Raw genomic sequence first — 56,821 nt, 5'->3', positions numbered from 1 at the left:
CGGGATCAGGAATGATTTGTCGAGCGCCGGACCGCCCATTCGCATCATCGACGCCGGTTGATGCAGCGTGTTCCACCAGTCGACGGAGAACTTGATGATCGGCAGGTTGATCGCGCCAACCAGCGTCAGCACGGCGGCAGCGCGGGCGGCGCGGGTCGGATCCTCGACCGCGCGCCACAGCGCCATCAGGCCGAGATACATCAGGAACAGGATCAGCACCGAGGTCAGCCGCGCATCCCACTCCCAATAGGTGCCCCACATCGGCCGGCCCCACAGCGAGCCGGTGAGGAGAGCGAGGAACGTGAAGCTGGCGCCGATCGGGGCGGCGGCCTTGGCAGCGACGTCGGCGAGCGGATGCCGCCACACCAAGGTGCCGAGCGAGGCGATGCTCATGATGCTCCAGACGAACATCGACAGCCAGGCATTGGGCACGTGGATGAACATGATCTTGACGGTCGCGCCCTGCTGATAGTCGTCGGGCGCCAGCGCGGAGAGGTACAGGCCGGCAGCCAGCAGCGCGGCCGTGACCAGCGCCAGCCACGGCAGCAGCCGCGCCGCCAGCGCAAGGAACCGGGTGGGATTGGCGAGGTCGATCAGCGACATGAGACCCTTGTTAAAGGCGGAAGCGGTTGCAGGCAATCAGCACGACGCCGCTAGGTAAGAGTTGATCATGGTCAAACCCCGGCGGGCGGCGGGTCAATCCAGCCCGTTCCGCAAGCTTGTCGCGGCGGCGAACGGGCCGATCACGAAACTCACCAGCGACAATGCGCACAGGATCGAGAACGGCGCCCCGAACGGCAGCGGGCCGACGATGGCCGCCTGCGACGCCGCGACGCCGAAGATCAGCACTGGGATCGAAAGTGGCAGCACCAAGACCGCCAGCAGCAGCCCGCCGCGGTGCATCGTCACAGCCAGTGCTGCACCGATCATGCCGATGAAGGTCAGGGCAGGCGTGCCCGCCAATAACGTCAGCGCGACGGCGCCGGTCGCTGTGGCGTCGAGGTTGAGCAGCAGGCCGAGCACGGGCGTCGCGATCACCAGCGGCAGGCCGGCGGCGAGCCAATGCGCCAGCGCCTTGGCGGCGCAGGCCAGCTCCAGCGGTGTCCGGCTCATCACGACCAGGTCGAGCGAGCCGTCCTCGTGGTCGGCGGTGAACAGCCGGTCCAGGGTGAGCAGGCTGGAGAGCAGGGCACCGAGCCAGAGGATGGCGGGGCCGAGCCGGGTCAGCAGCGCCAGATCCGGCCCGACCGCGAATGGCATCAGCACCACGACGGTAAGAAAGAACAGCACGCCGATCAACGCGCCGCCGCCGATGCGCAGCGCGATCTTGATGTCGCGGCGGATGAGGGCACCGAGGGCGGTCATGCGGATAGGGCCTCGGCTGATTGCTTGATGGCAGATGGTGAGCCGCGCTCCCTCGACCCGCAAACTGCGCTCCCTCCCCCCTTGTGGGGGAGGGCTGGGGAGGGGGGTGACTCCAGGTGACGCTGCCGTTGTGGACCGCCGCCCCCTCCCCGCAAGGGGGAGGAGGCGGCGCGCCGATGGGACGTTGGTTGGTGCGACCGAATCTCGTCAAACAAGTTAGAGCGCGTCGTGGGGCACCCCCGTCCCTGACCTTCCCCCACAAGGGGGGCGGGAACGGAGAGAGCGGTGGGTGGGACTGCGAAGAGGCGAGAGGGAATCATCGAGCCTCCCCGATCCGCAGCTCGCGTGTGTCGATGCCGAGCGGGCCGTGCGTCGCCGCGACAATCAGCCCACCCCCGGCGAGATGCTCCCGCATCAGCCCCGCGAACATCGCCTGCCCCGCGACGTCGAGCGCCGCGGTCGGTTCATCGAGCAGCCAGAGCAGGCGCGGCACCGCGAGCAGGCGGGCCAGCGACAGCCGGCGGCGCTGGCCGGCGGACAGATAGGCGGCGGGCAGGTCGATGGCGTGGGCGATGCCGACGGCCGCGAGGCAGTCGGAGATCGGCCGCGTGATGCCGCCGCCGAGGAATTCGGCCCAGAAGGTCAGGTTTTCGCGCACGCTGAGCGCCGGCTTCAGCGCGTCGCGGTGGCCGAGATAATGCGCCTGCTCGGGCACCGTGAGCTCGCTCTCACCGCCCTCGATGGCGATCGAGCCGCCCGCCGGCAGCAGCAGGCCGGCAATCAGCCGCAGCAGTGATGTCTTGCCCGCACCATTGTGTCCGGTCACTGCCAGCGCCTCGCCCGCGACCGCTTCGAAGGCTAGTCCTGCGAACACCTCGCGACCGCCGCGCACGCATCTGACGTCGCGGCCGAACAGCTTCGGAGACAATGTTGAAGTCGCCTGCATGGCCCGTCGTGACAGCCCCTAGGGAATTGATGGCTAGCGCGTGAGAATTTGTGGGTGATGCCACGTCGGGACTTGCTTGTCTCTGTGGCGGCGCAGTTAGAAAGCTTCTATAAGCCCGACCTTGATGCAGCACACAATCGCCCGCTGCAAGCCATTCGGCGCCTCGCGCTGACGGTTCTTAAATACCCCCTCCGGGTATACAGATCAATTGGGATTTCCACGCATGACCTCGCTCGACAGCTTCAAGTGTCGCAAGACCCTCAAGGTCGGAACGAAGAGCTACATCTATTACAGCTTGCCCACAGCCGAGAAGAACGGTCTCAAGGACATCTCCAAGCTGCCGTATTCGATGAAGGTGCTGCTCGAGAACCTGCTGCGCAACGAGGACGGCCGCACCGTCACCAAGGACGACATCGTCGCGGTGTCCAAATGGCTGCGCAAGAAGTCGCTGGAGCATGAGATCGCCTTCCGCCCGGCGCGCGTGCTGATGCAGGATTTCACCGGCGTGCCGGCGGTGGTCGACCTCGCGGCGATGCGCAACGCAATGCAGAAGCTCGGCGGCGATGCCGAGAAGATCAACCCGCTGGTGCCGGTCGATCTCGTCATCGACCACTCGGTGATCGTGAACTACTTCGGTGACAACAAGGCGTTCGGCAAGAACGTCGCCGAGGAGTACAAGCAGAACCAGGAGCGTTACGAATTCCTGAAGTGGGGCCAGAAGGCGTTCTCGAACTTCTCCGTCGTGCCGCCCGGCACCGGCATCTGCCACCAGGTCAACCTCGAATACCTGGCGCAGACGGTCTGGACCAAGAAGGAGAAGATGACGATCGGCCGCACCAAGGGCACCTTCGAGGTCGCCTATCCGGATTCGCTGGTCGGCACTGACTCCCACACCACCATGGTCAATGGTCTCGCCGTGCTCGGCTGGGGCGTTGGCGGCATCGAGGCCGAGGCCTGCATGCTCGGCCAGCCGCTGTCGATGCTGCTGCCCGACGTCGTCGGCTTCAAGCTGACCGGCGCGCTGAAGGAAGGCGTCACCGCGACCGACCTGGTGCTGACCGTCACCCAGATGCTGCGCAAGCTCGGCGTGGTCGGCAAGTTCGTCGAGTTCTTCGGCCCCGGCCTCGACCATCTCTCGGTCGCCGACAAGTCGACCATTGCCAACATGGCTCCGGAATACGGCGCGACCTGCGGCTTCTTCCCGGTTGACGCCGCCACCATCGACTATCTCAAGACCTCGGGTCGCAAGGCGCCGCGCGTCGCGCTGGTCGAGGCCTATGCCAAGGCGCAGGGTCTGTTCCGCACTGCCAAGTCGCCGGACCCGGTGTTCACGCAGACGCTGACCCTCGATCTCGCCGACGTCGTGCCGTCGATGGCCGGTCCGAAGCGTCCCGAAGGCCGCATCGCGCTGCCGGCGGTGGCCGAAGGCTTCGCGACCGCGCTGGCTGGGGAGTACAAGAAGCCCGACGCTGCGCAGCGCTTCCCGGTCGAGGGCAAGGACTTCGACATCGGCCATGGCGACGTCGTCATCGCCGCCATCACCTCCTGCACCAACACCTCGAATCCGAGCGTGCTGATCGGCGCCGGCCTCTTGGCCCGCAACGCCGCCGCCAAGGGCCTCAAGGCCAAGCCGTGGGTGAAGACCTCCCTCGCTCCCGGCAGTCAGGTGGTTGCCGAATACCTTGCCAACTCGGGCCTGCAGAAGGACCTCGACAAGGTCGGCTTCAACCTCGTCGGATTCGGCTGCACCACCTGCATCGGCAATTCCGGCCCGCTGCCGGAGGAGATCTCGAAGTCGATCAACGACAACGGCGTGGTCGCGGCGGCCGTGCTGTCGGGTAACCGCAACTTCGAAGGCCGCGTCTCGCCGGACGTGCAGGCCAACTATCTGGCCTCGCCGCCGCTGGTCGTGGCCTATGCGCTGGCCGGCACCGTGACCAAGGATCTTTCGGTCGAGCCGATCGGCATCGGCAAGGACAAGAAGCCGGTCTACCTGAAGGACATCTGGCCGACGACCAAGGAGGTCAACGACTTCGTCAAGAAGTTCGTCAAGGCGTCGATCTTCAAGAAGCGCTACGCCGACGTGTTCAAGGGCGACACCAACTGGCGCAAGATCAAGACGGTCGAGAGCGAGACCTATAGCTGGAACATGTCGTCGACCTACGTGCAGAACCCGCCGTATTTCGAGGGCATGAAGAAGGAGCCCGAGCCGATCAAGGACATCGTCGAGGCCCGCGTGCTGGCGCTGTTCGGCGACAAGATCACGACCGACCACATCTCGCCGGCCGGTTCGATCAAGCTGACTTCGCCTGCCGGCAAGTTCCTTAGCGAACACCAGGTCCGCCCGGCGGACTTCAACCAGTATGGCACGCGCCGCGGCAATCACGAGATCATGATGCGCGGCACCTTCGCCAACATCCGCATCAAGAACTTCATGCTCAAGGGTGCCGACGGCAACATTCCCGAGGGCGGCCTGACCAAGCACTGGCCCGACGGCGAGCAGATGTCGATCTACGACGCCGCGATGAAGTATCAGGAAGAGGGCGTGCCGCTGGTGGTGTTCGCCGGCGCCGAATACGGCAACGGTTCGTCGCGCGACTGGGCCGCCAAAGGTACCCGGCTGCTGGGCGTCCGTGCCGTGATCTGCCAGAGCTTCGAGCGCATCCATCGCTCCAATCTGGTGGGTATGGGCGTGCTGCCGCTCACCTTCCAGGAAGGCACGTCCTGGTCCTCGCTCGGCCTCAAGGGCGACGAGAAGGTTACCATCAAGGGCCTGCAAGGCGACCTGAAGCCGCGCCAAACCCTGACCGCCGAGATCGTCTCGGCCGACGGTGCGGCGCAGCAGGTGCCGCTGCTCTGCCGGATCGATACGCTCGACGAGCTCGACTACTACCGCAACGGCGGCATCCTGCACTACGTGCTGCGCAAGCTCGCCGCTTAACCAACGCGCGATGCGACAGTTTGGCTCACTCTGAAGTGAGTAGCGGGTGATGAAGGAGGCGGCCTATGACAAAGGCCGCCTCTTTTGCATTTTCGTTTTGTTAACTACGAGGACGGCATCGCGGATGCAGTGATGCACAGGGCGCAGCGGACGGTGGTCCAGACGGGACAGTGGCGATGAGTGGACAGATGTCGTGGTGGTCGCGCGCAGCGCTGAGTGTCTGTGCGGTCATCGCTTTCGTCCGGCCCGCTGCGTCCGATCCCCGTGCGGTGATCGAACTCTTCACCTCGCAAGGCTGTTCGTCCTGCCCGCCGGCTGACAAGATCCTCGGCGAGCTCGCCAGAGATCCTTCGGTGATCGCGCTGTCCCTGCCGATAGACTACTGGGACTATCTCGGCTGGAAGGACACGCTGGCCGACTCCCGCTTCACGGCCCGGCAGCGGGCCTATTCTCGTGCGCGCGGCGACCGCGAGGTCTATACGCCGCAGGCGGTGGTCAACGGCTCCGTGCATGTGATCGGCAGCGACCGCGAGGCGATCGAGGGCGCCATCGAGGAGACCGTCCAGGGTGGCAGCGTGATGTCGGTGCCGGTGAGGCTGTCGGTCGACGGCCAGGACCTTACTGTCTCCGTGGCCGCGGCCAACGACCAGATGCCGCGCAAGCACGGCGAGGTCTGGGTCTGCTCGATCTCGCGGGTGGTCCCGATCTCGGTCGGCCGCGGCGAGAACAGCGGCCGTGATCTGACCTATTACAACGTCGTTCGCGGTCTTCAGAAGCTGGGTGACTGGAATGGGTCGCCGGTCAGATGGAGCGTGCCGCTGGAGAAGATCGCCCGCGAGGGCGTCGATGGCACCGTCGTCTATGTGCAGGACGGCAGTCGCGACCGCCCTGGGCCGATGCTCGGGGCCGCCTTTTCCGAGTTGCCGTTGGGCGGACGGGCTTCAGCAGCAGCGCGCGGTCCCGAGCGCTGATCTTCCGTCGTCCTGATCTTCGTTTTCGCTGACCTGCGTTAGGCGCGTCACGTCCGTGCGACGGCGCGTCCCGACAATCTTACGTGCAGCTCACGCCAGAAAAGCAAAAGGACCAACTTGCGTTGGCCCTTTGCCTTACTTGTGAATAGACCCGATCCTGACGACCCCGGGGGGCTGGGGGCTGAGGAATCCGGAACCGAAAGGACCGGGCCAACGCACACGAATCTTATGCCGAAGGTCGGGGGCGGTCGGTGGGCGGAAAGACGGCGCGATTATGATTCTGCTAACGATCCCGTGACGCTTGCGTGTTCGCGGAACCGACGGCCTCGCAGGCTCGGTCGAACTTCAACAACGAAAACGGCCCCTTGCGGCTTCTGCCGGATGGCGCGATCATGTCACACGGATGACAGGAGGACGCCAATGAACCTCACGCCGGAGGACGCCGACCCCAGCGAGAACCGCGCGGCGGCGCGCAGTGCGGCCGCAGCGCCGAGCCGGGTGACGTTCGACCGCCTGGAGCTGAACCGCATCCTGAACCTCTACGGCCGCATGGTCGCCGACGGTGAGTGGCGCGACTATTCAATCGACTTCCTGCGTGACCGGGCCGTCTTCTCCGTGTTTCGCCGGGCGTCCGAGGTGCCGATCTACCGCATCGAGAAGGATCCGCGTCTCGCACGCAAGCAGGGCATGTACAGCGTGATCTCGGCCACCGGGCTGATCCTGCGCCGCGGCCACGAGCTCGAGCGCGTGCTGCTGGTGATCGCGCCCAAACCAGCCCTGGTCTGATCCCACGCGTTCCGGCTTGATCATGACATTCCGATTGGCGTTGCCTTACGCCGGGACGTCGCTGCTCCCGGCCCCGAGCGGGCGCTGCATCATCACAGTATCGAGCCAGCGGCCGAATTTCAGGCCGACGCTCGGGTGGGTGCCGATCATCTGGAAGCCGCAGGCGGTATGCAGCCCGACCGAGCCGGAATTGGCGGAGTCGCCGATGACGGCGATCATCTGGCGAAAGCCTCCCTCCTCACAGGCGTCGATCAGCCGCCGCATCAGGCGCATCCCGATGCCGCGACGCTGGCTGGCCGGAGCGAGATAGACCGAGTTCTCCACCGTGAAGCGATAGGCAGGGCGGGGCCGGTAGGGCCCGGCATAGGCATAGCCCACCACCTCTCCGTCCAGCAGGGCAGCGAAATAGGGGAAGCCGCCGTCGCGGAGCGCCCGGAAGCGGCGCGTCATCTCCGCCAGATCCGGAGGGTCGAGCTCGAAGGTGGCCGTGCCCTCGCGGACGGCTTGGCCGTAGATGGCGGTGATGGCGGGAAGGTCGGCCTCCTGGGTGGGCCGGATTTCAATGTCGGACATGGGGGGAAGCATACCCAGGCGGACGCGGCGATCAATCCGGCCTCGCGGCATGGCTGCCGCTGCGGCTTTGCGCCGGTCACAATCGGGGTTTGTGCAAACGAAAAGCCCCGGCGGTGAGGCCGGGGCTTCGAAGGTCGCTCGTTCGAGCGGTTGGATATCAGTCGCGCTGTCCGAGCAACTGCAGCAGCAGCGTGAACAGGTTGATGAAGTTCAAGTACAGCGACAGGGCGCCGGTGATTGCCGCGCGCTCCGCGATGTCGCCGCCCGCGGAAGCGTAGCCGTAGATGTACTCGTTCTTCAGACGCTGCGTGTCCCAGGCGGTCAGGCCGGCGAACACGAACACGCCGATCACTGAGACGATGAACTGCAGCATCGAGCTCGCCAGGAACAGGTTCACGAGGCTCGCCAGCACGATGCCGATCAGGCCCATGAACAGGAACGAGCCCATGCCCGTCATGTCACGCTTGGTCGTGTAGCCGTAGAGGCTCAGCGCGCCGAACGTCGCCGCGGTGATGAAGAACACCCGCACGATCGAGGTGTGGGTGTACACCAGGAAGATCGACGACAGCGAGATGCCCATCAAGGCCGAGAACACCCAGAACAGGATCTGTGCGGTCGTCGGCGCCAAGCGGTTGATGCCGGCCGAGATCGCGAACACCATGACCAGGGGGGCCAGGATGAACAGCCACTTCAGCGGGCTCACGAACATCGCGTAGCCGAACTGCGTCAGATAGGCGTTACCGAACTTGAACACGCCGGCCGCCGGATCGCCGGTCACCGACGCCATGTAGACCCCCAGTGCCGCAAGGCCGGTGATGGCCAGGCCGATGCTCATGTAATTGTAGATGCGCAGCATGTAGGCGCGCAGACCGGCGTCGACGGTCGCGGCATCGGCGCGCCCGGCCACCCGGCCAAAGGGTGAAGCATAGTTGCGGTCTAGGTCCGACATGGTCGATTCCCGTTGGTTGCCCGGCAGCCCGGTCCTGACAGGACCTTCGGCCGGTTCTCGAAAAACCCTATCTCATACCCACTGCTGCAGATATTAAATTTGCGTCATCGGCAAATTCGCCATCTTTTGGCAGGTCTCTGAGCCCATTCCCTAGATGGGAAACTAGCATATCCGCCGCAAGCTTCCACGCGCGGCTGAATGTCGCTCCGCGCGCGTCCCAGCCGCAGAAATCGCGTTAACCGTGCGGCATGAGCGCGCAAGCCGCTACAGATTCCGAAGAACCGTCGCCGGCTTCTGGTTGAGCGCCAGCAGCGTGCCGGCCAGACCGAGGCCGACCGTCAAGATCAGCGCGGCCACGACGACCAGCGCGGCGCTGCCGGCCTGCCAGGCGAAGCTCAACGTCATCAGCCGGGTCACGATCAGCCAGGCGGACACCGAGCCGGCGATGACGCCGAACGCGGCGGTGGCAAACCCGATCATCAGATATTCCAGCGCGTAGGCGCCGAGCAGCCGCAGCCTTGTCGCGCCCAGCGTCTTCAGGATGACGGCATCATAGACCCGGTGGCGGTGGCCGGCCGCCAGCGCGCCACCCAGCACCAGGATGGCCGAGATCAGCGTCACCGCACTGGCGCCGCGGATGGCGAGCGCGAGGTTGGAGACCACCGAGCCCACCGTCTCCATCACCTCGCGGACCCGCACGCTGGTCACCATCGGGAAGGCGTCGGCCACCTTGCGGATGACACGGGCATCCTCGGCGGTATCGGAGCGCGCCTCGGTGAGGGTGGCGACATGGGTGTGCGGCGCTCCCTTGAAGGCATTCGGGGAGAACACCAGCACGAAATTGATGCCGAGCCCCTGCCAGTCGATGGTGCGCATGTTGCCGATCCGCGCCGTGATGTCGCGTCCGAGCACGTTGACCACGATGTCGTCACCGAGCTTGAGGCCGAGACCGTCGGCGATCCGCTTCTCGATCGAAACCAGCGGCGGGCCGCTGTAGGTCTCGCCCCACCACTCTCCCTCGACGACCTTGGATCCTTTGGGAACCTCGGCGGTATAGGTCAGGCCCCGGTCGCTCTGCAGCACCCATTCGGTGTCAGTTGTCGCCTTGAGGTCCTCGGCGCGCACGCCGCGGGCGGAGACGATGCGCCCGCGCAGCATCGGCACGTCTTCGACAGTGGATTGAGGGGCGAGGTCCTTGAGGAAGTCGCGGAAGCGGTCGGCCTCGCCGGAGGGGACGTCGATGAAGAAAAACGACGGCGCCTGTTCCGGCAGTTGAGCCAGGAACTGGCGTCGCAGATTGCCGTCGATCTGGGTAATCGTGACCAGCACGGCGAGTCCCAGCCCGAGCGACAGCACCACGGACGGTGTCAGCGCGCCCGGGCGATAGATATTGCTGACCGCCAGCCGCAGCATCGGGAAGCGGCTGCGCGGCAGGGCGCGCGCAATCGCCATCACCGCGGCGGCAATGCCGCGCAACAGCACGAACACCAGCGCGGCGGCGACGACGAACACGGCTGCGATGCGCTTGTCGTAGGACAGGCCGATCACGACTGCGATCAGCAGCGCGACGGTGCCCGCGATCAGCACCAGATAGCTCCAGCGCGGACGGTGCCATTCGGCGATGACCGCCTCGCGGAACAACGCCGCCACCGGCACGTCGCGTACGCGCCCGAGCGGCCACAGACCGAACGTCAGTGCGGTGAGCAGACCATAGACGAAGGACAGCGCCAGCTCGTCCGAATGAATGGCCGGGATCACGGGCAGCGGCAGGATGTTGCCGAACAGCCCGACGATGGCAAACGGCAGGGCCGCCCCGGCGCAGAGGCCGATGATCGAACCGATCGTGGCGAGCACCATCACCTGCACGAGGTAGATGCCGAACACGTCGCGGCTGGTGGCGCCGAGGGCCTTGAAGGCCGCGATTACCTCGGTCCGGCGGTCGACATGGCTCTTGACCGCATTGGCGACGCCGACGCCGCCGACCAGCAGGGCGGCGAGACCGACCAGGGTGAGGAACTGGGTGAAGCGGCCGATCGTCCGCTCCAGTTGCGGCGAGGCGTTGCTGCGGCTGCGGATCTCCCATCCGGCCGACGGCAGCGTCAGGCGGGTATCGGCGATGAAGGACGCCGCGGCGTGATCGTCCTTGGCATTGTCGGGCAGCCGGACCCGGTAGGTCCAGCGCACCAGGCTGCCAGGCTGCAGCAGCGGAGTGGCCCGCAGGCCCGCCTCGCTGATCAGGAAGCGCGGCCCGAGGCCGATGCCGCCGGACAATTTGTCGGGCTCGGCCTGCAGCGCGCTGCGAATCTGGAAGCGGACCGTGTCGATGGTAACGGTGTCGCCGATCCTCAGATCGAGCCGAGCCAGCAGCGCCGGATCCGCTGCAGCTCCGTAGACGCCGTCGCGCTCGGCCAGGATGTCGGCCATCGGCAGATCTGGCTGGAGCTCGGCCTTGCCGAGCAGCGGATAGGCGTTGTCGACCGCCTTCAGCTCGACCAGCGCCAGCTTGGCGTCGCCCGAGCGCACCATGGCGCGCAGGGTCGCAGCCAGCGACAGCGTTCCACGCGAGCGCAGGAAGTCGATCTCCTCCGGCTTGGCCTCGCGCTGAAACAGTGAAAAGGCGACGTCGCCGCCGAGCAGCGTACGTCCTTCGCGAACAAGGCCGTCGTTGAGGCTCGCCGCCACCGAGCCGACACCGGCAATGGCGAGCACGCCCAGCGCGATGCAGGCGATGAAGACGTAGAAGCCGCGCAGGCCGCCCCGCAGCTCGCGCAGCGCGTAGCGCACGGGCAGCGCGGCCATGCGGCCGCCTGCGATCGGTTCAGCGACGGTGGTCATGCGAGGGCCGGCTCGTGCGCGCCGCCGTCGGCTTCGATTCGCCCCGAGCGCAGCCGGACCACGCGGTCGCAACGATGCGCAAGCCCGCTGTCATGGGTCACCAGCACCAGCGTCATGCCGCGCTCGGCATGCTTGGTGAACAGCAGGTCCACGATCTGCCGTCCGGTGGTCTCGTCGAGATTGCCGGTCGGCTCGTCGGCCACCAGAATGGCCGGGTCCGGCGCAAGTGCCCGCGCCAGCGCCACGCGCTGCTGCTCGCCGCCCGAGAGCTGGGTCGGATAGTGGTGCAGCCGGTGTCCGAGTCCGACCGAATCCAGCTCGCGGGCGGCACGCTCGGCGGCGCCGACATGTCCGGCCAGCTCCAGCGGCACCGCGACATTCTCCAGCGCGGTCATGGTCGGGATCAGATGGAAGGACTGGAAGACGATACCGACCTGGCGGCCGCGGAACCGGGCCAGAGCGTCCTCGTCCAGGGCATTGAAAGCGGTCCCGTTGACCACCACCTCACCCCCATCAGGACGTTCCAGCCCCGCCATCACCATCAGCAATGTGGACTTGCCAGAGCCCGACGGTCCGATCAGACCGATCGTCTCGCCCTGTCCCACCCGCAGGCTGATGTCCTTGAGGATATGGACCCGCGCCGCGCCGGTGCCGAGCGAGAGGTTGACGTTCGAGATGGTAATGGTGTCCGGCGCAAGGCCGGCCAAAGGCGAGGTTTCGATGAGACTGTCCATGGCTCGGTCATATGGCAACTCCGCAAGCCGGGTCGAGAGGCGCGGACATATCTTCGTGCACATACTCGTGTTGATGCTCGCCTTGATGACAGTCGGGCCCGCGTTCGCGGGTGCCGAGGCCGTCAAGCCGATCAAGCTCGTCGTTCTCGGCGATTCCTTGAGCGCGGGACTCGGCCTGTCCGCCTCGGATGCGTTTCCAGCCAAGCTGCAGAAGGCGTTGCAGGCCAAGGGGCTGCCGATCGACCTCACCAACGCCGGCGTGTCCGGAGACACCTCGTCCGGCGGCCGCGACCGGCTCGACTGGTCGGTGCCGGAGGGGACCGAAGCGGTCATCGTCGAGCTCGGCGCCAATGACGCGCTGCGCGGCATCGATCCCGCCGTGGCGCGCAAGGCTTTGAGCGAGATCGTGACCCGGCTGAAGGCCAGGGGCATCGCCGTGATGCTGTGCGGCATGCTGGCGCCGCCGAATTTCGGCAGCGACTACGCCGCGAAATTCAACGCGATCTACCCCGATCTCGCCAAGCAGTTCGACGTGCCGCTGTATCCATTTTTCCTCGATGGCGTCGCCGCCGACGCCAAGCTGAACCAGGCCGACGGCATCCACCCCACTGCGGCGGGCGTCGACATCATCGTGTCCAGGCTGTTGCCTACGGCGGAAGCATTCCTGCGTCCGCTTCGTGGGCAATGACGGAACGAAGCGCCGCGTCGATCATTTGCGATAACCTTAAGGACCGGGTTTTCCGCAGCTTTTACCGGCGTTAACCAGCCTTCCGTCGCGGAGTCATATAAGTTCGGTAGGAATGATGCATTGGCGATTCGTCGTCGATCATTTCTTGAAGGCATGATCTCGTCAATTTTCGAGATCAGCCTCCAGCATCGGGAGTCCTGAAACGATGCCGCGTTTGTTTACTGGACTGGAAATCCCGGCCGAGGTTGGCCACACGCTTTCCGGTTTGCGCGGTGGCCTCCCCGGCGCCCGCTGGATCGATCCCGAAAATTACCATGTGACGTTGCGTTTCATCGGTGACATTGACGGCGCCTCCGCCAACGAGATCGCCTCGATGCTGTGGCGGGTGAACCGCAAGCCGTTCGAAGTGACGGTGCAGGGTCTCTCCAGCTTCGGCGGCCGCAAGCCGCGCGCCGTCGTTGCCAACGTCGCGCCGAGCCGCCCCCTGATCGAGCTGCAGGCCGAGCTCGAGCGGCTCATGCAGCGGATCGGGCTCGATCCGGAGGGCCGCAAATTCGTGCCCCACGTGACGCTGGCGCGGCTGCACGATGCGTCGAGCCAGGATGTCGCCGACTATCTCTCCGTCCGCGGCTATTTCCCGAGTCGCGTGTTCATGGCCGAGCGCTTCGTGCTGTTTTCGTCGCGTGCCTCGACCGGCGGCGGGCCCTATGTGGTCGAGGACGCCTACGACCTCTCGCCGGGGGTGAGGTCTGCAGCGGGGTCGTTCAAGCCAGCCGTTCGCTGAGGCCGGGAGCGAAGACGAACGTCGTTAGCCCCGGACTAACGATCACGGCGGCGTTTGCGTGCCATATACCACGACCTCACGGCTCCGACGCATGGCGGCTTCCACCATTTGCGGATTGCATTTTCCGTAAGTCTCATGACCTAGAGTGGGCTCATGCTGTCCACTCCGTCAGACGCGTTCCGCGCGCAATATCAGTCTTTGGTCGATACCGGTGCGATCGAGGCCGACCTCGCCCAGGCCGAGGTCGCCGACGCCCTGGCGGCGCTGGAGCGCCGGCTCTCCACCTACAAGCCCACGCGCAAGCAAGGCTTGTTGGGCCGCCTTTTTGCCGACAAGAGCGAGCCGCCGAACGGCCTCTATGTCCATGGCGAGGTCGGGCGCGGCAAGACCATGCTGATGGACCTGTTCTTCCAGAACTGTCCCGTCGAGCACAAGCGCCGCGCGCATTTTCACGAATTCATGGCCGAGGTGCATGAGCGCATCTACGGCTACCGCCAGAACATCGCGCGCGGCGAACTCGCCGATGCCGATGTGATCGGTCTCACGGCGCAGGCGATCTTCGATCAGGCCTGGCTGCTCTGTTTCGACGAATTCCATGTCACCGACATCGCCGACGCGATGATCCTGGGACGTCTGTTCGCCAGGCTGTTCGAGCTCGGCACGGTGGTGGTGGCGACCTCCAACGTCGCGCCTGAAGACCTCTACAAAGGCGGCCTCAACCGCGCGCTGTTCCTGCCCTTCATCAAGCAGATTGCCGACCACATGGACGTGATGCGGCTGGACGCGCGCACCGATTTCCGGCTGGAGAAGCTGGCCGGCGTGAAGATGTGGCTGGTGCCGGCCGATGTCGACGCGCGAGCGGCGCTCGACAATGCCTGGGCGCGGCTCACGGGCCACGCCAAGTGCAAGCCGCGCGACATGACGATCAAGGGGCGCATCCTGCACGTCCCGTGCTCCGCCAACGGCGTCGCCCGCTTCGATTTTGCCGATCTCTGCGAGAAGCCGCTGGCGGCCTCGGACTATCTGCGGCTCGCGCACGACTATCATACGATCCTGATCGATCACGTTCCGGTCATGGATCTGGCCGAGCGCAATGCCGCCAAGCGGTTCATCACCCTGATCGATACGCTCTACGACAACGCCGTGAAGCTGATCGCCTCCGCCGAAGCCGACCCGATTTCGCTCTACGTCGCGACCGAGGGCACCGAGGCCATGGAGTTCAAGCGGACCACCTCGCGCCTGATCGAGATGGGTTCGGACTCCTATCTGGCCCTGCCGCACGGGCGGAAGGACTCGGCGGCATCTGGGACTTCCACGGGGTTGGTCGAAACCTGACAAATACTGGAGTTTTGGCGAACGCCAGCCGCCGGGCACACAGCCGCGAAAAGGCCACGCCAATCATGCTGAAAGGATCATCAGCAGCCGTCGCCCGGTCCTGATCGAAATCAAGGCAGGCCCGTCAATTGGCCATAGCTTGACTTGAACGGCCGGGGCGAAAGGGATAACCACCAGTCGACTTTTCAACCTCCCTCACTCCTTCGGGTTCAAAGGAAAATTTGCCATGGCGCGCGACAAGATTGCTTTGATTGGCTCCGGTCAGATCGGCGGAACGCTGGCTCACCTCGTCGGCCTCAAGGAGCTCGGCGACGTCGTGATGTTCGACATTGCCGAAGGCGTTCCGCAGGGCAAGGCGCTCGACATCGCCCAGTCATCGCCGGTCGACGGCTTCGACGCGCACTACACCGGTGCCAACTCCTATGAGGCGCTCGACAACGCCAAGGTGTGCATCGTTACGGCGGGCGTACCGCGCAAGCCGGGCATGAGCCGCGACGACCTCTTGTCGATCAACCTGAAGGTGATGGAGCAGGTCGGCGCCGGCATCAAGAAGTACGCGCCCGACGCCTTCGTCATCTGCATCACCAATCCGCTCGACGCGATGGTCTGGGCGCTGCAGAAGGCCTCGGGGCTTCCGGCCAAGAAGGTCGTCGGCATGGCCGGCGTGCTCGACTCGGCGCGTTTCCGCTACTTTCTGGCTGATGAGTTCAACGTCTCGGTCGAGGACGTCACCGCCTTCGTGCTCGGCGGTCATGGCGACACCATGGTTCCGCTGACCAAGTACTCGACCGTTGCCGGCATTCCGCTGCCCGACCTCGTCAAGATGGGCTGGACGTCGCAGGCCCGCATCGACGAGATCGTCGATCGCACCCGCAACGGCGGCGCCGAGATCGTCAACCTGCTGAAGACCGGCTCCGCCTACTACGCTCCGGCGGCGTCGGCGATCGCAATGGCCGAGAGCTATCTGCGCGACAAGAAGCGCGTGCTGCCCTGCGCGGCGCATCTCAACGGCGAGTTCGGCGTCAAGGACATGTATGTCGGCGTGCCCGTCGTGATCGGCTCCAAGGGTGTCGAGCGCATCGTCGAGATCGAGCTCGCCGGCAAGGACCGCGAGGCGTTCGACAAGTCGGTCGCCGCCGTGCAGGGCCTGGTCGACGCCTGCAAGAAGATCGCGCCCGACCTGCTCGGCCGCTGATCAGGGGTCATTCACGGGGCGTAATCTCGCCCACATCGAGTTGCAGGATGTTTGGTATATGGTATACCAGACATCCTAACAACAATTCTGGTCGTCACCCCATCGCGGGTTCGGGGAGCAAGCGCTTATGAACATTCACGAATATCAGGCCAAGGCACTGCTGCACGAGTTCGGCGTGCCGATTTCCAAGGGCGTGCCGGTTCTCCGTCCGGAGGACGCGGATGCGGCGGCGAAGACGCTCGGTGGCCCGGTCTGGGTCGTGAAGAGCCAGATCCACGCCGGTGGCCGTGGCAAGGGCAAGTTCAAGGAGGCCTCGGCCGGCGACAAGGGTGGCGTCCGCCTCGCCAAGTCGATCGACGAGGTCAACACTTTCGCCAAGCAGATGCTGGGCGCGACGCTGGTGACCGTGCAGACCGGCCCCGACGGCAAGCAGGTCAATCGCCTCTACATCGAGGACGGCTCGGATATCGACAAGGAGTTCTATCTGTCGCTGCTGGTCGACCGCGAGACCTCGAGGGTCGCCTTCGTGGTGTCGACCGAAGGCGGCGTCAACATCGAGGACGTCGCCCACGAGACCCCCGAGAAGATCGTGACCTTCTCGGTCGACCCGGCCACCGGCGTCATGGGCCATCACGGCCGCGCCGTCGCCAAGGCGCTGAAGCTCTCCGGCGACCTCGCCAAGCAGGCCGAGAAGCTCACCACCCAACTCTACAATGCGTTCGTCGCCAAGGACATGGCGATGCTCGAGATCAACCCGCTGGTCGTCACCAAGCAGGGCCAGCTGCGCGTGCTCGACGCCAAGGTGTCGTTCGACTCCAACGCGCTGTTCAAGCACCCGGAAGTCGTCGCGCTGCGTGACGAGACCGAGGAAGACGCCAAGGAGATCGAGGCCTCCAAATACGACCTCAACTACGTCGCGCTCGACGGCACCATCGGCTGCATGGTCAACGGCGCCGGCCTCGCCATGGCGACGATGGACATCATCAAGCTCTACGGCATGGAGCCCGCCAACTTCCTCGACGTCGGCGGCGGCGCCAGCAAGGAGAAGGTCGCGGCGGCGTTCAAGATCATCACCGCCGACCCGAACGTGAAGGGCATCCTGGTCAACATCTTCGGCGGCATCATGAAGTGCGATGTCATCGCCGAGGGCGTCGTCGCCGCGGTCAAGGAAGTCGGCCTGAAGGTGCCGCTCGTGGTGCGCCTCGAAGGCACCAATGTCGATCTCGGCAAGAAGATCATCAGCGAGTCCGGTCTGAACGTGTTGCCCGCCGACAATCTCGACGACGCCGCGCAGAAGATCGTCAAGGCCGTCAAGGGAGGCTGAGCGCCGGTCCAGGCGCTCGCTCATTCCTCACCGCAACGCTTTTAGAGAAAGCACGATGTCCATCCTCATCGACAAGAACACCAAGGTCATCTGCCAGGGCTTCACTGGCAAGAACGGCACCTTCCACTCCGAGGCGGCGATCGCCTACGGCACCAAGATGGTCGGCGGCACGTCGCCGGGCAAAGGCGGCTCGACCCACCTCGGCCTGCCCGTGTTCGACACCGTCAAGGAGGCCCGCGAGGCCACCGGGGCCGACGCCTCGGTGATCTACGTCCCGCCGCCGGGCGCCGCCGACGCGATCTGCGAGGCGATCGACGCCGAGGTCCCGCTGATCGTGTGCATCACCGAGGGCATCCCGGTGCTGGACATGGTCCGCGTCAAGCGCTCGCTGCAGGGCTCCAAGTCGCGCCTGATCGGGCCGAACTGCCCGGGCGTCATGACCGCCGGCGAGTGCAAGATCGGCATCATGCCGGCCAACATCTTCAAGCCCGGTTCGGTCGGCATCGTGTCGCGCTCCGGCACGCTGACCTACGAGGCGGTGTTCCAGACCACCTCGGAAGGTCTCGGCCAGACCACGGCGGTCGGCATCGGCGGTGATCCGGTCAAGGGCACCGAGTTCATCGACATGCTCGAGATGTTCCTGGCTGACCCCAAGACCACCTCGATCATCATGATCGGTGAGATCGGTGGCTCGGCCGAGGAGGACGCGGCGCAGTTCATCAAGGACGAAGCCAAGCGCGGTCGCAAGAAACCGATGGTGGGATTCATCGCCGGCGTCACCGCGCCTCCCGGCCGTCGCATGGGTCATGCCGGCGCGATCATCTCCGGCGGCAAGGGCGATGCCGGCTCGAAGACGGCCGCGATGGAAGCGGCTGGTATTACCGTGTCGCCGTCGCCTGCGCGGCTCGGAAAGACGCTTGTCGAAAAGTTGAAATCCTGATTCAGGACTTAGTGCTTTTCGGCGCGAATATTTACAATAAATAAGGTAAACGGTCCTAACCCGAGCCTGATCCGCGTCCCCCGCGGGTCAGGCATTGCGCCGTTTTGATTGGGCGCATCGAAATTACCAGGACGCCACCATGTCTCGCCAAGATGCGAACGCCGCCTTCGCCCTGTCGTCTTTTCTGCAGGGCACCAATGCCACCTACATCGATGAGATCTACGCCCGCTACGAGAAGGATCCCGCTTCGGTCGACCCGGAATGGCAGGAGTTCTTCAAGAGCCTGAAGGATGCGCCGGCCGACGTGCAGAAGAATGCGTCGGGCCCCTCCTGGGCGCGCAGCAACTGGCCGGTCTCCCCCCGGGACGAATTGACCTCGGCGCTGGACGGCAACTGGGCCGTCGTCGAGAAGAAGGTCGGCGAGAAGATTGCGCAGAAGGCTCAGGCCAAGGGCGTCGAATTGTCGGCGGCCGACGTCAACCAGGCCACTCGCGACTCCGTCCGCGCGTTGATGCTGATCCGCGCCTACCGCATGCGCGGCCACTTCCACGCCAAGCTCGATCCGCTCGGCATCGAGGCGCCGCGCAACCGCGAGGAGCTGGACCCGCGCTCCTACGGTTTCACCGAGGCCGACTACGACCGCAAGATCTTCCTCGATCACGTGCTCGGCCTCGAATACGGCAGCTTGCGCGAGATCGTCGCGATCTGCGAGCGCACCTATTGCCAGACGCTTGGCGTCGAGTTCATGCACATTACGAACGCGGCGCAGAAGGCCTGGATCCAGGAGCGCATCGAGGGGCCGGACAAGGAGATCTCGTTCACCCGTGAGGGCCGTCGCGCGATTCTGCAGAAGCTGATCGAATCCGAAGGCTTCGAGAAGTTCTGCGACGTCAAGTTCACCGGCACCAAGCGCTTCGGTCTCGACGGCGGCGAGTCGCTGATCCCGGCGCTGGAGCAGATCATCAAGCGCGGCGGCAATCTCGGCGTGAAGGAGATCGTGCTGGGCATGCCGCATCGCGGCCGCCTCAACGTGCTGACCCAGGTCATGGGCAAGCCGCATCGCGCGCTGTTCCACGAGTTCAAGGGCGGCTCGGCCAATCCCGACGCGGTCGAAGGCTCCGGCGACGTCAAGTACCACCTCGGCGCCTCCTCGGACCGCGAGTTCGACGGCAATCGCATCCACCTGTCGCTGACCGCCAACCCCTCGCATCTCGAGATCGTCGACCCCGTGGTGCTCGGCAAGGTCCGCGCCAAGCAGGACCAGCACGGCGATCCGCCCGACATGCGCATCTCGGTGCTGCCGCTCTTGATGCATGGCGACGCTGCGTTCGCCGGCCAGGGCGTGGTGGCGGAGTGCTTCGCGCTGTCGGATCTGAAAGGCTACCGGACCGGTGGCTCGATTCATTTCATCGTCAACAACCAGATCGGCTTCACGACCTATCCGCGCTATTCGCGCTCGTCGCCCTATCCGTCCGACGTCGCCAAGATGATCGATGCGCCGATCTTCCACGTGAACGGTGACGATCCTGAAGCGGTGGTGTTCGCGGCCAAGGTCGCGACCGAGTTCCGGCAGAAGTTCCACAAGCCGGTCGTCATCGACATGTTCTGCTACCGCAGGCATGGCCACAACGAAGGTGACGAGCCGGCTTTCACCCAGCCGGTGATGTACAAGAAGATCGCCGGCCATCCGTCGACCTTGGAGATCTACTCCAAGCGGCTGGTCGCCGAAGGCGTGATGACCGAGGGCGAGGTCGACAAGGCCAAGGCCGACTGGCGCGCCCGTCTCGACGCCGAGTTCGAGGCCGGCACGAGCTATCGTCCGAACAAGGCCGACTGGCTCGACGGCAAGTGGGCGGGTTTCAAGTCCGCCGACCAGGAGGAGGAGGCGCGCCGCGGCGTCACCGGCGTCGAGATCGACCGCCTCAAGGAGATCGGCCGCAAGATCACCAAGGTACCGGACGGCTTCCGCCTGCATCGGACGATCCAGCGTTTCCTCGAGAACCGTGCCAAGGCGATCGAGAGCGGCATCGGGCTCGACTGGGCGACCGGCGAGGCGCTGGCGTACTGCTCGCTGCTGCTCGAAGGCCACAAGGTTCGTCTCTCCGGCCAGGACAGCGAGCGCGGCACCTTCTCGCAGCGCCATTCGGTCCTGATCGACCAGGAGGACGAGAGCCGCTACACGCCGTTCAACCATCTGGCGCCGGAGCAGGGCCACTTCGAGGTCATCAACTCACTGCTGTCCGAAGAAGCCGTGCTCGGCTTCGAATACGGCTATTCGCTCGCAGAGCCGACCGCGCTGACCCTGTGGGAGGCGCAGTTCGGCGACTTCGCCAACGGCGCTCAGGTGTTGTTCGACCAGTTCATCTCGTCGGGCGAGCGCAAATGGTTGCGCATGTCCGGCTTGGTCTGCCTGCTGCCGCACGGCTATGAGGGCCAGGGCCCCGAGCATTCCTCGGCACGCCTCGAGCGCTATCTGCAGATGTGCGCCGAGGACAACATGCAGGTGGTCTATCCGACCACGCCGGCAAACTACTTCCACGTGCTGCGCCGGCAGCTGCATCGCGAGATCCGCAAGCCGCTGATCGTGATGACGCCGAAATCGCTGCTGCGCCACAAGCGCGCGGTGTCGCGGCTCGAGGAGCTCGCCAAGGGCACCACGTTCCATCGCATCCTGTACGATGACGCCCAGATGCAGGCGGACGACAAGACCAAGCTGGTGCCGGACGAGCAGATTCGCCGCATCGTGCTGTGCTCGGGCAAGGTGTATTACGATCTCTACGACGAGCGCGAGAAGCGCGGGCTCAACGACGTCTACCTGATGCGCGTCGAGCAGCTCTATCCGGTGCCACTCAAGGCGCTGGTCGCCGAGCTCGGCCGCTTCAAGAACGCGGAAGTCGTGTGGTGTCAGGAAGAGCCGCGCAACATGGGCGCCTGGCACTTCATCGAGCCGTATATCGAGTGGGTGCTGAACCAGACCGGCGGCAAGAGCAAGCGTCCGCGCTATGCCGGCCGTGCTGCGTCGGCCGCGACCGCCACGGGGCTGATGTCCAAGCACCTCGCCCAGCTGAAGGCGCTGCTCGACGAAGCCCTGAACTGAACCTGCCTTTTTTGACGCGCCCCGCAATCGGCGGGGCGCAAGTACATCGCGTTGATCGTCCGTCCCGCATCGCTTGCTCGCCGCAAGGCGATGGCGGACCGGCTTTATGACCGCACGGGTTATTGAGGATAAAGACCATGACTGAAATTCGCGTTCCGACGCTGGGTGAATCCGTCACCGAAGCCACCATCGGCCGCTGGTTCAAGAAGGCAGGCGACGCCGTGGCGGTCGACGAGCCCCTCGTCGAGCTCGAGACCGACAAGGTGACGATCGAGGTGCCCGCGCCGTCAGCTGGCACCCTGGGCGAGATCATCGCCAAGGACGGCGAGACGGTCGCCGTCGGCGCGCTGCTCGGCCAGATCAATGATGGCGCGGCTGCTGCGAAGCCTGCCGCTGCTGCGCCCGCTCCCGCGAAGCCCGCCGCGCCGCCGCCGGCTGCGGCTCCCGCTCCGGCCAAGGCGCTGCCCGCCGATACCCCGCAGGCGCCGTCGGTTCGCAAGCTCTCGGCCGAGAGCGGCGTCGATGCGACCACCGTTCCGGGCTCCGGCAAGGACGGCCGCGTCACCAAGGGCGACATGCTGGCCGCCATCGAGCGCGCAGCGTCCGCGCCGACCCCGGTCAATCAGCCCGCCGCCTCGGTCCAGGTGCGTGCGCCGTCGCCGGCCGACGACGCCGCGCGCGAGGAGCGCGTGAAGATGACGCGGCTGCGCCAGACCATCGCGCGCCGCCTCAAGGACGTGCAGAACACCGCGGCGATGCTGACGACCTTCAACGAGGTCGACATGACCAACGTCATGGCGCTGCGCAGCCAGTACAAGGACGTGTTCGAGAAGAAGCACGGCTCCAAGCTCGGCTTCATGGGCTTCTTCACCAAGGCCGTGGTGCAGGCGCTCAAGGACATCCCGGCGGTCAACGCCGAGATCGACGGCACCGACCTGATCTACAAGAACTACTATCACATCGGCGTCGCCGTCGGCACCGACAAGGGCCTGGTCGTGCCCGTCGTGCGCGACTGCGACCACAAGTCGATCGCCGATATCGAGAAGGGCATCGCCGATTTCGGCCGCCGCGCCCGTGACGGCCAGCTCAAGATCGACGAGATGCAGGGCGGCACCTTCACCATCACCAATGGCGGCATCTACGGCTCGCTGATGTCGACCCCGATCCTGAACGCGCCGCAGTCCGGCATCCTCGGCATGCACAAGATCCAGGAGCGCCCGGTGGTGGTCGGCGGCAAGATCGAAGTCCGCCCGATGATGTATCTGGCGCTGTCCTACGATCACCGCGTCATCGACGGCAAGGAAGCCGTGACGTTCCTGGTGCGAGTCAAGGAAAGCCTGGAGGATCCGGCACGGCTCGTGCTGGATCTCTGAGGGCACGCGACGACTTGAAGACATGAGGCGCGCTTCATGAGCGCGCCTCAGACCTAACGGGGGCCATCATGACCGACAGGGTTGCAGTGATCACCGGCGGCAGCCGCGGCATCGGCCGCGCCACCGCCATCGCCGCCGCATCGCGCGGCTTCAAGATCGTGGTCGGCTACGCCTCCAACGAGGCCGCCGCGCAGAGCACGGTGGCCGCGATCGAGGCCAAGAACGGCAAGGCCATCGCAGTCAAATGCGACGTCGGCCGCGAGCACGACATCCTCGCTCTGTTCAAGGCGGCGGACAAGTTCGGCACGCTCGGCGCGCTCATCAACAACGCCGGCATCGTCGGTCCGACCACGCGCGTCGACGAGATGAGCGCGGAGCGCATCGAGCGTTTGATGGCGGTCAACGTCACCGGCAGCATCCTGTGCGCACGTGAGGCGGTGAAGCGCATGTCGACGCGGCATGGCGGACAGGGCGGCGTGATCATCAACCTGTCGTCGGTCGCCGCCAAGCTCGGCTCGCCGAATACCTACGTCGATTATGCGGCGTCGAAGGGCGCGATCGATTCCTTCACCGTCGGCCTCGGTCATGAGGTCGCCAATGAAGGCATCCGCGTCGCCGCCATTCGCCCAGGGCTGATCGACACTGATATCCACGCCTCCGGCGGCGAGCCCGATCGCGCCCATCGTCTCGCCCCGCTGGTGCCGATGAAGCGCGTCGGCACCGCGGAGGAAATCGCCAATGCCATCGTCTGGCTGCTGTCGGACGAGGCTTCCTATGTCACTTCGGCCATTCTCGACGTGTCGGGCGGACGCTGACGACCGTCGCTATCTCTGACTTGCAAGCTTACGGAACATTCGATCATGGCATCCTACGATCTCGTCGTCATCGGCACCGGACCCGGTGGTTATGTTTGCGCCATCCGCGCAGCACAGCTCGGCATGAAGGTGGCCGTGGTCGAGAAGAACGCCACCCTCGGCGGCACCTGTCTCAATGTCGGCTGCATGCCGTCGAAGGCGCTGCTGCACGCCTCGGAGCTGTTCGAGGAAGCCGGGCACTCCTTCGCCAAGATGGGCATCAAGGTGCCCCAGCCCGAGATCGATCTGCCGGCGATGATGAACTTCAAGCAGCAGGGCATTGACGGCAACGTCAAGGGCGTCGAGTTCCTGATGAAGAAGAACAAGATCGACGTGCTCGTGGGCAAGGGCAAGATCCTCGGCACCGGCAAGCTGCAGGTCACCGGCAATGACGGCGCCGTGCAGACCGTCGAGACCAAGAACATCGTGATCGCGACGGGCTCGGACATCGCGCGGCTCAAGGGCATCGAGATCGATGAGAAGCGCATCGTGTCCTCGACCGGAGCTCTGTCGCTGGACAAGGTGCCTTCGACGCTCTTGGTGGTCGGCGCCGGCGTGATCGGGCTCGAACTCGGCTCGGTGTGGCGCCGCCTCGGCGCCAAGGTCACCGTGGTCGAATTCCTCGATCGCATCCTGCCCGGCATGGATGGCGAGATCGCCAAGCAGTTCCAACGAATCCTCGAGAAGCAGGGCTTTGCGTTCAAGCTCGGTGCCAAGGTGACCGGTGTCGACACCTCTGGCACGACGCTCTCGGCCATGATCGAGCCGGCGGCCGGCGGCGCTGCCGAGAAGATCGAAGCCGACGTGGTGCTCGTGGCGATCGGCCGCGTGCCCTACACCGAGGGACTCGGGCTGCAGGAAGCGGGCGTCGCGCTCGACAACCGCGGCCGCGTCCAGATCGACCATCATTTCGCGACCAGCGTGCCCGGCGTCTACGCCATCGGCGACGTCGTTGCAGGGCCGATGCTCGCGCACAAGGCGGAGGACGAGGGCGTCGCGGTGGCCGAGATCCTCGCGGGCCAGGCCGGGCACGTGAACTACGACGTCATTCCAGGCGTGGTCTACACGACGCCCGAAGTGGCCTCCGTCGGCAAGACCGAGGACGAGCTGAAGCAGGCCGGCGTCGCCTATACCGTCGGGAAGTTTCCGTTTACCGCGAATGGCCGTTCCAAGGTCAACCAGACCACTGACGGTTTCGTGAAGATCCTAGCCGATGCGAAGACGGATCGCGTGCTCGGCGCCCATATCATCGGCCGCGAGGCCGGGGAAATCATTCACGAGGCCGCCGTATTGATGGAGTTCGGTGGCTCTGCCGAGGATCTCGCGCGCACCTGCCACGCGCATCCGACACGGTCGGAGGCCGTGAAGGAAGCCGCGCTTGCGGTGGGTAAGCGGGCCATCCATATGTGATGGACGCCCGGAGGCGCCTTCGGTGGGTGCGACAAAACGCCCGCTTTTGACGCTGAACCGAACGGCAAGGCGCGAGGTCGTATCGTCATAGCGGCCTCAACCCGCGAGGCCTGGCGGAGATGGAGTCCGATGCTGCGCCGCCTGCTTCAGCCGTTCTGGGTTCTGCTTGCGATCATCTTCCTGATCGAAGCTTGGCTGTGGGACCATCTCGAGCCGATCGTGGCGCGCATCGTCGCCGCGATACCGCTGCGTAGCTTCAAGCACTGGCTGGCCGCGCGCATCGAGACCCTGTCGCCGGCGCTGACCCTGATCGTCTTCGTCGTGCCGGTCGTGCTGCTGTTTCCGCTCAAGCTGATCGGCATGTGGCTTTTGATGCACCAGCAGTGGAAGTTTGCGCTGGCCACGATCGTGTTCGGCAAGATCGTCGGTGTCGGCGTCACCGCCTTCATCTTCGATGTGACGCGCAGCAAGCTGCTGCAGATGTCCTGGTTCGCGTGGCTCTACGAGGCCGTGCTCGCGCTGCGCAGGAAAGCCGCGGCGCTGGTCGATCCTATCAAGCAGCGCATCCGCGAGATCATCCACGGCAATGCCGATGGCTGGTCATCGCGCGTGCTGCGCGTGATCATGCGCTTCCGCAGGAGCGTGCAGCAGGCGCGGTAGTGGTGGTCGCGACGTCGCAAGCCAGTTGCTGTCGCTGACCTCAGTGCAGATGCAAGAGATGCGGCTGGAACAGGCCGAGCAGCGTCATGGCAATACCGATCAGCGCGAGCCCTCCGGAGGCCCAGGCCAGAACGATCATTCCCGTGATGATCGTCGCCGACGCCAGCACGATGCCGATCTGGAAGGCAGCCGACGCCAGCTCATAGTGGTGGTACTTCGCCGTCGCCTCGTCGCGCTCATGCTCGGCATGCTTGGCGCGCTCCGCCAACTGCTCGCTGCCTTCGCCGGTCTCGGGCTCGGAGCGATAGCGCGCGGCATTCTTCTGCCAATCGTCGATCTGCTTCTGCAACGCCGCCTTGGCCGCCTCGTCTGGCAGCGCCGGCAAGCTCAGTTTGCCCTGCTCGGCGGCGGTCTGCACCACGGTGCGGCGAACGGTCTTGGCCTGGAAGAAGGCCCAGAGATTCGAGGCCTCGACGTTCTTGCTGATCGATTCGGTCTGCGCGCCCTTGCCGAGCGTTTCGGACAGGGCCAGGAACAGGGCTATGACGGCGATCAGCAGCGCGATCTTCTTGTTTTCGCCGGACGCATGCTCGGCATGCTCCGCATGCTCCATGCTCTCATGTGCGCTCATCAGTTCCCCTCCGGATCAAGCTGCCAAGACGATTGCCGGAACCGGGGGGACAGCGCAAGCGAAACGATATGAACGAAAAATGTCACCGTCGCGGATGCGCTGACGCGTAGACCTGCAGCAGGCGCTCCGAATCGATGCCGGTATAGATCTGCGTCGTCGACAGCGAGGCGTGGCCGAGCAGCTCCTGGATCGCGCGCAGATCGCCGCCGCGCGACAACAGGTGCGTCGCGAAGGAATGGCGCAGCGCGTGCGGCGTGGCGCTGTCCGGCAGGCCCAGCGCGCCGCGCAGCCGCTCCATCGCGAGCTGGATGATGCGCGGGCTCAACGGACCGCCCTTGGCGCCGAGAAACATCGGCCCCTCCGCAGGCAGCGGGTACGGGCAAAGCCTGGCATACTCGTCGATCAGCTGCAGCACGTTCTGCAGCACCGGCACCATCCGGGTCTTGTTGCCCTTGCCGGTCACGACCAGCACGTCGCCTTCGCCGGGGTGCGGCACTTCGCGGCGTTTCAGCCCGAGCGCCTCGGAGATGCGCAGGCCGGAGCCATACAGCAGCGCCATCACCGCGGCGTCGCGTGCCAGCACCCAGGTCTCGCGGGTCTCGCCGGCGCGCTCGTCGGCATCGGCGAGGCGCTTGGCGGCGTCCATCGGCAGCGGCTTCGGCAGGCTCTTGGCGATCTTTGGCGCGCGGATTCCTGAGAGGGCGCCGACCTTGCCCTTGCCCTCGCGCTCCAGAAAGCGCCCGAACGAGCGCAGGCCCGCCAAGGTTCGCATCAGGGAACGTCCGGCGATGTCGTCGGCGCGGCGCATCGCCATGAAAGCGCGGATGTCGGCGGCCTCCAGCCCCGCGAAGCGCGCCAGCGTCACCGGCTCGCCCCAATGGATGCAGAGGAATTGCAGGCACTGCCGGAGGTCGCGGGCATAAGCCTCCACGGTCTTCGGAGATAGCCGGCGCTCGCTACGCAGATGCGCCAGCCACTGCATCATGGCCTGGACGACGCCCTCGTCGGCGCCGAGGAGGGCGGTGGCCTCAGACTCTTCGTCCGTGTCCGCGTGAGTCGGCTCTGTTTGCTTTGCCATGGCGTCCGTGCCCACGGATGGGTCGCTGTGAAGCGTTGTCGATCGCCGCGAACTCGGTTTGCGCCTCTCCCCGCAAGAGCGGGAAGAGGGAGTGCAATGGCGCTCGCGGGAACAGCTCGATCTCATCTCGTCGAGTCATGTATATCGCACTGTCGTCCTTTACCGTTCGCTAACTTTGCCGGGCGGCTTTCGCTTCAGCCAGAGCAAGGCTATCTCCGCCCTCATGGACCGCGCGACCGACCTCTTTCCAGGTGCAGCCAGCACGACCGGCGTGGTCGACGTGCTGGTTCCGGTCGCGCTCGACCACACCTATTCCTACCGCGTGCCGCGCGGCATGGATCTGAAGCCGGGCGATATCGTCGGCGTGCCGCTCGGGCCGCGCGAGGTACTGGCGGTGGTGTGGGCGGAGAATGCCAATCCGGATCCGCGGCTGCACAACCGGCTCAAGGACGTCAGCGAGAAGCTCGAGGTGCCGTCCCTCAAGCCGGAGCTGCGCTCGCTGGTCGACTGGGTCGCCAATTACACGTTGTCGCCGCGCGGCATGGTGCTGCGGATGTGCCTGCGCATGGGCGAGCATCTCGGCCCGGAGCGTGTCCGGCTCGGCGTCCGCCTGGTCGGCGAGCCGCCCAAGCGGCTGACGCCGGCGCGGCGGCGGGTGATCGAGGCGGTGTCCGACGGTCTGCTGCATGGAAAGTCCGACCTCGTCCGCGAGATCGGCGTCTCCAGCAGCGTGATCGACGGCCTGGTCGACGAGGGGACCCTCACGGTCGAGGCGATGCCGCGTGCGCTGCCGCCGCCGGCGCCCGATCCGTCGTTCGCGCAGCCCGAGTTCTTCGACGCGCAGCTGGCCGGCGTCGCGGCGATGCGGGCGCTGGCCGCCGATGGCGGCTTCCAGGTCGCGCTGCTCGACGGCGTCACCGGCTCCGGCAAGACCGAAGTCTATTTCGAGGCGGTCGCCGAGACCGTCCGCCGCGGCCGGCAGTCGCTGATCCTGATGCCTGAGATTTCGCTCACCGGCCAGTTCCTCGACCGCTTCTCGCGCCGCTTCGGCGTGCGGCCGCTGGAATGGCATTCCGAGCTGACCCCGCGCACGCGCCAGCGCAACTGGGCGGCGATCGCCGCCGGCGAGGCGCCGGTCGTGGTCGGCGCCCGCTCGGCGCTGTTCCTGCCCTATGCCGATCTCGGCCTGATCGTCGTCGATGAGGAGCACGATCAGGCCTACAAGCAGGACGAGGGCGCGCATTACCACGCCCGCGACATGGCGGTGGTGCGCGGCCACATCGCCAAATTTCCGGTGGTGCTGGCCTCGGCCACCCCCTCGGTCGAGACCGAGGTCAATGCCCGCAAGGGCCGCTATCAGCGCGTCGCGCTGCCGTCGCGGTTCGGCGGCCAGCACATGCCGCATATCGAGGCCATTGATCTCCGGCGCGAGCCGCCGCCGCGCGGCCGCTACATCTCGCCGCGGCTGGCGGGTGAGATCCGCACCGCGATCGAGCGCGGCGAGCAGGCGCTGCTGTTCCTGAACCGCCGCGGCTATGCGCCGCTGACCCTGTGCCGCGCCTGCGGCCATCGCTTCGCCTGCACCATCTGCGACGCGTGGCTGGTCGATCACCGCTTTCGCCAGCGCCTCGTCTGTCACCATTGCGGGTTCTCGATGCCGCGTCCGCCGACCTGCCCGCATTGCGCGGCCGAGGAATCGCTGGTCGCGGTGGGGCCCGGCGTGGAGCGGCTGCAGGAGGAGGCGGCGGCGCTGTTTCCTGAGGCGCGCAGCATGGTGCTGTCGAGCGACCTGATCACCTCGATCGAAACCATGCGCGCCGAGCTGACCGAGATCGCCGAAGGCCGCGTCGACCTCATCATCGGCACCCAGCTCGTCGCCAAGGGCCACAACTTTCCGCGGCTCAATCTGGTCGGGGTGGTCGATGCCGATCTCGGCCTCGGCAATGGCGATCCGCGCGCCGCCGAGCGCACCTGGCAGCTCTTGAACCAGGTGATCGGCCGCGCCGGCCGCGAGCAGGGGCGGGGTCGCGGCTATCTGCAGACCCACCAGCCCGAGCACCCCGTCATGAAGGCGCTGGTCGCCTGCGACCGCGAGGCGTTCTACACCAGCGAGATCGACGCGCGCGAGCGCACCGGCTATCCGCCGTTCGGCAGGCTGGCGAGCCTGATCATCTCGGCGGGGGATCGGCCTACTGCCGAAGGCTTCGCCCGCCGGCTGGTCGCGTCAGCGCCGCGTGAGGAGGGCGTGCTGCTGCTCGGCCCGGCCGAGGCGCCGCTCGCGGTGATCAAGGGCCGCTACCGCTTCCGGCTGCTGCTCAAGTCGGCGCGCAATTTCGACCTGTCGGATTATCTGCGCCACTGGCTGGCGCATGCCGAGAAGCCCAAGGGCAATCTCAAGCTCGAGGTCGACGTCGACCCGCAGAGCTTCTTGTAGCGCTCTCTCCACCGTCATTGCGAGCGCAGCGAAGCAATCCAGGGCCGGGTTGGGACTCTGGATTGCTTCGTCGCTTCGCTCCTCGCAATGACGCGCGGAAAGATCGGGTATCTTACGACACGACCTCGGCGGTGACGCGGCCGACGCCGGCGCGGGTCAGGCCGATGGCGCGGGCGGCGCCGGTCGACAGGTCGAGCACCCGGCCGCGGATGAACGGGCCGCGGTCGTTGACGGTGACGATGACGCTGTTGCCGCCATGGGTCACGCGCAGCTTGGTGCCGAACGGCAGCGAGCGGTGAGCGCAGGTCATCGCGTTGGCGTTCATGCGCTGGCCGGAGGCGGTGCGGCTGCCGGACTCGTTGCCGTAGTACGACGCCATGCCGGAGAAAGTGCGGCCGGTGCCGGACGACGGCGTGACCGCTGCGTTGGAGTTCATCCACGAGGAGCCGTTGGACGACCATCCGTTCGAAAACGAGTCGGCCGCGGGCTGAGCAGCATGGCGCGCCATGTGATGATGGTGGTGGCGAGCGTGGTGATGGTGGTGCCTGGACCGGGCCGAGGCTTCGGTGGCGCTGCCGCCGACGATCAGCGTCACGGCAACAGCGAGCGCGGTGCGCGAGCCGGCGATCTTGCCAGCCGAGAGGTTCTTCAGTTTCAGCATCTATGTCCCTCGAACAGTATTGCCGCGTTCTGCGGCCAGTGGACCCCCGTCAGGTGTTGAGGCGCGCGCCGTTTGGTGGGGCAATGAGGCGTGAATGGGGCAGTAGAAATTGTTCCGCTCTGATCGAAACATCTTGCATCGCGGTCTACTCATCACGGAAAATTCCGTAATCCACCGCGTTAACGCTTGATTAACGATCAAATACTTCAAAATACTGTTGAGTTAAGTTCTCACTTAGGATGCCAAGATGTCAGCAAGTAATGTCGGTGCGGGCTGGTCGGCGGCCGCCGGGCACCGCCGACGGGAGTCAAGGCCAAACCAGCATGGCGGCCATGCAGCAACAGCTGGAACCTTGCGCTGAGTGACTGGTATCGGGGGCGGGGCGCGCGCGGGCGGCCATCAGCGAGTCCGTTGGACCGCGTGTAGGCTCCGACCGCGGCGCGGCAACAAGGTGCCGAATAGCGGGCCGCCGCTTGTTGCGGCTGCGCGTACGCTATGTTAGCAAAGCGCCGCTTTTCGTGATCAAGCTGCTCTCGCGGCGATCGAAAATCAAAGTCCTGCTTGAATTCCAAGGGCTTAGCTGGTTTGCGCCGCAGCGGCGCGCCGGTGTCCCTCTTGTGGGTTGGGCGCATATAAAAAGAGCACGTCTGTGGCTGCTGAAGATCCCTCCGTATCCGGTGTGTCCGGTCGTTACGCGACGGCCCTGTTTGAACTGGCCCGTGACGAAAAGTCCGTCGATGCGGTCAAGGCCGATCTCGACAGGTTCAATGCCCTCCTCGATGAGAGCGCCGATCTCAAGCGCCTCGTCCGCAGTCCGGTGTTCGGTGCGGACGTGCAGCTCAAGGCGCTGAATGCCGTGCTGGACAAGGCCGGCATCGCCGGTGTCGCCGCCAACGTGCTGCGCGTGCTGACCGCCAACCGCCGCCTGTTCGCGGTGACCGACGTGATCCGCGCCTTCAACGCGCTGGTCGCCAAATACAAGGGAGAGGCCACGGCCGACGTCGTCGTCGCCGAGCCGCTCTCCGACAAGAATCTCGACGCCTTGAAGGCCTCACTGAAGACGGTGACCGGCAAGGACGTCGCGCTCAACGTGAAAGTCGATCCAGCGATTATCGGCGGGCTCGTCGTCAAGCTCGGCAGCCGCATGATCGATAGTTCGCTTCGCACCAAACTCAACTCGATCAAGCACGCGATGAAAGAGGCAGGCTGATGGACATCCGCGCCGCGGAAATTTCCGCGATCCTCAAGGACCAGATCAAGAATTTCGGGCAGGAAGCCGAAGTCACCGAAGTCGGACAGGTGCTGTCCGTCGGTGACGGTATCGCCCGCGTCTACGGTCTCGACAACGTCCAGGCCGGCGAGATGGTCGAGTTCGAGAACGGCACCCGCGGCATGGCGCTGAACCTCGAGACCGACAATGTCGGCGTCGTCATCTTCGGCGCCGACCGCGAGATCAAGGAAGGTCAGACCGTCAAGCGCACCCGCGCCATCGTCGACGCTCCGGTCGGCAAGGGTCTGCTCGGCCGCGTCGTTGACGCGCTCGGCAATCCGATCGACGGCAAGGGCCCGATCCAGGCCACCGAGCGCAAGCGCGTCGACGTCAAGGCCCCCGGCATCATTCCGCGCAAGTCGGTGAACGAGCCGATGTCGACCGGCCTCAAGGCGATCGACGCCCTGATCCCGGTCGGCCGTGGTCAGCGCGAGCTGATCATCGGTGACCGTCAGACCGGCAAGACCGCGATCGCGCTCGACACCATCTTGAACCAGAAGCCGCTGAACGTCGCTGGCGCTCCCGAGAGCCAGAAGCTGTACTGCGTCTATGTCGCGATCGGCCAGAAGCGCTCCACCGTCGCTCAGTTCGTGAAGGTGCTCGAAGAGCAGGGCGCGCTGGAGTATTCGATCGTCATCGCCGCCACCGCGTCCGATCCGGCCCCGATGCAATATCTGGCCCCGTTCACCGGCTGCACCATGGGCGAGTACTTCCGCGACAACGGCATGCACGCCGTCATCATCTATGACGATCTGTCGAAGCAGGCCGTCGCCTATCGCCAGATGTCGCTGCTGCTGCGCCGTCCGCCGGGCCGCGAGGCCTATCCGGGCGACGTGTTCTATCTGCACTCCCGCCTGCTCGAGCGCGCCGCCAAGCTCAGCAAGGACCATGGTCTGGGGTCGCTGACCGCGTTGCCCGTCATCGAGACCCAGGCCAACGACGTGTCGGCCTACATTCCGACCAACGTCATTTCGATCACCGACGGCCAGATCTTCCTGGAGACCGATCTGTTCTTCCAGGGCATCCGTCCCGCCGTGAACGTCGGTCTGTCGGTGTCGCGCGTCGGCTCCTCGGCCCAGACCAAGGCGATGAAGAAGGTCGCCGGCAAGATCAAGGGCGAGCTGGCGCAGTACCGCGAGATGGCGGCCTTCGCGCAGTTCGGCTCCGACTTGGACGCCTCGACCCAGCGCCTGCTCAACCGCGGCGCGCGCCTGACCGAGCTCCTGAAGCAGCCGCAGTTCTCGCCGCTGAAGATGGAAGAGCAGGTCTGCGTGATCTGGGCCGGCACCAACGGCTATCTCGATCCGCTGCCGCTCAACAAGGTGCGCGCCTTCGAGGACGGCCTGCTGTCGCTGCTGCGCGGCAAGAATGCCGACCTGCTCAACGCGATCCGCGACAGCAAGGATCTGTCCGACGACAGCGCCGCCAAGCTGAAGGCGGTCGTCGAGGGCTTCGCCAAGACCTTCGCCTGATCGCGAGGTCGTGGCCGGCTCCGGCCGGCGATCCACGCCCTTCGGGGTGGGACAACGTGACATCTCATGCCCGGCGCCAGGCCGGGCATGACCAATCTCAGGGTTGAGCGGTCGGGTCTTCAACGGATCGGCCGCCGGGGTGAGCTAGACGAACAATGGCGTCACTGAAAGACATGCGGGTCCGCATCGCCTCGACCAAGGCGACGCAGAAGATCACCAAGGCCATGCAGATGGTCGCCGCCTCCAAGCTGCGCCGCGCGCAGCAGGCGGCCGAAGCGGCGCGTCCCTATGCCGAGAAGATGGACGCCGTGATCTCCAACATCGCGAGCGCCACCATCGCCTCCGCCGGCGGCCCGAAGCTGTTGGCGGGCACCGGTCGCGATCAGGTGCACCTGCTGCTGGTCTGCACCGGCGAGCGCGGCCTGTCCGGCGCGTTCAACTCCTCGATCGTCCGCCTGGCGCGCGAGCGTGCGCTCGCCCTGATGAACCAGGGCAAGGAGGTGAAGCTCTTCTGCGTTGGCCGCAAGGGTTATGAGCAGCTTCGCCGCCAGTTCGACAAGCAGATCGTCGAGCACATGGACCTGCGCTCCGTGCGCCAGATCGGCTTCGCCAATGCCGACGAGATCGCCAAGAAGGTGATTGCCCGCTTCGAGGCCGGCGAATTCGACGTCTGCACCCTGTTCTACTCGCGCTTCCGCTCGGTAATCGCGCAGATCCCGACCGCTCAGCAGATCATTCCGCTGGTGGTCGAAGCGCGCCCGGCCAATGCGGCGCCGCTGGCGCCTTACGAATACGAGCCGGAAGAGGACGAGATCCTGGCTGGACTGCTGCCGCGCAATCTCGCGGTGCAGATCTTCCGCGCACTGCTCGAAAACAACGCCTCGTTCTACGGTGCGCAGATGTCGGCCATGGACAACGCCACGCGCAACGCCGGCGAGATGATCCGCAAGCAGACGCTGATCTACAACCGCACGCGTCAGGCGATGATCACCAAGGAACTGATCGAAATCATTTCGGGCGCCGAGGCGGTCTAGCCGGATCGCGCAGCGCCCGTTGAAGCGCAACCCAGGAACATATCCCGGTCGAGCCGACCGTGGTTTCGTATACGGATCGTAAGGAGAGACACTCAATGGCTACCGCAGCCAACCAGATCGGTCGCATCACCCAGGTCATCGGCGCCGTCGTCGACGTGCAGTTCGAAGGTCACCTGCCGGCCATTCTCAATTCGCTCGAAACCAAGAACGCCGGCAACCGCCTGGTGCTCGAAGTGGCCCAGCATCTCGGCGAATCCACCGTGCGCACCATCGCGATGGACACCACCGAAGGTCTGGTCCGCGGCCAGGAGGTGACCGACACCGGTTCGCCGATCCAGGTGCCGGTGGGCGTCGGCACGCTCGGCCGCATCATGAACGTGATCGGCGAGCCGATCGACGAGGCCGGTCCGGTCGAGGCCGAGGGCCTGCGTCCGATCCACGCGGACGCGCCGAGCTACACCGACCAGTCGACCGAAGCCGAGATTCTCGTCACCGGCATCAAGGTCGTCGACCTCTTGGCTCCCTACGCCAAGGGCGGCAAGATCGGTCTGTTCGGCGGCGCCGGCGTCGGCAAGACCGTGCTGATCCAGGAGCTCATCAACAACGTCGCCAAGGCGCACGGTGGTTATTCGGTGTTCGCCGGCGTCGGCGAGCGTACCCGTGAAGGCAACGACCTCTATCACGAGTTCATCGAATCCAAGGTCAACGCCGATCCGCACAATCCCGATCCGAGCGTCAAGTCGAAGTGCGCGCTGGTGTTCGGCCAGATGAACGAGCCGCCCGGCGCCCGCGCCCGCGTCGGCCTGACCGGCCTCACCGTCGCCGAGCACTTCCGCGACCAGGGCCAGGACGTGCTGTTCTTCGTCGACAACATCTTCCGGTTCACCCAGGCCGGCTCGGAAGTGTCGGCGCTGCTCGGCCGCATCCCCTCGGCGGTGGGTTATCAGCCGACGCTCGCCACCGACATGGGCGCGCTGCAGGAGCGCATCACCACCACCAACAAGGGCTCGATCACCTCGGTGCAGGCCATCTACGTGCCGGCCGACGACTTGACCGACCCGGCGCCGGCGACCTCGTTCGCGCATTTGGACGCCACCACCGTGCTCAACCGCGCGATCTCGGAAAAGGGCATCTACCCGGCGGTGGACCCGCTCGACTCGACCTCGCGCATGCTCTCCCCGCTGGTCGTCGGCGAGGAGCACTATCAGACCGCGCGTCAGGTCCAGCAGATTCTGCAGCGCTACAAGTCGCTGCAGGATATCATCGCCATCCTGGGCATGGACGAGCTGTCGGAAGAGGACAAGCTGACCGTGGCCCGCGCCCGCAAGATCGAGCGCTTCCTGTCGCAGCCGTTCCACGTCGCCGAAATCTTCACGGGATCGCCGGGCAAGTTCGTCGACCTCGCCGACACCATCAAGGGCTTCAAGGGCCTGTGTGAAGGCAAGTACGACCACCTGCCGGAGGCCGCCTTCTACATGGTCGGCAACATCGACGAGGCGGTCGAGAAGGGCAAGAAGCTGGCCGCTGAGGCAGCCTAAGGGCGAATAGGGAGCAGCGAATAGACGAGCTGTTCGCTGCTTCCTCCTTCACTACTCGCCATTCGCTATTCGCTATTCGCAGGTTTCCCAATGGCTACTTTCCATTTCGATCTCGTCTCGCCGGAAAAGATCGCCTTCTCGGGCGAGGTCGACCAGGTCGACGTTCCCGGCCAGGAGGGTGATTTCGGCGTGCTCGCCGGGCATGCGCCGTTCGTGGCGACGCTGCGGCCGGGTATCCTGACGGTGACATCAGGCGGATCGCAGCAGAAGATCATCGTGCTCGGCGGCCTTGCCGAGATCTCGGACAAGGGTCTGACGGTTCTCGCCGACGTCGCCACGTCGCTGAAGGAGCTCGACCAGACCGCTTTCGCGGCCGAGATCGCCGGCATGGAATCCAAGCTGAACGAGAAGCAGGGCAACGAGCTCGATCGCGCGATCGAGCGGCTCGATCACTTCAAGACGATCCAGCAGCAGCTCAATACGACTGCGCTGCATTGATCCCACCGCACGACGTATGAATGAACGTTCATGGCCGGGCTCTGCCCGGCCATTTTCGTTTGGGGCTCGAACGTCGTGCGCCGGTCGATGACTACTTCAAGGGAGGCCGGTTGCATGCTCACCGATCTGACGGCATGCTCCCGGCCAATCCAGCGGGCGCGGTGACATGGCAGGACAGATCGTCTTGAAACGCAAGATCGCGGCGATTTTCGCCGCCGATATCGCCGGCTATTCGCGCCTCGTCGCGGAGGATGAAGAAGAGACGCTACGGCGACTGGCGGCCTATCGCGAGGTCGTTGACGACTTCATCGCGCGAGCCGGCGGCCGCATCTTCAACACCGCTGGCGATGCGGTGCTCGCGGAATTTCCCAGCGCGGTCGAAGCGGTGCGTTGCGCGATCGACATCCAGGAGAGCCTGCGCACGCGCAACATGGCCTATCCGCCGAGCCGGCAGATGAGCTACCGCATCGGCATCACCATCGGCGACGTCGTCGAGCGCGACGGCGATCTGCTCGGCGACGGCGTCAACATCGCAGCACGCCTCGAGGGCCTCGCCGACGTCGGCGGCATCTGCATCTCGCGCGCCGTTCATGAGCAGGTCGCCAACAAGCTGTCGGTGCAGTTCGCCGACATGGGCGCGCGGGAGGTCAAGAACATCCCGACCCCGGTGCACGCCTATCGCGTGGCGATGCGCCGCGAGGACGGCACCTACGCGCCGCCGGAAGAAAAGAAAGTCGCCCGCGGCGGCGGGCTCCGCCTGATCTGGCGAATTGCGGCCGCCGTGGTTGCGCTCGGAGCCGTCGGGATCGGGACCGAACTCTATCTGGATTATCGCGATCCGCACCCCGCGCAGCGCGATGCCGCCAAGGCGGCGGCGGAAGCGCTGGCCCGGCTGTCGGCCACGCCGGCTCCGCCGTCCTCGGTCCCGTCTTCATCTCCATCCCCCGCGCCGACGCAGTCATCCGTCGCCAGGCAGACGGCCGACTCGCCGCAGCCGCAACAGTCGCCCTCGCCTTCATCCTCCGTCGCCGCCGAGAAGTTTGCACCTGAAGCCGTGCCGTTCGTGAGCGAGCGGACCCGCATTGCGCTGGCGCGCGACTACGTGCCGGCACCGGATCACAAGGCGTTCGCGACCACGATCAACGGCGTCAGCGCCTATGTCACCGGACAGGCGAGCGACGACGCGGCGAAATCGGCTGCGCTGGAGCAGTGCCAGAAGCGCGCTGAAAATGCGAACGGACCGCGCCAATGCGAGCTCTATGCCGTCGGCGACAATGTCGTCTACGTGCACAGCAAGCCGCCGTTGCCGCCGCAGCCCTGGGTGCGCCACGACCCGATGACCGAGCGCGCCTTCAGCGCGGCAGAGATGCCGCTGGTGCGCGATACAGGCCGGGCCCGGCTCGAAGCGAACTACGGCACGGCGCGTCGGACCAAGGCCATCGCGCTCGGGCCCGGCGGGCAGTTCTTCTACAGCGTCGGCGGCGACCTCGTCGACGATGTGGTTCGCCGCAATCTGGAAGCCTGCGGTGCCCAGGCGGGCACCGCCTGCATCATCGTTGCGCTCGACGATGCCTTCGTGGTGCCGATACCGACGGTGATGAAAGCCACCGGCTTCTTCCGCGCGGCCATCCATCAGGCGATCGCCCCGGAGGCGCGCGAGGAGGTGGCGCGACGTCTCGAGGCCGCGACGTCGGGCTGGAATGCAGTCGCGGTCGGCACGGCCGGCCACCCCGGCTTCGGCCTCAATGGCGACCGTGAGGAGACGGCGATCGGCGGCGCGCTGGCCGACTGCGCCACGCGCGACAACGACTGCCGGGTGATTGCGATCGGGCCGTTCACGGTCGAGGACAATTAGGCCGGCGAACTCTCGCGACATCGCCTTTCCGAGGCGCGCGGAGCGTCGGCCCTTGAATGACGAAGAGCCCCGCGCTTCGACGTAGATCAGTCGCCAACGTTGGCGAGATGCGCAAAAGCCTGCGCCACCGCGCGATAGACCTCGCGGCGAAACGGCACCACCAGCTCCGGGACGCGCGCCAGGCGGTCCCAGCGCCAGGCGTCGAACTCGGCCGGCTGGCCGTTGCGCGGCGTCACCGGATCGATGTCGGCGTCGCGCCCGGTGAAGCGCATCGCGAACCATTTCTGACGCTGGCCGCGAAAGCGCGCGAGCCGGTGGTTCGGATCCTCGAATGGCGGAAATTCGTAAGTCAGCCAGTCGGTCTCGCCGAGGATGTCGGCGTCGCGAATGCCGGTCTCCTCCCACAGCTCGCGCCGCGCTGCCGCCTGAAGATCCTCGCCGGGGTCGACGCCGCCCTGCGGCATCTGCCATTCGAGCCCGGGCAGCACGATCTCCGGCCCGTCGTCGCGAAAGCGGCGTCCAAGGAAGACGAGCCCTTCGGCGTTGAGCAGCGCGATACCGACATTCGGACGATAGGGTCTGGTCTCGGTCATCCTCGAATCCATGAGCTGTCGTTCGCATGGCAGTGCATCATGACGGCATCGTCGCGACGCATCTGCAGAGATTCCCTGCAGCTCCTGCGCAGAAGCGGACTAGCGGATGTCGGGTACCGCGTCGAGGGCGGGGATCGCGATTCAATCGCCTGCGAGCGGAGCGAATTCCTTGACCACGCGCTCATAGACCGGCCGCTTGAACGGCACGATCAGCCCCGGCAGGTTCTTCATCGGCTCCCAGCGCCAGCTGACGAATTCCGCCTTGTGGTGGCCGCCGCCGGGGCGCTCGACATCGATCTCGGCATCGGCCCCGGTGAAGCGCAGCGCGAACCATTTCTGGCGCTGGCCGCGATAGCGCCCCTTCCAGGCACGGCCTGCGACCGTGCGCGGAATATCGTAGGTCAGCCAGTCGCCGACCTCGGCCAGCTTCTCGACGGAGCGCACGCTGGTCTCTTCATACAGCTCGCGCTTGGCCGCCTCCCAGGCATCCTCGCCGGGATCGACGCCGCCCTGCGGCATCTGCCAGACATGGGTGTCGTCGACATGCTCGATTCCGCCGGCGCGGCGACCGATGAAAACCAGCCCCTCCGAATTGATCAGCATGATGCCGACGCAGGTGCGGTAAGGCAGGTCCTCGTAGCGCGTCATTCCGGTCTCGGCCTTCCTGCGGGGACCCCTGCGCCTCGCTGCGCAGGCCTCCCGCTGTCACGTCGCCAGTCGGGCCGGCGCACGTTCGTTCAGTTCGATTTTGATTTCAGCATCGCGGTTGTCAATGGCACCAGCAGAATGCCCTTGCGGTCGAGCCCCTTGATCCAGGTGCCGATGCGGTCGATCGAGGCCGGCAGCGCCGAGGCGGTCCCGACGGCGACGCCACGTTCCTTGGCCAGGCTTTCGAGCTTGGCGAGCGCATTGTCGATCTCGACCGGGGTCGGCACCGCGTCGATGGCGACGTCGCCCTTCGCGAACGGCATCGCGAGCCCCGTGGCCAGTGAGGCTGCCACGCTGCGCGGGGCTGCGCCATCGTCGAACAGGGCCAGACCGCGCTTGGCGGCCTCGTTCACGATCGGCTGCATCGCCGCTTCCGTTGCGACGAAGCGCGCACCCATGAAGTTGCCGATGCCGACGTAACCCTGCAGCCGGCTCATGTGCCAGAACAGCCGGTCGATGTTCTGGTCCGGTCCGAGTGTTGCGAGCAGCGTCTGCGGACCCGGATCGTTGTCGGGATAGTCGTAGGGCTCCATCGGGACCTGCAGCAGGATCTCGTGGCGCTGCGCCCGGGCGCGCTCGGCGAGCTTGGTCGGATCGGAGCCATAGGGCGTGAAGGCCAGGGTGACCGCCGGCGGCAGCTTCATGATCGCGTCCGCCGTCTTGGCGGCGCCGACGCCGAGACCGCCGATCACGATCGCGACGGCCGGCATGCGCGCCGCCTTGGCGCGGTCGGCCTCGGCCGCATAGGCAGTGAATGGCTTCAGCCCGTCGGCCATCACCGGGATCATGCCGTAGCGCGACTTCTCCAGCAGCCGCGGGTCCACGCCGGGCATCTGGCTCGCGGGCGCGGCCGATCCAGGCTCTGCCGTCTCGCCACCGGCACCGATCGCGACCTCCTGGCGGGCGCCACTGGAGCCGTCGATGATGGTGACCGTCTTGCGCTCGCCGCCCTCCTGCTTGGCCGCGGGGGCCGCGCCGTGGTCGGCCTTTGCGTCTGGCTTGCCATCCGGCTTGGCGGCGGCCTTGTCGTCGGTGGGCTTTGCGCCCTCGTTGATCGCGACGCGGGCGACCGGCTCGCCACCGAGCGGATTGTCGTTGAACATCGCAAAGCCGGCAAACACGACCAGGAACAGCCCCAGCAGCATCGCGAGGGCCTGCAGGGCCGTGAAGGGAAGCCGAATGCGGCGCCTGCGACGCTTTTCCGTCTGCCCGAGCGGGGCGCTCAGCTCGTCGGCCGTCTCTGTCATCGAAATTCCCGAATCAATCGGGTCGACGATACCACGGCGGGGATTCGGACGCAGGGTCGGTGTCCGAAAGCCCGTAGATCGGCGGAGCGGCAAACCAAGAAGCCGTCCAAAAAGGAAGGGCGGCCCCGAGGCCGCCCTTCAAAGCTGATTCGCGTCGGTCGGCTGCCGCTCAGTTGGCGACCTCAGTTTGCCGCCTTGGCCGGCTTGTCGGCCGCGGCCTTCTCGGTCGGCGCCGGGGTGTTGGCGCTGTTCTTGATGCCGTGGAGCAGGTCGGCGGCCATTTTGAGCGCCTTGTCGTCCTTGGTGTCCGGCGGCACGTAAGACTGCGAGCCGGTCTTCTCGTCGCCGTCGTTCTTCAGATGGCCGCGCAGCGACGCCTCGCCCTTGGTGTCGGTGCGCGACTTCAGCTCATCCGGCACGTCCTGCAGCACCTCGATGTCGGGCACGATGCCCTTGGCCTGGATCGACTTGCCCGACGGCGTGTAGTAGCGCGCGGTGGTCAGCCGCAGCGCGCCGTTGCCGGCGCCGAGCGGGATGATGGTCTGCACCGAGCCCTTGCCGAACGAGCGGGTGCCGACCAGCGTCGCGCGCTTGTGGTCCTGCAGCGCGCCGGCCACGATCTCCGACGCCGACGCCGAGCCGCCATTGATCAGCACGATGACCGGCTTGCCCTTGGTGAGGTCGCCGGCATGTGCCGCGCGGCGCTGCGTCTCCTCGGCATTGCGGCCGCGGGTCGAGACGATCTCGCCGCGCTCCAGGAACGCGTCGGAGACGGTGACCGCCTCCTCGAGCAGGCCGCCCGGGTTGTTGCGCAGGTCGATGATGTAGCCCTTCAGCTTGTCACCGATCTGGTTCTGCAGGTCGGCGATGCTCTTCTTCAGGCCCTCGGTGGTCTGCTCGTTGAAGGTGGTGATGCGGATATAGGCGATGTCGTCGCTCTCGGTGCGCGAGCGCACCGAGCGGACGCGGATGTTGTCGCGGGTCAGCGTCACGTCGAGCGGATTGTCGGCGCCCTTGCGCACGACCTTCAGCTTGATCTTGGTGCCGACCGGACCGCGCATCTTCTCGACCGCCTGGTTGAGGGTCAGGCCCTGCACGGCTTCGTCGTCGAGATTGGTGATGATGTCGTTGGCCTGGATGCCCGCCTTCGAGGCCGGCGTATCGTCGATCGGCGACACCACCTTGATCAGGCCGTCTTCCATCGTCACCTCGATGCCGAGGCCGCCGAACTCGCCGCGGGTCTGCACCTGCATGTCGCGGAAGCTCTTCGCATCCATGTAGCTCGAATGCGGATCGAGCCCCGAGAGCATGCCGCTGATCGCGGACTCGACCAGCTTCGAATCGTCGGGCTTCTCGACATAATCGCTGCGCACCCGCTCGAACACGTCGCCGAACAGGTTGAGCTGGCGATAGGTATCGGCGGTCGCGGCGCGCGCCGTCGATCCCATCAACACCGCGCGCGGTTGCGAGACGAACAGGGTCAATGCCGCACCGGTGGCCGCGCTCAGGAGAATTACCGAAGTCTTACGCATCATCCGCGTACCTTTTCGCCTTCATTTGCGGCCCACCATGGGCCTGGATCGATTGGAGTGCCGTCCTTACGGAACTCGACATAGAGCACTGGTTGACTCGCGTTGGTAGCGAGAATGGAGGCAACCTGGGAGCTGTTACCCATGATCGCGACCGGCTCTCCCGTCTGAACAAACTGCCCGATGTTGACGGAAATGCGCTCCATCCCGGCGATCAGGACATGATACCCGCCACCGGCGTTGAGGATCAAGAGTTGTCCGTAGCTACGGAAGGGACCCGCATACACAACCCAGCCATCACACGGGGTTGTGACCTGAGCCCCTGGCCGGGTTGCCAAAGAAATGCCTTTATCCGAGCCGCCCGCACCGTCCGATGCGCCAAATTCGCGGATCTTGGTGCCGTTGACAGGAAACGTCAGCATGCCCTTGGTCGAGGCGAACGCGATCGCGGGCGCCTTGCGGCCCGGGTTGCGCAGCGCATTCGCGTCCGGCTTGCTGTTGACCGGCACCCCCTGCAGGCTCGCCGTCGAGGCAGCCTTGGCCGCGCTCTTGAGGTCCAGCTCCATCGTCGTGATCAGTCCCTGCAGCGAGTCGATCTGCTGCGCCAGCACGGCGGCGCGCGCGCTTTCGGCTTCCATGTCCTTCTCGGCCGAGCTCTGCTTGCGCTGGCGTTCCTCCACCAAGGCGGCGAGACGGGTCTGATCGGTGCGCAGCCTGTCGCGGTCGCCGGCGAGCTTGTCGCGTTCGCTGGCGATCGTCTTGCGGATGGCGACGAGCTCGCCGAGATCGGTCGAGAGCTTTTCGGCTCGGCTGCGCATCTCGGGGATCACCGAACCCAGCAGCATCGCCGTGCGCAGGGATTGCAGCGCGTCCTCGGGACGGACCAGCAGGGCCGGCGGGGTGCGGCGGCCGGCGCGCTGCAGTGCGGCCAGAACCTCGATGATCTCCGAGCGCCGCGCTTCCAGCGACGTCCGCAGATCCTGCTCGCGGCCGTCGAGCCCGCGCAGCCGCGTTTCGGCCTCGCCAACCCGCACTTCGACGCTGCGCACCTGCGCCGCGACGTCGATCAGCTGCTGATTGAGCTTGCCGCGATCCTCGCCGAGCGCGGCGATGTCGGCCTTCAGCCGCTCCTGGGCCTCGGCGGCGGCCTTCTGGGCGGCGCGGGCGGCCTCGAGCTCCTGTTCGCGCTGCTTCAACTGCTCCGGGGTGGCCGGCGTCGGTGACGCGGTGCCGGGGATGGATGGCCGGAGTCCGCTCTGCGCCAGCGCCGCACATCCGGAAAAGACCACCACGAGCGCGACGAGCGACGCGCGGCAGGACCGGCCGCTGCGGACAGGTCTTGGGAAGCAGGAGAGGGGCCGCGCAGCGAACATCGAGGTCCTTATTGTGCTCCCATCGTCCCTTGTTCAAGCGCGGTGATAGGGGTGACCGGCAAGGATCGTAGCAGTACGGTAAATCTGCTCGAGCAGCAGGACGCGGACGATCTGGTGCGGCCAGGTGGCGGCGCCAAACGCAACCCCAAGCTTGGCTCTGCGCCGCAAATCGGGCGAAAGTCCGTCGGCGCCGCCGATTGCGAAGACGGCAGCCGGAATGCCTTCGTCCCGCCAGCGCCCAAGATAACCCGCAAAAGTTGTACTGTCGACGTTCCGGCCACGCTCGTCGAGACAGACGAGCACGGACTTGTCGGGGATCGCCGCCGATATCGCGGAGGCCTCCTCGGTCATGCGCGTCGCCGCATCGCGCGCGCGGCTTTCCGGGATTTCATGGATGTCGAGGCCGCGAAAGCCGAGCTTGCGGCCGATGTCGTCGAAACGCTCGCGGTAGCGCTCCGCGAGCTCCCGCTCGGGACCCTGCTTCAACCGGCCGATGGCGACCACGATCAGGCGCATGCGCACCCGACTAGCACGTGCGCCGCACGATTCGCATCCGCCGCGGCGTGGGACCGCCTAGACCGCCTTGGCCGGGTTCGGCCCTTGAGTCCACAATCGCTCGAGATTGTAGAACTCGCGAACCTCGGGTCGAAACACGTGCACGATCACGTCGCCGGAATCGATCAGCACCCAATCGCAATTGGGCAGGCCCTCGATGTGGAGTTTCTTGGTGCCGGCTTCCTTCAGGCCCTTGGCGACGTTTTCCGCGATCGATCCGACGTGCCGGTTCGAGCGGCCCGTAGTAATGACCATGTAGTCGGAATACGCCGATTTGCCGTGAAGATCGATCGTGACCGTCTCCTCCGCCTTCATATCTTCGAGGCGGGAGAGGATCGTGCGCAGGGTCTTGTCGGCGTCGGGTTGCGCCTGCAAGGCCGCATCTTGGGTCGACGTCTTACGCGCTGACTTGGCAGTCGCCGACTTGGTAGTCGTTGCCTTCGTCTTCGGTAAGGCCGACTGGGACAATACAGATGTGGTCAGGGACCATTCCTTTCACTGTATCGCAGGCCGAATCCAACCCGGCCTGCTGACCATATTAGGCATGTGGGGTTAAGGGTTTCAACAATCCAGTACCCCGGTCGTCCGGCCCGACACCGTCCAGGCCGTCCCCGCTTCGGACCGTAGCGGAGACGGCAAGTTCCATGCATATCCGATGCCGCGCGCGATGGCGAACGCGCGGCCTTTCAGAACGACTTCCAACTGCCGTCCGGGTTCCTCAGGCCCGTCGAGGACAGGCTGAGCTTGAGGCCGGTGAGGTAGACCCAGGCTGGAGCGGCGCGGTCGGCCAGACGGCTGGCTTGCGCTTCGGGAATGCGATACCGCGCCAGGGCGCGTGCGGCGGGCGCGTTCAGGGCGCGGAAGCTGCGGGGCGGACGATCGACCACGGCCATCGGAACCTGGGCCGCGATGTGCCGCCACTTCTGCCAGCGATGGAACTGCGCGAGATTGTCAGCGCCCATGATCCACACGAAGCGCAAGCGCGATGCACGCCGGCGCAGATAATCGATCGTGTCGGCAGTGTAGCGGGTGCCGATGACGGATTCGAGACAGCTGATCTCGATGCGCGGATCGGCGGCCACCTTGCGCGCCGCCTCGGCGCGTTCGGCCAGCGCATGCAGCCCGCCATTGTTCTTGAGCGGATTGCCCGGTGTCACCAGCCACCAGACACGGTCCAGCTGCAGCCGCTTCAGCGCGAACAGGCTGATCGCGCGGTGCGCCTGGTGCGGCGGATTGAACGAGCCGCCGAGCAGGCCGATGCGCATGCCATCACTGTGGGGCGGCAGCGCCTGGCGGATCGCAAGGCGCATGGCTGTGGCGTCGGTCACGGCTGCCCCCGCCTGCTGCTCGTGCAACTCAACCACAGGATGCGGCCGTCATGGCCGCGTCTGCCCGGTGCCGTGGATGCGATATTTGAAGCTGGTGAGCTGCTCGACTCCGACGGGGCCGCGCGCATGGAACTTGCCCGTGGCGATGCCGATCTCGGCGCCGAAACCGAACTCGCCGCCGTCGGCGAACTGGGTCGAGGCGTTGTGCAGCACGATCGCAGAGTCGACCTCGTTGAGGAACTTGTCGGCGGCCGCATTGTCATCGGTGACGATCGCGTCGGTGTGGTGTGAGCCGTGCGCGTGGATGTGGGCGATCGCGCCCTCCACGCCGTCGACGACCTTCGCGGCGATGATCGCGTCGAGATATTCGGTGTCCCAGTCCTCGTTGCTGGCCGGCTTCACCCGCGCATCGGCCGCGCACACGACCTCATCGCCCCGCACCTCGCAGCCGGCGCCAATTAGCATGTCGACCAGCGGCTCGATCTTGTCGGCGGCCGCGCGATCGACCAGCAGCGTCTCTGCCGCGCCGCAGACGCCGGTGCGGCGCATCTTGGCGTTCAGCACGATCGACTTGGCCATCTCCAGGTCGGCGGCGCCGTCGACATAGACGTGGTTGACGCCTTCGAGATGCGCGAACACCGGCACACGTGCCTCGGCCTCGACGCGGGCGACGAGGCTCTTGCCGCCGCGCGGCACGATGACGTCGACGCCGCCGTTCAGGCCGGACAGCAGCAGGCCGACGGCGGCGCGATCGCGCGTCGGCACCAGCGTGATCGCAGCCTCCGGCAGGCCCGCCTCGCGCAGGCCTTCGACGAGGCATTCGTGGATGGCGCGGCAGGAGCGGAACGAGTCCGAGCCGCCGCGCAGGATCACGGCATTGCCGGACTTCAGGCACAGCACGCCGGCATCGGCCGCCACGTTGGGGCGGCTCTCGAAGATCACGCCGATCACGCCGAGCGGCACCCGCACGCGCTCGATGGTCATGCCGTTCGGCCGCTGCCAGCTCTCGGTGACGATGCCGATGGGATCGGCGACCTCGCGCACAGCGGCGATGCCGTCGGCCATCGCGGCGACGCGGGCCGGGGTCAAGGTCAGGCGATCGAGGAAGGAGGAAGTGATGCCGGCGGCCTTGGCCTCGACCACGTCCTCGGCATTGGCGGCGATGATCGTGTCCGCGCGGGCCCGGATCAGCCGCTCCATCGCCTCCAGCGCCCGGTTCTTCTGCGCGGCCGGCGCCAGCGACAGCACGCGCGCGGCGGCGCGCGCCTGCTTGGCGAGGTCGTTCATCAGCGCAGGCAGATCGGCGCTGCCGTCGATGGCTTTCAAAGGCGCGGTCATGGGCGTTTCAACCTTGAATTAAGGCTCTCCAGTAGCACGGAATTCGGCCGTTTGCGAACGCTGGTGCCGCGGTCTCAGACCTGACCGGCACCTGCCGGGCCGATCACCAGATCGTCGCGATGGATCATCTCGGCGCGGCCGGAGATGCCGAGGATGACGGCCACGTCCGGCGACGAACGGCCCTTGATCCGCTCGGCATCGTCGGCGTCATAGGCAACGAGGCCGCGGCCGATCTCATGGGTGTCGGGGCCGCGCACCACCACGGCATCGCCGCGGGCGAACTGGCCATCGACACGGATGACGCCGGCCGGCAAGAGGCTTTTGCCCGCCCGCAGCGCGGTCACGGCGCCGGCGTCGATCGTCAGCGTGCCCTTCGGCTCCAGTGAACCCGCGATCCAGCGTTTGCGCGCGGTGACGGGGTTTGCCGGCGTCAGGAACCAGGTGCAACGGCCGCCATTGGCGATCGCGGCCAGCGGGTGCTCGATCTTGCCGGAGGCGATCAGCATGTGGGTGCCGCCAGTGGTGGCGATCTTGGCGGCTTCGATCTTCGTGCGCATGCCGCCGCGCGAAAACTCGGAAGCCGCGCTGCCGGCCATGGCCTCGATGTCGGCGGTGACGCTCTCGACCACGGGGATCAGCCGCGCATTCGGATCCTGCGCGGGCGGCGCGGTGTAGAGGCCGTCGATATCGGACAGCAGCACCAGCAGATCGGCGCTCGCCATGGTCGCGACACGGGCGGCGAGGCGATCATTGTCGCCATAGCGGATCTCGGCGGTCGCGACCGTGTCGTTCTCATTGATGACCGGCACCGCGCGCCATTCCAGGAGCTTGGCGATGGTCGAACGGGCGTTGAGATAACGCCGGCGCTCCTCGGTGTCCTGCAGCGTCACCAGGATCTGGCCGGCACTGACGCCATGAGCGCCGAGCACCTCCGACCAGGTCCGCGCCAGCGCGATCTGGCCGACCGCGGCGGCCGCCTGGCTCTCCTCCAGCTTCAGCGGTCCGCGCGGCAGCTTCAATCGGCTCCGGCCGAGCGCGATCGAGCCCGAGGATACGACCAGCAGCTCGCAGCCGCGGCTGTGGAGCCGGGCGATGTCGGCCGCCAGCGCGGCGAGCCAGGAGGCGCGGACCTCGCCGGCCTCGGAATCGACCAGCAGCGACGAGCCGACCTTGACGACGATGCGGCGAAAATTTTCGAGACGGGGTACCATGGCGTGAACGGGGTCGGTTCGAGCCCTCGCATCGTGATGAGAGGTGCGTGGCTGACACGCGGTCCGCACGGGACGGGGCTCAAGTGTTGATGGATGGCGGCGAGTGTCGCAAGCGAGGGCCTGCGAGGCAAGGTTGGCTTCAGTTCAGCCCTGCGGTGACGTTGGGGCCGCCCACGGCTCCTCGGTCGCGGCGCTCTCGGTCGTGCTCTTGGCCTTGAGGGACACAGGCTGTTCGCCGACCACGTCGGCGAGCTTGCGCAAAGCTTCCTTGACGCCTTCGCCCGTCGCGCCGGAAATCAGCAGCGGCGTCTTCTTGGCGGCGCGCTTCAGCCGGTCCCTCTGCTTCTTCAGCTCGTCCGGATCGACCGCGTCGATCTTGTTCAGCGCGACGATCTCGACCTTGTCGGTCAGCTCGCCGCCATAGGCTTCGAGCTCGTGCCGCACGGTCTTGTAGGCCTTGCCGGCGTGCTCGCAGGTGGCATCGACCAGGTGCAGCAGCACACGGCAGCGCTCGACATGGCCGAGGAAACGGTCGCCGAGGCCGGCGCCCTCATGCGCGCCCTCGATCAGGCCGGGAATGTCGGCCAGCACGAACTCGCGGCCGTCGGCGTTTACGACGCCGAGCTGCGGATGCAGCGTGGTGAACGGATAGTCGGCGATCTTCGGCTTGGCGGCGGAGACCTTGGACAGGAAGGTCGACTTGCCGGCATTGGGCAGGCCGACCAGGCCGGCATCGGCGATCAGCTTCATGCGCAGCCAGATCCAGCGCTCCTCGCCGGGCTGGCCGGGATTGGCGTTGCGCGGCGCCCGGTTGGTCGGCGACTTGAAATGGGCGTTGCCGAAGCCGCCATTGCCGCCCTCGGCCAGCACGAAGCGCTCGCCCACCGCGGTAAAGTCGTGGATCAGCGTCTCGCGATCCTCGTCGAAGATCTGGGTGCCGACGGGAACCTTCAGCACCACGGACTTGCCGCCGGCGCCATGGCGGTCCTTGCCCATGCCGTTCTCGCCCTTCTGGGCCTTGAAATGCTGCTGGTAGCGGTAGTCGATCAGGGTGTTGAGGCCGTCGACGGCCTCGATGATGACGTCGCCGCCGCGGCCGCCATTGCCGCCGTTCGGCCCACCGAACTCGATGAACTTCTCGCGCCGGAACGCAACGCAACCGTTGCCGCCGTCGCCGGAGCGCACATAGACCTTGGCTTCATCGAGGAATTTCATGATGCGTCCTACGTAGGCGAGGCGGGTCCCCACGGCAACCGCGGAATGGGTTTAATTCGGCCCGAAGCCTTAATTTCGAGCGGTAAAGCCGCGCTGCGCAGCACGTGGACAAGGCGTGCGCAGGGGTTGCAGCAGGGCTGCATGACGCGCCATGCGGAAGGGCTGGAGCCGCGGCGGCGTGCCTGATAAGGCAGCCCCATCATGAGCGTGCTGTCCCGAATCTCCACCGCCAACGATGAGCGCTCGGCGCGGCTGGCCGGCATCGGCCTGATGCTGCTGTCGATTGCGATGTTCTCGTTCGGCGACGCCCTCGGCAAGTTCCTGGTGTCGACCTATGCCGTCGGCCAACTCCTGTGGCTGCGCGCCTGTGCGGCGCTGCTCTTGCTCGCACCGTTCATCTGGCGCAACCGCGCCGCGTTCCTGCAGCTCGAGCGCCCCTGGCTGCAGCTCGTGCGCGTGATCCTGTCGACGTTGGAGGTCGCAGCGTTCTTCCTCGCCACCGTCTATCTGCCGCTCGCCGACGTCATCACCTACTATCTCGCCGGGCCCATCTTCGTCACCGCGCTGTCGGCGCTGGTGCTGCGCGAGCATGTCGGCTGGCGGCGCTGGACCGCGATTCTGATCGGCTTTTGCGGCGTGCTGATCGCGCTGCGGCCCTCGGCGCAGACCTTCAGCCTGCCGGCCTTGATCGCACTCGGCGGCAGTCTGTCGTTCGCGGTGCTGATGCTGATCACGCGCAGCCTGCGCGCGACGCCCGACATCGTGATGGCGTCGTCGCAGTTCGTCGGGACCTTCCTGCTCGGCGCCGCGATGTCCTCGTTCGGCTGGGTGACGCCGACGCCCGGCAGCCTGGTGCTGTTCGCCGCCGCCGGCCTCATCTCGGTGACCGCGTTGTTCTGCGTCAACCGCTCGCTCAAGCTGGCGCCGGCCTCGGTGGTCGTGCCCTATCAGTACACGATGATCGTCTGGGCCGTGCTGTTCGGCTTCGTCGTGTTCGGCGACGTGCCGCATCCCGCCACCATCATCGGCGCCACCATCATCATCGGCGCTGGGCTGTACATCTATCTGCGCGAGCGCAGCCTGGGGCAGGGCCAGGGTGCGGTGAATCCGCCGGCCTGAGATGCGACCCTCCCCTGGAGGGGGAGGGTCGCCTCACGCGGAGCGAAGCGACACGTGAGGCGGGGTGGGTGGCCCGGCCTAACTCCGCCGCCCCGCATTGGCCCAGGCCTTCAGCGAGGACCAGACGCCGCGGGTCAGGCGGAAGGCGTCGACCGGGGCGGACGAGCCGATCACCTCGAAGCGGTGCAGCTCGACGCCGGTCCATTGGAAGCCGCACTTTTCCAGGATGTTGCGCGAGGCTGGGTTGCTGACGCGGGCGTGCCCGATCAGCAAATTGTCCTCGCTCGTCTCGAAGAAATGGTCGATCGCGGCGCGCGCGGCTTCGGTGCCGAAGCCGCGGCCCCAATGCGCAACGCCCAGCCAGTAGCCGAGCTCGGCACGGCCCGTTGCTGCTCGATTGATCCCGACCATGCCGATCGGCGTGTCCAGATGCTCGATCAGGAAGGCGGTCTCACCCGTCTGTTCCAGCGCGCGAACGAAGCGAGCGGCATCGACCTCCGAATAGGGATGCGGCAGGCGGCGGGTATTCTCGGCGATAACACGGTCGTCGGCGAGCCGGGCGATGGCTGTCACGTCCGCGAGCACCGGCGCACGCAGCGTCAGCCGGGAGGTTTCGAGGACGCAAGGTCTCGCCTCGCGCAAGGTGGGAGTGGTGATGTCCTGCAGCATGTCGGGCTCCATCGACGCTTCGGGATCAACTGATCAGCGAAAATGAAAAGGGGAGGCCGGTTGTCCCGCCTCCCCTGGAGCCATCTGGCGCTCCGCCGGTTTGTCAGGACCCGGCGGACGCGAATTGTTCCACCGTATTCTACTCAGCAGCCTCGGCGAGTACCGGACGTACCGAGATGAACGTGCGGTTGGCACGGTCATGGAACTCGACGACGCCCTCGATTTTCGCGAAGATCGTGTGGTCCGTGCCCATGCCGACGTTGAGGCCGGGATGCCAGGTGGTGCCGCGCTGACGCGCAATGATGTTGCCGGGAATCACGCGCTCGCCGCCGAACGCCTTGATGCCGAGGCGCTTGCCCTTGGAGTCGCGTCCGTTGCGGGATGAACCGCCTGCCTTTTTATGAGCCATCGCTCGTCTCCGATCTCTTGCGATCACCTTTAGCGCGATTCCGCTAAGGGATCATTCACATTTGCAACCTGCGCGGACGAAAAATCCACGCGCGATGAGGTCAAGCCGGTGCGGTGGGCGAGACGCGCGCCGGCTCGCTTACTCGGCGGCGTCGGCCGCCGGGGCTTCCGCCTTGACCTTCTTCGGGCGCGGGCCCTTGGTCGGCTTGGCGTTGTCGGTCAGGATCTCCGAGACGCGGATCAAGGTCAGCTCGTCCCGGTAGCCGCGCTTGCGGCGCGAATTCTTGCGGCGGCGCTTCTTGAACGCGATCACCTTGGGGCCGCGCTTGTGGTCCAGCACCTCGACGGCCACGGACGCGCCGGCCACCGCGGGGATGCCCAGCACCGGCGTATCACCGCCGACCACCAGCACCTCGTTCAGCTGCACGATCGTTCCGGGCTCACCGTCGATCTTGCCAATCTCGAGCACATCATCCGGGGCGACGCGGTATTGCTTGCCGCCGGTCTTGATGACTGCGAACATCGTTCTCATCCTTCGTGTTCGATCCCGGCCTCAGAGCGCGATGGCTCCGGGTCGGCTTCTTGTTCAGTCGTTATGGTTCATGTGGTCCGGCCCGATTGGAGCCGGAAGTCGCGCCCGAGGCTTTGAGGCCTCAAGAAAGGGCGCAACGACAAACGGCGCAGGAACGCCCGCGCCGGTCGATCGGGCGCTTATAGCGGCGTGAGCCGGCGAGTCAAGGTGAATGGCCGGTTGCCGCTCGGACGGGATGCCCGGGCCCCGCCGACCCCCGGCCGCCATTCGCTCGACCCGGCGCACCGGACCCGCAACCAACTGTTCCCTCCGCCGTTGTCCGGACCCAATGCACAACAGGGCAGGATCGCATGGCCGACGACGTCATGACCACCACGGGCATCGCCCGCCACGGCGCCGCGCGGCTGCCGACGGTCGAGATCGACAGCTTCAACATCGAGCTCAAGGACGAGGACGGCTTCCTCGGCGACCGCGCCTCCAAGGGCGCCTTTCGCAAGATCCTGGAGCGCTGGCGCAAGCCGTTGCGCAAATCCGGCAAGGATCCGTTCGGCGACGAGGACAGCGAGACCATCAGCAAGAAGGCGCTGGACGCCATCCTGGTCGGCGACGACACCGAGGCCTCGGCCGTGGTGCACTCCGCGATCGAGGAATTCGCCCAGGAGCTCGCCCACGTCACCCGGCGCTTCCTGCGCACCAAGGCCTGGGCCAAGACCGAATGCATCGTGGTCGGCGGCGGCTTTCGCGACTCTCGCCTCGGCGAGCTCGCGATCGCGCGCACCGAGATCATCCTCAAGGACGAGGGTTTTGGCGTCGAGCTGGAGCCGATCCGCTACCATCCCGACGATGCCGGCTTGATCGGCGCACTGCATCTGGCGCCGTCCTGGATCTTCGAGGCCCATGACAGCATCCTGGCGGTCGATATCGGCGGCACCAACATCCGCTGCGGCGTGGTCGAGACCGCGCGCAAGAAGGCCCCGGACCTGTCGAAAGCGTCGGTGTGGAAGTCCGATCTCTGGCGCCATGCCGATGACGAACCCACGCGGGAAGGTGCGGTCAAGCGACTCGCCAAGATGCTGAAGGAGCTGATCGAGGAGGCGGACGCCGAGGGCCTGCGGCTGGCGCCCTTCATCGGCATCGCTTGTCCCGGCGTCATCAACGAGGACGGCTCGATCGAGAAGGGCGCACAGAACTTGCCGGGCAATTGGGAGAGCAGCAAGTTCAACCTGCCGGCCAGCCTGGTCGAGGCGATCCCGATGATCGGTGATCACGACACCGCGGTGCTGATGCACAATGACGGCGTCGTGCAGGGCCTCTCCGAGGTGCCGTTCATGCAGGAGTTCGAGCGCTGGGGCGTGCTGACCATCGGCACCGGCCTGGGCAATGCCCGCTTTACCAACCGCCGCAAGGAGAACGGCCGCAGGGACAAGGACGACAAGGCCAAGGAGGACAAGGCCGACGACAAGAAGGCGGCCAAGAAGAAGAAGGATTGAGCATTGGCGCGGCCGCACCGTGTCTCTCGGCGGTCCGGAGGGGGGGGGCATGCTGCGCTGCAGCAGGGCGTCTTCGCGCTCCCGGACGTGCGGAAAACCGCCGTACAACCAGTCGGATGGCCTGGAACCCGGTAACCTTGACTGGTTAGGTTAAGGAACGGTTCGCATTGCGATGCACGCGCAGATGGCCCAGGGTCGCCGGCGTCGCTCAGGCCGGCCGGATTGACCCCCGTCTCTTCCGTCGGTTTCCCCAAGATGTAGCGACACGGGACCGCCGGTATGTGTCAGCGTACGGCGGTCCCACCTTTGTCTCCTGGCCTCCGTCGCCAGCCGCCGCGTCCGCAACGGCAGGAGAAATCGTCGTCGGTATCAATCAAGTCCATTTACAAACCGTCTAGTCGGTTTATAAATGGACATCCCAAATGGGGTGGGATTTGACGGCGCAATCTCGCGCCGGGTGGAGTGTGAGGACATGATGATCAGACGGGCGAGAGGCTGGATGGCTGCGGTGGCGGCGGCGACGCTGGGCCTCGGCGGGGCAGAGGCAGCCGACCTGGCGGCGACCACCTACAAGGCGCCGGCCTATGCCGCCGCACCGGCACCGTTTTCCTGGACCGGCTTCTATGCCGGCGCCAATGTCGGCGGCGCCTTCACCGGAAACGACTCCTTCACGAACGCCGCCGGCGCCAATGGCGGTGAGCTGTCCGGCGTGATCGGCGGCCTGCAGGCCGGCTACAACTACCAGATCTCGCCGATGTTCGTGGTCGGCATCGAGAACGATCTCGAATTCACCGGTCTCTCGCGCAAGGCCGACCTCGTCAATCCGGCCGTCAGCATGCCCTGGCTCACCTCCGGCCGCGCGCGCGCCGGCATCGCGGTGCTCGACCAGCGCCTGTGGCTGTATGGTACGGCGGGACTTGCGGCCGGCGAGTTGAAGGACGGGCCGACCCACAAGATGAAGATGGGCTGGACCGCGGGCGGCGGCGCCGAATGGGCGTTCCTGCCGAAATGGTCGGCCAAGCTCGAATACCTCTACACCGACCTCAAGCACGACGATCTGCCGGACTGGCGAGCGGCCAAGATTCACTCCGTGCGGCTCGGCTTGAACTACCATTTCGACCTGTTCCGCTGACGAGCGCGGCGCAGACCAGCGGGTTCGAAGGCCCGCGTCAGTCTGGGGCCTTCGGAGCGCGGGGCCGAGCGGTGTAGCCGTTCAGCCGCCGCGTGCGGTCCGCTTCCCCGAGCGGACCGCAATGGCGCGCGCATGCGCGAGCCCCGGGAAAATTTCGACCGGCTGCCTTGTCACCCCCCGCATCGTGCCCTAGAACGACGCCCGACCCGGGGGCTCGCCCCTGATTTGCGCCTGGAGAGGTGGCAGAGTGGTTGAATGCACCGCACTCGAAATGCGGCATAGGTGCAAGCCTATCGGGGGTTCGAATCCCTCCCTCTCCGCCAGTTCCTCCCTCGGCCACCTCCCGGCGGGGCTTGTCATGGGCCTTGAGCGGTGAGCCAGACGTTCGATCCTGCCGCTTCCGATCCTGTTGCGCTCGACAAGCTGAAATCCCGCATTCAGGCGCTGCGCGCCAAGACCATCGCCAATGGCTGCACCGAGGACGAGGCGCTGTCCGCGGCCGCCAAGGTCGCCGAACTGCTCGATCGCCACGACCTGTCGCTGTCCGACCTCGAGCTGCGGGCGTCGGCGTGCGAGCGCAAGGTCTATGAGACCCATCGCAAGAAGCGCATTCCGCTCGATGACTGCATCGGCGCGATCGCGCATTTCTGCGATTGCCGGGTCTGGCGCGAGAAGAATCCGGCCGGCGAAGCGAGCTATGTGTTCTTCGGTCTCCCCGCGGATGTCGAGGTTGCGCACTACCTGGCGGAGCTGATCGACAACGCCGTGCGCGCCGAACTCGGCCGCTACAAGACCTCGGCCGAGTACCGCCGGTTCCGGCACCAGGACCGGCATCTCGCCAATGCCTCCTTCGCCCTCGGCATGGTGGTGTCGATCGCCGACCGCCTGGTGGCGATGAAGGCGGCCCGGGATCAGGTCAACCAGAGCAGCGGCCGCGGGTTGGTCGTGCTCAAGACCTCGGTGGTCGATGCCGAGTTCGACAAGCTCGATCTGAAGCTGCGGTCGGCGCGCAGCACGAGCCGGATGGTGTCGACGGCGGCCTATGAAGCGGGAGGTGCCGCCGGCACCACGCTCGCGATCAGTCCGGGCGTGAGCGGCGCGCCACCGCCAGGTAGTTCGAAGCGAGGCTGACGGACGCCTGGTTCGACGTCGGCTATGGGTCCTTCGAGCACGGCCCAAGCCGGTTGCGGCGTCGTGCATCGACGTCCAGCGTCGTACTCCTAAGTGCAGCGACACGGCGATCTCGGCTGGCTACCATATTTGCTTCCGTCCGAGTCGCTCAGTTAAGCTGCGTGCATGAGCTACTGCGTCTTCATGCATCGGACTGATTCGATCTACGACGATAGTCCGGCGGCGCGGTACCAATTTCCCAAACAATATCTCGGCCGCGCGCAGGGCAGCGTCGGAGATTGGATTGTCTACTTAGAGCCGACGAAAGTGCTTGGAACGCGCGGCTATTTCGCGATCGCTCGGGTCGAGCGGATCATTCCAGATCCGAAGGCGCCCGATATGTATCTCGCGCTCATTCAGCCCGGCTCATACCTCGAATTCGTCAGCCCGGTTCCTTTCAGCGAGCAGAACGGTCCGGTCGAGCGGGGTCTGCTCAACGAGACGGGCAAGATCTCGGGCCGGGCGCAGGCGGCTGTGCGGCCGATTTCGCCGGAGGACTTTCAGCGTATCATCGAGCGCGGTCTGGATGATCGAGACGCCTTGTTGCCGCGTATGCCGGAGACCGGCCACCCCCTTAATGGGTTTGAAGAGGATCAAACGCCATTGGTGTCGGAGCAGCTCCGCGATCGCATCCAGCGTCTGACGTCGCGTATCGCCCGAGATCGCCTGTTCCGCAAGATCGTACTGCGAGCCTATGGCGAACGTTGCGCCATCACCGGGCTGAAACTGATCAACGGCGGCGGACGTGCCGAAGTGAATGCGGCCCATATTCGCCCTGTCGAGGCCAACGGTCCCGACCTCGTGCAAAACGGGCTGGCCTTGTCGGGAACGGTCCATTGGATGTTCGACCGAGGATTGATCAGCCTTGACGATGATCTCGCCATCCTGGTCTCTCGGCACGTCAACGACATCGCTCGTATCCGTGGCTTCGTCAATCAGTCCGGGGTTGCTTTCGCTCCGGACCGCGCCCGAG

The 56,821-nt window shown here is 66.0% G+C and carries 50 protein-coding genes and 1 tRNA gene (2 of these 51 only partly in view); 27 read left to right on the top strand and 24 right to left on the bottom strand.

Translation table 11 applies throughout. The features are described from left to right. The 3 genes from QX041_RS31495 to ccmA all read right to left on the bottom strand — a co-directional run. Positions 1 to 603: the 5' portion of a heme ABC transporter permease gene (locus QX041_RS31495; protein WP_316167773.1), read on the bottom strand. The gene continues 174 nt to the left of window position 1, outside the view; the window shows 603 of its 777 coding nt (coding positions 1-603); it begins with the start codon at positions 601 to 603; the stop codon falls past the left edge of the window. A gap of 93 nt (positions 604 to 696) precedes the next feature. Then, positions 697 to 1,365 carry a heme exporter protein CcmB gene (gene ccmB / locus QX041_RS31490; RefSeq protein WP_315715915.1) on the bottom strand — a complete coding sequence of 223 codons (669 nt, stop codon included), beginning with the start codon at positions 1,363 to 1,365 and terminating at the stop codon, positions 697 to 699. 316 nt (positions 1,366 to 1,681) lie between these two features. After that, on the bottom strand, positions 1,682 to 2,311 hold the full coding sequence (gene ccmA / locus QX041_RS31485) for a heme ABC exporter ATP-binding protein CcmA (protein WP_316167772.1): 630 nt from the start codon (positions 2,309 to 2,311) through the stop codon (positions 1,682 to 1,684). A gap of 223 nt (positions 2,312 to 2,534) precedes the next feature. Here ccmA and acnA point away from each other — a divergent pair, with 223 nt between their 5' ends. From acnA to QX041_RS31470, 3 genes are all read left to right on the top strand, one after another. Beyond that, a complete protein-coding gene (gene acnA / locus QX041_RS31480; protein WP_316167771.1) occupies positions 2,535 to 5,252 on the top strand; it encodes an aconitate hydratase AcnA in 2,718 nt (905 codons plus the stop codon). Positions 5,253 to 5,440: 188 nt separating this feature from the next. Next, a complete protein-coding gene (locus QX041_RS31475) occupies positions 5,441 to 6,223 on the top strand; it encodes a DUF1223 domain-containing protein (RefSeq protein WP_316167818.1) in 783 nt (260 codons plus the stop codon). A 420-nt stretch (positions 6,224 to 6,643) separates the two neighbouring features. Beyond that, a complete protein-coding gene (locus QX041_RS31470; protein WP_315750627.1) occupies positions 6,644 to 7,009 on the top strand; it encodes a DUF2794 domain-containing protein in 366 nt (121 codons plus the stop codon). Positions 7,010 to 7,054: 45 nt separating this feature from the next. Here the strand turns inward: QX041_RS31470 and QX041_RS31465 are convergent, their stop codons facing one another. The 4 genes from QX041_RS31465 to QX041_RS31450 all read right to left on the bottom strand — a co-directional run bounded on the left by QX041_RS31465 (position 7,055) and on the right by QX041_RS31450 (position 12,100). Beyond that, positions 7,055 to 7,582, bottom strand: coding sequence for a GNAT family N-acetyltransferase (locus QX041_RS31465; protein WP_315716183.1), 528 nt, complete (start codon positions 7,580 to 7,582; stop codon positions 7,055 to 7,057). A gap of 157 nt (positions 7,583 to 7,739) precedes the next feature. Then, on the bottom strand, positions 7,740 to 8,531 hold the full coding sequence (locus tag QX041_RS31460) for a Bax inhibitor-1/YccA family protein (RefSeq protein WP_316167770.1): 792 nt from the start codon (positions 8,529 to 8,531) through the stop codon (positions 7,740 to 7,742). Positions 8,532 to 8,795: 264 nt separating this feature from the next. Beyond that, positions 8,796 to 11,366, bottom strand: coding sequence for an ABC transporter permease (locus QX041_RS31455; RefSeq protein WP_316167769.1), 2,571 nt, complete (start codon positions 11,364 to 11,366; stop codon positions 8,796 to 8,798). After that, a complete protein-coding gene (locus QX041_RS31450) occupies positions 11,363 to 12,100 on the bottom strand; it encodes an ABC transporter ATP-binding protein (RefSeq protein ID WP_316167768.1) in 738 nt (245 codons plus the stop codon). The genes QX041_RS31455 and QX041_RS31450 overlap by 4 nt, the downstream gene beginning before the upstream one ends. A 55-nt stretch (positions 12,101 to 12,155) precedes the next feature. Between QX041_RS31450 and QX041_RS31445 the strand changes: the two genes are divergently transcribed. The 11 genes from QX041_RS31445 (at position 12,156) to QX041_RS31395 (ending at position 25,760) form a co-directional block, all read left to right on the top strand. Then, positions 12,156 to 12,788: an arylesterase gene (locus QX041_RS31445; protein ID WP_316167767.1), complete on the top strand. Its 633-nt coding sequence runs from the start codon at positions 12,156 to 12,158 to the stop codon at positions 12,786 to 12,788. A gap of 205 nt (positions 12,789 to 12,993) precedes the next feature. Beyond that, positions 12,994 to 13,572, top strand: coding sequence for an RNA 2',3'-cyclic phosphodiesterase (thpR, locus tag QX041_RS31440; protein ID WP_315715923.1), 579 nt, complete (start codon positions 12,994 to 12,996; stop codon positions 13,570 to 13,572). 153 nt (positions 13,573 to 13,725) lie between these two features. Further along, the gene (gene zapE / locus QX041_RS31435) at positions 13,726 to 14,907 is read left to right on the top strand and encodes a cell division protein ZapE (protein ID WP_316167766.1); all 1,182 of its coding nucleotides are present in this window, start codon (positions 13,726 to 13,728) and stop codon (positions 14,905 to 14,907) included. A 226-nt stretch (positions 14,908 to 15,133) separates the two neighbouring features. Continuing rightward, complete coding sequence (gene mdh, locus QX041_RS31430) at positions 15,134 to 16,102, top strand: malate dehydrogenase (protein WP_009031546.1); 969 nt, start codon at positions 15,134 to 15,136, stop codon at positions 16,100 to 16,102. 127 nt (positions 16,103 to 16,229) lie between these two features. Further along, entirely contained in the window at positions 16,230 to 17,426 is a 1,197-nt protein-coding gene (gene sucC / locus QX041_RS31425; RefSeq protein ID WP_315715925.1) for an ADP-forming succinate--CoA ligase subunit beta, read from the top strand. 55 nt (positions 17,427 to 17,481) lie between these two features. Beyond that, a complete protein-coding gene (sucD, locus tag QX041_RS31420) occupies positions 17,482 to 18,366 on the top strand; it encodes a succinate--CoA ligase subunit alpha (RefSeq protein ID WP_172184319.1) in 885 nt (294 codons plus the stop codon). Between the two features lie 139 nt (positions 18,367 to 18,505). Further along, a complete protein-coding gene (locus tag QX041_RS31415) occupies positions 18,506 to 21,463 on the top strand; it encodes a 2-oxoglutarate dehydrogenase E1 component (protein ID WP_316167765.1) in 2,958 nt (985 codons plus the stop codon). 137 nt (positions 21,464 to 21,600) lie between these two features. Continuing rightward, positions 21,601 to 22,836 (top strand): 2-oxoglutarate dehydrogenase complex dihydrolipoyllysine-residue succinyltransferase, encoded by a 1,236-nt coding sequence (gene odhB, locus QX041_RS31410; protein ID WP_316167764.1) that lies wholly within the window; start codon positions 21,601 to 21,603, stop codon positions 22,834 to 22,836. A gap of 68 nt (positions 22,837 to 22,904) precedes the next feature. After that, a complete protein-coding gene (locus QX041_RS31405) occupies positions 22,905 to 23,651 on the top strand; it encodes an SDR family oxidoreductase (RefSeq protein WP_315715928.1) in 747 nt (248 codons plus the stop codon). Between the two features lie 45 nt (positions 23,652 to 23,696). After that, the gene (gene lpdA, locus QX041_RS31400) at positions 23,697 to 25,100 is read left to right on the top strand and encodes a dihydrolipoyl dehydrogenase (protein WP_315715929.1); all 1,404 of its coding nucleotides are present in this window, start codon (positions 23,697 to 23,699) and stop codon (positions 25,098 to 25,100) included. 129 nt (positions 25,101 to 25,229) lie between these two features. Then, positions 25,230 to 25,760 carry a hypothetical protein gene (locus QX041_RS31395; protein ID WP_315715930.1) on the top strand — a complete coding sequence of 177 codons (531 nt, stop codon included), beginning with the start codon at positions 25,230 to 25,232 and terminating at the stop codon, positions 25,758 to 25,760. A gap of 40 nt (positions 25,761 to 25,800) precedes the next feature. On the opposite strand, the gene QX041_RS31390 is transcribed toward QX041_RS31395, so the two are convergent. Both QX041_RS31390 and QX041_RS31385 read right to left on the bottom strand, forming a co-directional pair. Next, on the bottom strand, positions 25,801 to 26,391 hold the full coding sequence (locus tag QX041_RS31390) for a DUF4337 domain-containing protein (RefSeq protein WP_315715931.1): 591 nt from the start codon (positions 26,389 to 26,391) through the stop codon (positions 25,801 to 25,803). A gap of 82 nt (positions 26,392 to 26,473) precedes the next feature. After that, positions 26,474 to 27,376, bottom strand: coding sequence for a tyrosine recombinase XerC (locus QX041_RS31385; protein ID WP_316167816.1), 903 nt, complete (start codon positions 27,374 to 27,376; stop codon positions 26,474 to 26,476). Positions 27,377 to 27,692: 316 nt separating this feature from the next. Between QX041_RS31385 and QX041_RS31380 the strand changes: the two genes are divergently transcribed. After that, positions 27,693 to 29,903: a primosomal protein N' gene (locus QX041_RS31380; RefSeq protein ID WP_316167763.1), complete on the top strand. Its 2,211-nt coding sequence runs from the start codon at positions 27,693 to 27,695 to the stop codon at positions 29,901 to 29,903. 112 nt (positions 29,904 to 30,015) lie between these two features. Here QX041_RS31380 and QX041_RS31375 read toward each other — a convergent pair whose 3' ends face one another. After that, complete coding sequence (locus tag QX041_RS31375; RefSeq protein WP_315715933.1) at positions 30,016 to 30,564, bottom strand: septal ring lytic transglycosylase RlpA family protein; 549 nt, start codon at positions 30,562 to 30,564, stop codon at positions 30,016 to 30,018. A gap of 649 nt (positions 30,565 to 31,213) precedes the next feature. Here QX041_RS31375 and QX041_RS31370 point away from each other — a divergent pair. The 6 genes from QX041_RS31370 to QX041_RS31345 all read left to right on the top strand — a co-directional run bounded on the left by QX041_RS31370 (position 31,214) and on the right by QX041_RS31345 (position 38,231). Continuing rightward, positions 31,214 to 31,774 carry a F0F1 ATP synthase subunit delta gene (locus tag QX041_RS31370; RefSeq protein ID WP_315715934.1) on the top strand — a complete coding sequence of 187 codons (561 nt, stop codon included), beginning with the start codon at positions 31,214 to 31,216 and terminating at the stop codon, positions 31,772 to 31,774. Further along, complete coding sequence (atpA, locus tag QX041_RS31365; RefSeq protein WP_315715935.1) at positions 31,774 to 33,306, top strand: F0F1 ATP synthase subunit alpha; 1,533 nt, start codon at positions 31,774 to 31,776, stop codon at positions 33,304 to 33,306. Before QX041_RS31370 ends, atpA begins: the two co-directional genes overlap by 1 nt. 155 nt (positions 33,307 to 33,461) lie before the next feature. Continuing rightward, the gene (locus QX041_RS31360; protein ID WP_316167762.1) at positions 33,462 to 34,340 is read left to right on the top strand and encodes a F0F1 ATP synthase subunit gamma; all 879 of its coding nucleotides are present in this window, start codon (positions 33,462 to 33,464) and stop codon (positions 34,338 to 34,340) included. 95 nt (positions 34,341 to 34,435) lie between these two features. Next, positions 34,436 to 35,878: a F0F1 ATP synthase subunit beta gene (gene atpD, locus QX041_RS31355; RefSeq protein ID WP_315715937.1), complete on the top strand. Its 1,443-nt coding sequence runs from the start codon at positions 34,436 to 34,438 to the stop codon at positions 35,876 to 35,878. A 90-nt stretch (positions 35,879 to 35,968) separates the two neighbouring features. After that, a complete protein-coding gene (locus QX041_RS31350) occupies positions 35,969 to 36,376 on the top strand; it encodes a F0F1 ATP synthase subunit epsilon (RefSeq protein WP_315715938.1) in 408 nt (135 codons plus the stop codon). 166 nt (positions 36,377 to 36,542) lie between these two features. Further along, positions 36,543 to 38,231 (top strand): adenylate/guanylate cyclase domain-containing protein, encoded by a 1,689-nt coding sequence (locus QX041_RS31345; protein WP_316167761.1) that lies wholly within the window; start codon positions 36,543 to 36,545, stop codon positions 38,229 to 38,231. Positions 38,232 to 38,317: 86 nt separating this feature from the next. Here the strand turns inward: QX041_RS31345 and QX041_RS31340 are convergent, their stop codons facing one another. The 11 genes from QX041_RS31340 to obgE form a co-directional block, all read right to left on the bottom strand. Continuing rightward, positions 38,318 to 38,824, bottom strand: coding sequence for an RNA pyrophosphohydrolase (locus QX041_RS31340; protein WP_315715940.1), 507 nt, complete (start codon positions 38,822 to 38,824; stop codon positions 38,318 to 38,320). Positions 38,825 to 38,965: 141 nt separating this feature from the next. Further along, positions 38,966 to 39,472, bottom strand: coding sequence for an RNA pyrophosphohydrolase (locus QX041_RS31335; protein WP_315715941.1), 507 nt, complete (start codon positions 39,470 to 39,472; stop codon positions 38,966 to 38,968). Positions 39,473 to 39,561: 89 nt separating this feature from the next. After that, complete coding sequence (locus QX041_RS31330; protein ID WP_315825782.1) at positions 39,562 to 40,779, bottom strand: divergent polysaccharide deacetylase family protein; 1,218 nt, start codon at positions 40,777 to 40,779, stop codon at positions 39,562 to 39,564. A gap of 182 nt (positions 40,780 to 40,961) precedes the next feature. Further along, on the bottom strand, positions 40,962 to 42,314 hold the full coding sequence (locus QX041_RS31325) for a S41 family peptidase (RefSeq protein ID WP_315715943.1): 1,353 nt from the start codon (positions 42,312 to 42,314) through the stop codon (positions 40,962 to 40,964). Then, entirely contained in the window at positions 42,311 to 43,681 is a 1,371-nt protein-coding gene (locus QX041_RS31320) for a murein hydrolase activator EnvC family protein (protein WP_315825783.1), read from the bottom strand. The genes QX041_RS31325 and QX041_RS31320 overlap by 4 nt, the downstream gene beginning before the upstream one ends. 33 nt (positions 43,682 to 43,714) lie before the next feature. After that, positions 43,715 to 44,197, bottom strand: coding sequence for a 23S rRNA (pseudouridine(1915)-N(3))-methyltransferase RlmH (rlmH, locus tag QX041_RS31315; RefSeq protein WP_315715945.1), 483 nt, complete (start codon positions 44,195 to 44,197; stop codon positions 43,715 to 43,717). Between the two features lie 57 nt (positions 44,198 to 44,254). Beyond that, a complete protein-coding gene (rsfS, locus tag QX041_RS31310) occupies positions 44,255 to 44,611 on the bottom strand; it encodes a ribosome silencing factor (protein ID WP_315715946.1) in 357 nt (118 codons plus the stop codon). A gap of 311 nt (positions 44,612 to 44,922) precedes the next feature. Then, positions 44,923 to 45,546 carry a nicotinate-nucleotide adenylyltransferase gene (locus QX041_RS31305; protein WP_315716185.1) on the bottom strand — a complete coding sequence of 208 codons (624 nt, stop codon included), beginning with the start codon at positions 45,544 to 45,546 and terminating at the stop codon, positions 44,923 to 44,925. Positions 45,547 to 45,612: 66 nt separating this feature from the next. Further along, on the bottom strand, positions 45,613 to 46,902 hold the full coding sequence (locus QX041_RS31300; RefSeq protein ID WP_315715947.1) for a glutamate-5-semialdehyde dehydrogenase: 1,290 nt from the start codon (positions 46,900 to 46,902) through the stop codon (positions 45,613 to 45,615). A gap of 74 nt (positions 46,903 to 46,976) precedes the next feature. Further along, positions 46,977 to 48,113: a glutamate 5-kinase gene (gene proB / locus QX041_RS31295; protein WP_315825785.1), complete on the bottom strand. Its 1,137-nt coding sequence runs from the start codon at positions 48,111 to 48,113 to the stop codon at positions 46,977 to 46,979. A 144-nt stretch (positions 48,114 to 48,257) separates the two neighbouring features. Next, the gene (obgE, locus tag QX041_RS31290; RefSeq protein ID WP_315715949.1) at positions 48,258 to 49,328 is read right to left on the bottom strand and encodes a GTPase ObgE; all 1,071 of its coding nucleotides are present in this window, start codon (positions 49,326 to 49,328) and stop codon (positions 48,258 to 48,260) included. Positions 49,329 to 49,529: 201 nt separating this feature from the next. Between obgE and QX041_RS31285 the strand changes: the two genes are divergently transcribed. Further along, positions 49,530 to 50,447 carry a DMT family transporter gene (locus QX041_RS31285; RefSeq protein ID WP_315825786.1) on the top strand — a complete coding sequence of 306 codons (918 nt, stop codon included), beginning with the start codon at positions 49,530 to 49,532 and terminating at the stop codon, positions 50,445 to 50,447. Between the two features lie 78 nt (positions 50,448 to 50,525). On the opposite strand, the gene QX041_RS31280 is transcribed toward QX041_RS31285, so the two are convergent. The 3 genes from QX041_RS31280 to rplU form a co-directional block, all read right to left on the bottom strand. Further along, the gene (locus QX041_RS31280; RefSeq protein ID WP_315715951.1) at positions 50,526 to 51,116 is read right to left on the bottom strand and encodes a GNAT family N-acetyltransferase; all 591 of its coding nucleotides are present in this window, start codon (positions 51,114 to 51,116) and stop codon (positions 50,526 to 50,528) included. A 139-nt stretch (positions 51,117 to 51,255) separates the two neighbouring features. Continuing rightward, entirely contained in the window at positions 51,256 to 51,525 is a 270-nt protein-coding gene (rpmA, locus tag QX041_RS31275; RefSeq protein ID WP_315750651.1) for a 50S ribosomal protein L27, read from the bottom strand. 138 nt (positions 51,526 to 51,663) lie between these two features. Next, the gene (gene rplU / locus QX041_RS31270) at positions 51,664 to 52,047 is read right to left on the bottom strand and encodes a 50S ribosomal protein L21 (protein WP_315715953.1); all 384 of its coding nucleotides are present in this window, start codon (positions 52,045 to 52,047) and stop codon (positions 51,664 to 51,666) included. Between the two features lie 359 nt (positions 52,048 to 52,406). Between rplU and QX041_RS31265 the strand changes: the two genes are divergently transcribed. The 5 genes from QX041_RS31265 to QX041_RS31245 all read left to right on the top strand — a co-directional run. After that, on the top strand, positions 52,407 to 53,546 hold the full coding sequence (locus tag QX041_RS31265; RefSeq protein WP_315825787.1) for an ROK family protein: 1,140 nt from the start codon (positions 52,407 to 52,409) through the stop codon (positions 53,544 to 53,546). A 472-nt stretch (positions 53,547 to 54,018) separates the two neighbouring features. Next, the gene (locus tag QX041_RS31260) at positions 54,019 to 54,678 is read left to right on the top strand and encodes an outer membrane protein (protein ID WP_409998630.1); all 660 of its coding nucleotides are present in this window, start codon (positions 54,019 to 54,021) and stop codon (positions 54,676 to 54,678) included. A 233-nt stretch (positions 54,679 to 54,911) separates the two neighbouring features. Next, positions 54,912 to 55,001, top strand: a tRNA-Ser gene (locus QX041_RS31255). Between the two features lie 49 nt (positions 55,002 to 55,050). Continuing rightward, on the top strand, positions 55,051 to 55,809 hold the full coding sequence (locus tag QX041_RS31250) for a DUF2786 domain-containing protein (RefSeq protein WP_315715956.1): 759 nt from the start codon (positions 55,051 to 55,053) through the stop codon (positions 55,807 to 55,809). A gap of 165 nt (positions 55,810 to 55,974) precedes the next feature. Beyond that, positions 55,975 to 56,821: the 5' portion of an HNH endonuclease gene (locus QX041_RS31245; protein WP_315825788.1), read on the top strand. 56 nt of this gene lie beyond the right edge of the window; 847 of the gene's 903 nt are visible here — the first part of the coding sequence; its start codon is at positions 55,975 to 55,977; its stop codon lies beyond the right edge, outside the window.

Origin of the sequence: Bradyrhizobium sp. SZCCHNRI2009 (genome assembly GCF_032485115.1) — a bacterium.
Classification (GTDB): domain Bacteria; phylum Pseudomonadota; class Alphaproteobacteria; order Rhizobiales; family Xanthobacteraceae; genus Bradyrhizobium.
The sequence above is the reverse complement of the archived record's forward strand: the minus strand, read 5'-3'. Positions and strand labels throughout refer to the sequence as shown.

Excerpts from the sequence above, each read along its gene's own strand:
- QX041_RS31455 (WP_316167769.1), bottom strand. The coding sequence starts at position 11,366 with ATGACCACCGTCGCTGAACCGATCGCAGGCGGCCGCATGGCCGCGCTG.
- QX041_RS31460 (WP_316167770.1), bottom strand. The coding sequence starts at position 8,531 with ATGTCGGACCTAGACCGCAACTATGCTTCACCCTTTGGCCGGGTGGCC.
- thpR (WP_315715923.1), top strand. The coding sequence starts at position 12,994 with ATGCCGCGTTTGTTTACTGGACTGGAAATCCCGGCCGAGGTTGGCCAC.
- rpmA (WP_315750651.1), bottom strand. The coding sequence starts at position 51,525 with ATGGCTCATAAAAAGGCAGGCGGTTCATCCCGCAACGGACGCGACTCC.
- QX041_RS31390 (WP_315715931.1), bottom strand. The coding sequence starts at position 26,391 with ATGAGCGCACATGAGAGCATGGAGCATGCGGAGCATGCCGAGCATGCG.
- QX041_RS31340 (WP_315715940.1), bottom strand. The coding sequence starts at position 38,824 with ATGACCGAGACCAGACCCTATCGTCCGAATGTCGGTATCGCGCTGCTC.
- QX041_RS31320 (WP_315825783.1), bottom strand. The coding sequence starts at position 43,681 with ATGTTCGCTGCGCGGCCCCTCTCCTGCTTCCCAAGACCTGTCCGCAGC.
- QX041_RS31395 (WP_315715930.1), top strand. The coding sequence starts at position 25,230 with ATGCTGCGCCGCCTGCTTCAGCCGTTCTGGGTTCTGCTTGCGATCATC.
- obgE (WP_315715949.1), bottom strand. The coding sequence starts at position 49,328 with ATGAAATTCCTCGATGAAGCCAAGGTCTATGTGCGCTCCGGCGACGGC.
- QX041_RS31350 (WP_315715938.1), top strand. The coding sequence starts at position 35,969 with ATGGCTACTTTCCATTTCGATCTCGTCTCGCCGGAAAAGATCGCCTTC.
- QX041_RS31405 (WP_315715928.1), top strand. The coding sequence starts at position 22,905 with ATGACCGACAGGGTTGCAGTGATCACCGGCGGCAGCCGCGGCATCGGC.
- rlmH (WP_315715945.1), bottom strand. The coding sequence starts at position 44,197 with ATGCGCCTGATCGTGGTCGCCATCGGCCGGTTGAAGCAGGGTCCCGAG.
- QX041_RS31300 (WP_315715947.1), bottom strand. The coding sequence starts at position 46,902 with ATGACCGCGCCTTTGAAAGCCATCGACGGCAGCGCCGATCTGCCTGCG.
- atpA (WP_315715935.1), top strand. The coding sequence starts at position 31,774 with ATGGACATCCGCGCCGCGGAAATTTCCGCGATCCTCAAGGACCAGATC.
- QX041_RS31475 (WP_316167818.1), top strand. The coding sequence starts at position 5,441 with ATGTCGTGGTGGTCGCGCGCAGCGCTGAGTGTCTGTGCGGTCATCGCT.
- QX041_RS31415 (WP_316167765.1), top strand. The coding sequence starts at position 18,506 with ATGTCTCGCCAAGATGCGAACGCCGCCTTCGCCCTGTCGTCTTTTCTG.
- acnA (WP_316167771.1), top strand. The coding sequence starts at position 2,535 with ATGACCTCGCTCGACAGCTTCAAGTGTCGCAAGACCCTCAAGGTCGGA.
- QX041_RS31380 (WP_316167763.1), top strand. The coding sequence starts at position 27,693 with ATGGACCGCGCGACCGACCTCTTTCCAGGTGCAGCCAGCACGACCGGC.
- sucD (WP_172184319.1), top strand. The coding sequence starts at position 17,482 with ATGTCCATCCTCATCGACAAGAACACCAAGGTCATCTGCCAGGGCTTC.
- QX041_RS31335 (WP_315715941.1), bottom strand. The coding sequence starts at position 39,472 with ATGACGCGCTACGAGGACCTGCCTTACCGCACCTGCGTCGGCATCATG.
- atpD (WP_315715937.1), top strand. The coding sequence starts at position 34,436 with ATGGCTACCGCAGCCAACCAGATCGGTCGCATCACCCAGGTCATCGGC.
- QX041_RS31375 (WP_315715933.1), bottom strand. The coding sequence starts at position 30,564 with ATGCTGAAACTGAAGAACCTCTCGGCTGGCAAGATCGCCGGCTCGCGC.
- QX041_RS31280 (WP_315715951.1), bottom strand. The coding sequence starts at position 51,116 with ATGCTGCAGGACATCACCACTCCCACCTTGCGCGAGGCGAGACCTTGC.
- QX041_RS31470 (WP_315750627.1), top strand. The coding sequence starts at position 6,644 with ATGAACCTCACGCCGGAGGACGCCGACCCCAGCGAGAACCGCGCGGCG.
- QX041_RS31265 (WP_315825787.1), top strand. The coding sequence starts at position 52,407 with ATGGCCGACGACGTCATGACCACCACGGGCATCGCCCGCCACGGCGCC.
- odhB (WP_316167764.1), top strand. The coding sequence starts at position 21,601 with ATGACTGAAATTCGCGTTCCGACGCTGGGTGAATCCGTCACCGAAGCC.
- QX041_RS31285 (WP_315825786.1), top strand. The coding sequence starts at position 49,530 with ATGAGCGTGCTGTCCCGAATCTCCACCGCCAACGATGAGCGCTCGGCG.
- rplU (WP_315715953.1), bottom strand. The coding sequence starts at position 52,047 with ATGTTCGCAGTCATCAAGACCGGCGGCAAGCAATACCGCGTCGCCCCG.
- zapE (WP_316167766.1), top strand. The coding sequence starts at position 13,726 with ATGCTGTCCACTCCGTCAGACGCGTTCCGCGCGCAATATCAGTCTTTG.
- QX041_RS31450 (WP_316167768.1), bottom strand. The coding sequence starts at position 12,100 with ATGGACAGTCTCATCGAAACCTCGCCTTTGGCCGGCCTTGCGCCGGAC.
- QX041_RS31325 (WP_315715943.1), bottom strand. The coding sequence starts at position 42,314 with ATGATGCGTAAGACTTCGGTAATTCTCCTGAGCGCGGCCACCGGTGCG.
- QX041_RS31260 (WP_409998630.1), top strand. The coding sequence starts at position 54,019 with ATGATGATCAGACGGGCGAGAGGCTGGATGGCTGCGGTGGCGGCGGCG.
- QX041_RS31465 (WP_315716183.1), bottom strand. The coding sequence starts at position 7,582 with ATGTCCGACATTGAAATCCGGCCCACCCAGGAGGCCGACCTTCCCGCC.
- QX041_RS31330 (WP_315825782.1), bottom strand. The coding sequence starts at position 40,779 with ATGACAGAGACGGCCGACGAGCTGAGCGCCCCGCTCGGGCAGACGGAA.
- QX041_RS31360 (WP_316167762.1), top strand. The coding sequence starts at position 33,462 with ATGGCGTCACTGAAAGACATGCGGGTCCGCATCGCCTCGACCAAGGCG.
- ccmA (WP_316167772.1), bottom strand. The coding sequence starts at position 2,311 with ATGCAGGCGACTTCAACATTGTCTCCGAAGCTGTTCGGCCGCGACGTC.
- mdh (WP_009031546.1), top strand. The coding sequence starts at position 15,134 with ATGGCGCGCGACAAGATTGCTTTGATTGGCTCCGGTCAGATCGGCGGA.
- QX041_RS31305 (WP_315716185.1), bottom strand. The coding sequence starts at position 45,546 with ATGCGCCTTGCGATCCGCCAGGCGCTGCCGCCCCACAGTGATGGCATG.
- QX041_RS31385 (WP_316167816.1), bottom strand. The coding sequence starts at position 27,376 with ATGATGCAGTGGCTGGCGCATCTGCGTAGCGAGCGCCGGCTATCTCCG.
- sucC (WP_315715925.1), top strand. The coding sequence starts at position 16,230 with ATGAACATTCACGAATATCAGGCCAAGGCACTGCTGCACGAGTTCGGC.
- proB (WP_315825785.1), bottom strand. The coding sequence starts at position 48,113 with ATGGTACCCCGTCTCGAAAATTTTCGCCGCATCGTCGTCAAGGTCGGC.
- lpdA (WP_315715929.1), top strand. The coding sequence starts at position 23,697 with ATGGCATCCTACGATCTCGTCGTCATCGGCACCGGACCCGGTGGTTAT.
- QX041_RS31345 (WP_316167761.1), top strand. The coding sequence starts at position 36,543 with ATGGCAGGACAGATCGTCTTGAAACGCAAGATCGCGGCGATTTTCGCC.
- ccmB (WP_315715915.1), bottom strand. The coding sequence starts at position 1,365 with ATGACCGCCCTCGGTGCCCTCATCCGCCGCGACATCAAGATCGCGCTG.